This window comes from Nostoc sp. EspVER01 (genome assembly GCF_034530635.1).
In the GTDB taxonomy this organism is placed as follows: domain Bacteria; phylum Cyanobacteriota; class Cyanobacteriia; order Cyanobacteriales; family Nostocaceae; genus Nostoc.
In genome coordinates, this window is sequence record NZ_JAVRCS010000027.1 from 1 (window position 1) to 57671 (window position 57671).

58 protein-coding genes and 1 pseudogene (1 of these 59 running past the window's edge) are annotated in these 57671 nt (G+C 41.4%); 29 read left to right on the forward strand and 30 right to left on the reverse strand.

Annotation, left to right across the window (positions count from 1 at the left end):
* Positions 1-56: 56 nt before the first annotated feature.
* Entirely contained in the window at positions 57-1523 is a 1467-nt protein-coding gene (locus RMX69_RS20805; RefSeq protein ID WP_322638596.1) for a PQQ-dependent sugar dehydrogenase, read from the reverse strand.
* A 299-nt stretch (positions 1524-1822) separates the two neighbouring features.
* On the opposite strand from RMX69_RS20805, the gene RMX69_RS20810 reads away from it, so the two are divergent.
* Positions 1823-1993 carry a hypothetical protein gene (locus RMX69_RS20810; RefSeq protein ID WP_289794933.1) on the forward strand — a complete coding sequence of 57 codons (171 nt, stop codon included), beginning with the start codon at positions 1823-1825 and terminating at the stop codon, positions 1991-1993.
* Between the two features lie 453 nt (positions 1994-2446).
* Here RMX69_RS20810 and RMX69_RS20815 read toward each other — a convergent pair whose 3' ends face one another.
* The 7 genes from RMX69_RS20815 to cysE form a co-directional block, all read right to left on the reverse strand.
* Complete coding sequence (locus RMX69_RS20815; protein WP_289794932.1) at positions 2447-2992, reverse strand: (2Fe-2S) ferredoxin domain-containing protein; 546 nt, start codon at positions 2990-2992, stop codon at positions 2447-2449.
* 157 nt (positions 2993-3149) lie between these two features.
* Positions 3150-3353, reverse strand: a complete 204-nt coding sequence (gene nifT / locus RMX69_RS20820; protein ID WP_069070440.1) for a putative nitrogen fixation protein NifT — start codon at positions 3351-3353, stop codon at positions 3150-3152.
* Positions 3328-3615 (reverse strand): nitrogen fixation protein NifZ, encoded by a 288-nt coding sequence (locus RMX69_RS20825; protein ID WP_069070441.1) that lies wholly within the window; start codon positions 3613-3615, stop codon positions 3328-3330. Before RMX69_RS20825 ends, nifT begins: the two co-directional genes overlap by 26 nt.
* Complete coding sequence (gene nifV, locus RMX69_RS20830; protein ID WP_289794931.1) at positions 3602-4735, reverse strand: homocitrate synthase; 1134 nt, start codon at positions 4733-4735, stop codon at positions 3602-3604. Before nifV ends, RMX69_RS20825 begins: the two co-directional genes overlap by 14 nt.
* A 371-nt stretch (positions 4736-5106) precedes the next feature.
* Positions 5107-5304, reverse strand: coding sequence for a DUF2949 domain-containing protein (locus tag RMX69_RS20835; RefSeq protein WP_069070443.1), 198 nt, complete (start codon positions 5302-5304; stop codon positions 5107-5109).
* A 306-nt stretch (positions 5305-5610) separates the two neighbouring features.
* Positions 5611-5841 (reverse strand): Asr1405/Asl0597 family protein, encoded by a 231-nt coding sequence (locus RMX69_RS20840; RefSeq protein ID WP_289794930.1) that lies wholly within the window; start codon positions 5839-5841, stop codon positions 5611-5613.
* A 52-nt stretch (positions 5842-5893) separates the two neighbouring features.
* Positions 5894-6637 carry a serine O-acetyltransferase gene (cysE, locus tag RMX69_RS20845; RefSeq protein ID WP_289794929.1) on the reverse strand — a complete coding sequence of 248 codons (744 nt, stop codon included), beginning with the start codon at positions 6635-6637 and terminating at the stop codon, positions 5894-5896.
* 1092 nt (positions 6638-7729) lie between these two features.
* Between cysE and RMX69_RS20850 the strand changes: the two genes are divergently transcribed.
* From RMX69_RS20850 to RMX69_RS20875, 6 genes and pseudogenes are all read left to right on the forward strand, one after another.
* Positions 7730-7888, forward strand: coding sequence for a hypothetical protein (locus RMX69_RS20850; RefSeq protein ID WP_409878290.1), 159 nt, complete (start codon positions 7730-7732; stop codon positions 7886-7888).
* A 29-nt stretch (positions 7889-7917) separates the two neighbouring features.
* Positions 7918-8013: pseudogene (locus RMX69_RS20855) on the forward strand (hypothetical protein); the annotation flags it as partial.
* A gap of 97 nt (positions 8014-8110) precedes the next feature.
* Positions 8111-8341, forward strand: coding sequence for an addiction module protein (locus RMX69_RS20860; protein ID WP_289794927.1), 231 nt, complete (start codon positions 8111-8113; stop codon positions 8339-8341).
* Positions 8341-8631 carry a type II toxin-antitoxin system RelE/ParE family toxin gene (locus tag RMX69_RS20865; protein ID WP_322638598.1) on the forward strand — a complete coding sequence of 97 codons (291 nt, stop codon included), beginning with the start codon at positions 8341-8343 and terminating at the stop codon, positions 8629-8631. The genes RMX69_RS20860 and RMX69_RS20865 overlap by 1 nt, the downstream gene beginning before the upstream one ends.
* 91 nt (positions 8632-8722) lie before the next feature.
* A complete protein-coding gene (locus RMX69_RS20870; RefSeq protein ID WP_289794925.1) occupies positions 8723-8998 on the forward strand; it encodes a prevent-host-death protein in 276 nt (91 codons plus the stop codon).
* Between the two features lies 1 nt (position 8999).
* Positions 9000-9395 carry a type II toxin-antitoxin system VapC family toxin gene (locus RMX69_RS20875; RefSeq protein ID WP_322638599.1) on the forward strand — a complete coding sequence of 132 codons (396 nt, stop codon included), beginning with the start codon at positions 9000-9002 and terminating at the stop codon, positions 9393-9395.
* 156 nt (positions 9396-9551) lie between these two features.
* On the opposite strand, the gene RMX69_RS20880 is transcribed toward RMX69_RS20875, so the two are convergent.
* On the reverse strand, positions 9552-10229 hold the full coding sequence (locus RMX69_RS20880; protein WP_322638600.1) for a Uma2 family endonuclease: 678 nt from the start codon (positions 10227-10229) through the stop codon (positions 9552-9554).
* A gap of 130 nt (positions 10230-10359) precedes the next feature.
* Positions 10360-10500: a hypothetical protein gene (locus RMX69_RS20885; RefSeq protein ID WP_289794922.1), complete on the reverse strand. Its 141-nt coding sequence runs from the start codon at positions 10498-10500 to the stop codon at positions 10360-10362.
* A gap of 190 nt (positions 10501-10690) precedes the next feature.
* Here RMX69_RS20885 and RMX69_RS20890 point away from each other — a divergent pair, with 190 nt between their 5' ends.
* A complete protein-coding gene (locus RMX69_RS20890) occupies positions 10691-11284 on the forward strand; it encodes a Uma2 family endonuclease (protein ID WP_322638601.1) in 594 nt (197 codons plus the stop codon).
* Positions 11285-11624: 340 nt separating this feature from the next.
* Here RMX69_RS20890 and RMX69_RS20895 read toward each other — a convergent pair whose 3' ends face one another.
* A complete protein-coding gene (locus tag RMX69_RS20895; protein WP_322638602.1) occupies positions 11625-11957 on the reverse strand; it encodes a PEP-CTERM sorting domain-containing protein in 333 nt (110 codons plus the stop codon).
* Positions 11958-12211: 254 nt separating this feature from the next.
* Entirely contained in the window at positions 12212-13594 is a 1383-nt protein-coding gene (locus RMX69_RS20900; RefSeq protein ID WP_322638603.1) for a 1-acyl-sn-glycerol-3-phosphate acyltransferase, read from the reverse strand.
* 617 nt (positions 13595-14211) lie between these two features.
* On the opposite strand from RMX69_RS20900, the gene RMX69_RS20905 reads away from it, so the two are divergent.
* From RMX69_RS20905 to RMX69_RS20915, 3 genes are all read left to right on the forward strand, one after another.
* Positions 14212-15435, forward strand: a complete 1224-nt coding sequence (locus tag RMX69_RS20905; RefSeq protein WP_322638634.1) for a transposase — start codon at positions 14212-14214, stop codon at positions 15433-15435.
* A gap of 60 nt (positions 15436-15495) precedes the next feature.
* Positions 15496-17316 (forward strand): proline--tRNA ligase, encoded by a 1821-nt coding sequence (locus tag RMX69_RS20910; protein WP_322638604.1) that lies wholly within the window; start codon positions 15496-15498, stop codon positions 17314-17316.
* A 262-nt stretch (positions 17317-17578) separates the two neighbouring features.
* On the forward strand, positions 17579-18190 hold the full coding sequence (locus tag RMX69_RS20915) for a GerMN domain-containing protein (protein WP_322638605.1): 612 nt from the start codon (positions 17579-17581) through the stop codon (positions 18188-18190).
* A 71-nt stretch (positions 18191-18261) separates the two neighbouring features.
* Here the strand turns inward: RMX69_RS20915 and RMX69_RS20920 are convergent, their stop codons facing one another.
* The 3 genes from RMX69_RS20920 to efp all read right to left on the reverse strand — a co-directional run bounded on the left by RMX69_RS20920 (position 18262) and on the right by efp (position 19895).
* Positions 18262-18609, reverse strand: a complete 348-nt coding sequence (locus tag RMX69_RS20920; protein ID WP_104909018.1) for an ArsR/SmtB family transcription factor — start codon at positions 18607-18609, stop codon at positions 18262-18264.
* Between the two features lie 62 nt (positions 18610-18671).
* Positions 18672-19229 (reverse strand): acetyl-CoA carboxylase biotin carboxyl carrier protein, encoded by a 558-nt coding sequence (accB, locus tag RMX69_RS20925; RefSeq protein WP_289794917.1) that lies wholly within the window; start codon positions 19227-19229, stop codon positions 18672-18674.
* Positions 19230-19337: 108 nt separating this feature from the next.
* The gene (gene efp / locus RMX69_RS20930; protein WP_069070428.1) at positions 19338-19895 is read right to left on the reverse strand and encodes an elongation factor P; all 558 of its coding nucleotides are present in this window, start codon (positions 19893-19895) and stop codon (positions 19338-19340) included.
* Positions 19896-20098: 203 nt separating this feature from the next.
* On the opposite strand from efp, the gene RMX69_RS20935 reads away from it, so the two are divergent.
* On the forward strand, positions 20099-21205 hold the full coding sequence (locus tag RMX69_RS20935) for a peptidylprolyl isomerase (RefSeq protein WP_322638606.1): 1107 nt from the start codon (positions 20099-20101) through the stop codon (positions 21203-21205).
* Between the two features lie 45 nt (positions 21206-21250).
* Here RMX69_RS20935 and RMX69_RS20940 read toward each other — a convergent pair whose 3' ends face one another.
* Positions 21251-21838 (reverse strand): Uma2 family endonuclease, encoded by a 588-nt coding sequence (locus RMX69_RS20940; RefSeq protein WP_289794915.1) that lies wholly within the window; start codon positions 21836-21838, stop codon positions 21251-21253.
* 89 nt (positions 21839-21927) lie between these two features.
* Here RMX69_RS20940 and thiL point away from each other — a divergent pair, with 89 nt between their 5' ends.
* Positions 21928-22950 (forward strand): thiamine-phosphate kinase, encoded by a 1023-nt coding sequence (gene thiL, locus RMX69_RS20945; protein ID WP_322638607.1) that lies wholly within the window; start codon positions 21928-21930, stop codon positions 22948-22950.
* 80 nt (positions 22951-23030) lie between these two features.
* On the opposite strand, the gene RMX69_RS20950 is transcribed toward thiL, so the two are convergent.
* Both RMX69_RS20950 and nadD read right to left on the reverse strand, forming a co-directional pair.
* On the reverse strand, positions 23031-24044 hold the full coding sequence (locus RMX69_RS20950) for a type I glyceraldehyde-3-phosphate dehydrogenase (protein WP_289794913.1): 1014 nt from the start codon (positions 24042-24044) through the stop codon (positions 23031-23033).
* Between the two features lie 115 nt (positions 24045-24159).
* Positions 24160-24786 (reverse strand): nicotinate (nicotinamide) nucleotide adenylyltransferase, encoded by a 627-nt coding sequence (gene nadD / locus RMX69_RS20955; protein WP_289794912.1) that lies wholly within the window; start codon positions 24784-24786, stop codon positions 24160-24162.
* 403 nt (positions 24787-25189) lie between these two features.
* On the opposite strand from nadD, the gene murC reads away from it, so the two are divergent.
* From murC to RMX69_RS20975, 4 genes are all read left to right on the forward strand, one after another.
* Complete coding sequence (gene murC, locus RMX69_RS20960; protein WP_322638608.1) at positions 25190-26653, forward strand: UDP-N-acetylmuramate--L-alanine ligase; 1464 nt, start codon at positions 25190-25192, stop codon at positions 26651-26653.
* Between the two features lie 123 nt (positions 26654-26776).
* On the forward strand, positions 26777-27778 hold the full coding sequence (murB, locus tag RMX69_RS20965) for a UDP-N-acetylmuramate dehydrogenase (RefSeq protein ID WP_289794910.1): 1002 nt from the start codon (positions 26777-26779) through the stop codon (positions 27776-27778).
* A 185-nt stretch (positions 27779-27963) separates the two neighbouring features.
* Complete coding sequence (locus tag RMX69_RS20970; RefSeq protein WP_099100025.1) at positions 27964-28311, forward strand: YbaB/EbfC family nucleoid-associated protein; 348 nt, start codon at positions 27964-27966, stop codon at positions 28309-28311.
* Between the two features lie 132 nt (positions 28312-28443).
* Positions 28444-28944, forward strand: coding sequence for a low molecular weight protein-tyrosine-phosphatase (locus tag RMX69_RS20975; RefSeq protein ID WP_322638635.1), 501 nt, complete (start codon positions 28444-28446; stop codon positions 28942-28944).
* A 52-nt stretch (positions 28945-28996) separates the two neighbouring features.
* Here the strand turns inward: RMX69_RS20975 and RMX69_RS20980 are convergent, their stop codons facing one another.
* Positions 28997-29680 (reverse strand): response regulator transcription factor, encoded by a 684-nt coding sequence (locus RMX69_RS20980; RefSeq protein ID WP_322638609.1) that lies wholly within the window; start codon positions 29678-29680, stop codon positions 28997-28999.
* Between the two features lie 648 nt (positions 29681-30328).
* On the opposite strand from RMX69_RS20980, the gene smpB reads away from it, so the two are divergent.
* Together smpB and RMX69_RS20990 are read left to right on the forward strand one after the other, a co-directional pair.
* Positions 30329-30796, forward strand: coding sequence for an SsrA-binding protein SmpB (smpB, locus tag RMX69_RS20985; RefSeq protein ID WP_094349892.1), 468 nt, complete (start codon positions 30329-30331; stop codon positions 30794-30796).
* Positions 30797-30977: 181 nt separating this feature from the next.
* Positions 30978-31259, forward strand: a complete 282-nt coding sequence (locus RMX69_RS20990) for a WGxxGxxG family protein (protein ID WP_289794908.1) — start codon at positions 30978-30980, stop codon at positions 31257-31259.
* Between the two features lie 77 nt (positions 31260-31336).
* Here RMX69_RS20990 and RMX69_RS20995 read toward each other — a convergent pair whose 3' ends face one another.
* Both RMX69_RS20995 and RMX69_RS21000 read right to left on the reverse strand, forming a co-directional pair.
* Positions 31337-32755 carry an IctB family putative bicarbonate transporter gene (locus RMX69_RS20995; protein ID WP_322638610.1) on the reverse strand — a complete coding sequence of 473 codons (1419 nt, stop codon included), beginning with the start codon at positions 32753-32755 and terminating at the stop codon, positions 31337-31339.
* A 328-nt stretch (positions 32756-33083) separates the two neighbouring features.
* On the reverse strand, positions 33084-34634 hold the full coding sequence (locus tag RMX69_RS21000; protein ID WP_322638636.1) for a GAF domain-containing sensor histidine kinase: 1551 nt from the start codon (positions 34632-34634) through the stop codon (positions 33084-33086).
* Between the two features lie 716 nt (positions 34635-35350).
* Between RMX69_RS21000 and RMX69_RS21005 the strand changes: the two genes are divergently transcribed.
* The 5 genes from RMX69_RS21005 to RMX69_RS21025 all read left to right on the forward strand — a co-directional run bounded on the left by RMX69_RS21005 (position 35351) and on the right by RMX69_RS21025 (position 42652).
* The gene (locus RMX69_RS21005) at positions 35351-36544 is read left to right on the forward strand and encodes a DegT/DnrJ/EryC1/StrS aminotransferase family protein (RefSeq protein WP_322638611.1); all 1194 of its coding nucleotides are present in this window, start codon (positions 35351-35353) and stop codon (positions 36542-36544) included.
* Between the two features lie 282 nt (positions 36545-36826).
* Positions 36827-37720: a cyanoexosortase B gene (crtB, locus tag RMX69_RS21010; protein ID WP_289794906.1), complete on the forward strand. Its 894-nt coding sequence runs from the start codon at positions 36827-36829 to the stop codon at positions 37718-37720.
* A 190-nt stretch (positions 37721-37910) separates the two neighbouring features.
* Entirely contained in the window at positions 37911-38633 is a 723-nt protein-coding gene (locus tag RMX69_RS21015; RefSeq protein WP_289794905.1) for a cyanoexosortase B system-associated protein, read from the forward strand.
* 233 nt (positions 38634-38866) lie between these two features.
* Positions 38867-40225: a polysaccharide biosynthesis/export family protein gene (locus RMX69_RS21020; RefSeq protein WP_289794904.1), complete on the forward strand. Its 1359-nt coding sequence runs from the start codon at positions 38867-38869 to the stop codon at positions 40223-40225.
* 252 nt (positions 40226-40477) lie between these two features.
* Positions 40478-42652, forward strand: a complete 2175-nt coding sequence (locus RMX69_RS21025) for a polysaccharide biosynthesis tyrosine autokinase (RefSeq protein ID WP_322638612.1) — start codon at positions 40478-40480, stop codon at positions 42650-42652.
* Positions 42653-42790: 138 nt separating this feature from the next.
* On the opposite strand, the gene RMX69_RS21030 is transcribed toward RMX69_RS21025, so the two are convergent.
* Positions 42791-43462: a rhomboid family intramembrane serine protease gene (locus RMX69_RS21030; RefSeq protein ID WP_322638637.1), complete on the reverse strand. Its 672-nt coding sequence runs from the start codon at positions 43460-43462 to the stop codon at positions 42791-42793.
* A 126-nt stretch (positions 43463-43588) separates the two neighbouring features.
* Positions 43589-44308: a rhomboid family intramembrane serine protease gene (locus tag RMX69_RS21035; protein WP_322638613.1), complete on the reverse strand. Its 720-nt coding sequence runs from the start codon at positions 44306-44308 to the stop codon at positions 43589-43591.
* 251 nt (positions 44309-44559) lie between these two features.
* On the opposite strand from RMX69_RS21035, the gene RMX69_RS21040 reads away from it, so the two are divergent.
* Complete coding sequence (locus RMX69_RS21040; RefSeq protein ID WP_322638614.1) at positions 44560-45180, forward strand: hypothetical protein; 621 nt, start codon at positions 44560-44562, stop codon at positions 45178-45180.
* A gap of 3 nt (positions 45181-45183) precedes the next feature.
* Here the strand turns inward: RMX69_RS21040 and RMX69_RS21045 are convergent, their stop codons facing one another.
* The 5 genes from RMX69_RS21045 to uvrB all read right to left on the reverse strand — a co-directional run bounded on the left by RMX69_RS21045 (position 45184) and on the right by uvrB (position 51915).
* A complete protein-coding gene (locus RMX69_RS21045) occupies positions 45184-45780 on the reverse strand; it encodes a hypothetical protein (RefSeq protein ID WP_322638615.1) in 597 nt (198 codons plus the stop codon).
* Between the two features lie 132 nt (positions 45781-45912).
* Positions 45913-46536 (reverse strand): Uma2 family endonuclease, encoded by a 624-nt coding sequence (locus RMX69_RS21050; RefSeq protein WP_322638616.1) that lies wholly within the window; start codon positions 46534-46536, stop codon positions 45913-45915.
* Between the two features lie 138 nt (positions 46537-46674).
* Positions 46675-48951 (reverse strand): DEAD/DEAH box helicase family protein, encoded by a 2277-nt coding sequence (locus tag RMX69_RS21055; RefSeq protein WP_322638617.1) that lies wholly within the window; start codon positions 48949-48951, stop codon positions 46675-46677.
* Between the two features lie 371 nt (positions 48952-49322).
* Positions 49323-49907: a Uma2 family endonuclease gene (locus RMX69_RS21060; RefSeq protein WP_322638618.1), complete on the reverse strand. Its 585-nt coding sequence runs from the start codon at positions 49905-49907 to the stop codon at positions 49323-49325.
* Between the two features lie 10 nt (positions 49908-49917).
* Positions 49918-51915 carry an excinuclease ABC subunit UvrB gene (gene uvrB, locus RMX69_RS21065; RefSeq protein WP_322638619.1) on the reverse strand — a complete coding sequence of 666 codons (1998 nt, stop codon included), beginning with the start codon at positions 51913-51915 and terminating at the stop codon, positions 49918-49920.
* A gap of 253 nt (positions 51916-52168) precedes the next feature.
* On the opposite strand from uvrB, the gene RMX69_RS21070 reads away from it, so the two are divergent.
* From RMX69_RS21070 to RMX69_RS21080, 3 genes are all read left to right on the forward strand, one after another.
* Complete coding sequence (locus RMX69_RS21070) at positions 52169-52633, forward strand: hypothetical protein (RefSeq protein WP_289794892.1); 465 nt, start codon at positions 52169-52171, stop codon at positions 52631-52633.
* Positions 52634-52982: 349 nt separating this feature from the next.
* Positions 52983-53165, forward strand: a complete 183-nt coding sequence (locus tag RMX69_RS21075; protein ID WP_069070399.1) for a CsbD family protein — start codon at positions 52983-52985, stop codon at positions 53163-53165.
* 454 nt (positions 53166-53619) lie between these two features.
* Positions 53620-54258, forward strand: coding sequence for a histidine phosphatase family protein (locus RMX69_RS21080; protein WP_289794891.1), 639 nt, complete (start codon positions 53620-53622; stop codon positions 54256-54258).
* 40 nt (positions 54259-54298) lie between these two features.
* On the opposite strand, the gene RMX69_RS21085 is transcribed toward RMX69_RS21080, so the two are convergent.
* Complete coding sequence (locus RMX69_RS21085; protein WP_322638620.1) at positions 54299-55525, reverse strand: cytochrome P450; 1227 nt, start codon at positions 55523-55525, stop codon at positions 54299-54301.
* A gap of 412 nt (positions 55526-55937) precedes the next feature.
* On the opposite strand from RMX69_RS21085, the gene RMX69_RS21090 reads away from it, so the two are divergent.
* Positions 55938-57065, forward strand: a complete 1128-nt coding sequence (locus tag RMX69_RS21090; protein WP_322638621.1) for a succinylglutamate desuccinylase/aspartoacylase family protein — start codon at positions 55938-55940, stop codon at positions 57063-57065.
* A gap of 73 nt (positions 57066-57138) precedes the next feature.
* On the opposite strand, the gene RMX69_RS21095 is transcribed toward RMX69_RS21090, so the two are convergent.
* Positions 57139-57671 carry the end of an ATP-dependent 6-phosphofructokinase gene (locus RMX69_RS21095; RefSeq protein WP_289799870.1) on the reverse strand. 550 nt of this gene lie beyond the right edge of the window, so 533 of the gene's 1083 nt are visible here — the last part of the coding sequence; its start codon lies beyond the right edge, outside the window; it ends in the stop codon at positions 57139-57141.

Sequence of the window (57671 nt, forward strand, 5' to 3'; positions counted from 1 at the left end):
TACTCATTACTTCTCCTCTGCTCCATCAAACGCCTTAAGCTTGTGAGAAATGCGGGCTAAGCAGCTACAATCAAGCCAAGCGTGAAAAAATCTGATTGGTTGGATTTGTATACTCCTGGAGTCGTAGGAAAAGACTGGGAAATTCCGCCAAAGTTAGGGTCTTTGTAGACCTTAACCTGTTGTGACGGCGTGTAGGAAAGCTTATAGATAGTGCCGCTGAAGTCATCCGAAATTAACAAATTACCTTGCTGGTCTACTACCATATCCACGGGTCGCCCCCAGGTTTCTTGCGTTGCTGGAACTACCCAACCGGTGACTAAATCCATCTCTTGCCCTGGGGTCTTTGTCGTACTGTTCCAGGGAAAGTAAGCTATTTTGTAGCCCGTTTTCTTCTGCCGATTCCATGAACCATGCAGCCCTGTCACTGCCCCATTTGAGTATAGGCTGGGAAAGTTGGTATTTTGTAAGAATGTTAGTCCCAAGGGAGCGGAATGGGCTTGGATACCTTTGCTAATCCTGTCCATTGCATTGCAATTAACACTTCCATTCGCATTGAACTGATAGTCGCGGTCAAATGGCATATTGTTGAGGCCATTTGGTGTGTCAGGATTGGGGTTGCAGAATGGCCAACCGTAGTTACCGCCATCTCGGACTTTCGTGAACTCTTCTGGTGGGTGGTCGTCTACATAAGAGGGGATAATTTTACCGTAATTGCCAGTGCTATCGTTGAAGGGATAGGCGATGTTATCTCGATTATTAACGACTACCCAAAGGTCATTTGTGCCAGGTAAGAATGCTAACCCTTCGGCATTACGTAAACCTTCGGCAAAAAGCCGCTGATTGGTTCCATTAGCGTTGTACTGGTAAATTGCACCACGCTTTGGAGTGCTGACAGTATCTTCCTTACAGGCATTGCATGTAGAGGCGATCGACACGTATAGTTTGTGGTTGGCATCAAGTGCGATATTTTTTAGTTCGTGACCATAAGCGCCTTTGAGTTCTAGTGTGCTGCTGTCTGGTAAGCCAACTACAACGATTTGACGATTTTTCGCGATTAAGTCTCCAGAGTTGTAGATGAAGCGGTTAATTTGATGAGTTTCAGAGATATAAATGTATGTGGTGTTGTCAATTTTATGAAACACAATGTCGTGTGGTTTGCGTAGACCCGTTACGAAGTCAGAAATAATTGGATCTTTGCTGCCATTTGGCCGGACAATTAATACTTTACCGGAACTGGGCTGTGATACTAGAAGATCCCCATTGGGAGCAACTGCCATAAAGCGAGCTTTGTTAATGCGAGCATAAACAGAGATAGAGAAATTGGGCGGCACTTTCAAGTAACGGCTAGTATTAAAGGGCCAAGAGGTCATTGTAATAGGCACTTTCAGCTTGGTTTCAACAGACGCAGGGGGCGGTTGACCGATTGCAGCGGTGCTAAGAACCTCTAAGGACATCAAACTAATTAGAGATGCGGATAGTATGCGTCCAAGTATCTGTGTTGGTTTTAGAGTAGATGCAACCATTTTGAACTTCCCTCTAGCTTAGTAGTGATCTATATTACACATCATTCTCGGCTAGCCGATTTGACCGAGAATTTGAACAAATTAACTCAGAGGTGTCATTTTTTAGAAATACTTAAAATATCTTTATCTACTGCTATTTTTCTAACTTATGAAAAAATGGGTGATATCATGTCCGCCAAATTACCCAGAATAAAATAACCCCAACCCCCTCCCCGCCTGCGGGGAGGGGAGACAAAGCACAGCTTTGGCGGGGTAGGGTTCTTCGGGTTTAATAAGCAATCAAGCGGACATGATATGAAATGAGAGTTATAAAAAAGGCAGAGCGATCGCACTTCCCAACTAAAATATTCCTCAAGCTACTTAGCCTCGAAACCATTATGCAGAGGTTCTTAACAGCGTTCCTTCTCGGTCAAAAAGCCAAGTTTGTGTTGGAAAAACCCAACGCTGAGGACTTGGTTTTTCTCAAATAGTGGTGATTGATTGCACATATCCCTTGGTATAACTAGCCGTGGCTCATGGTTGTAGCGAGAGTGAGCGTGCTGTGGGGGAAATTGCGATCGCTCGGCATAGATCCAGATAATCTTGATTAATCTGCGAAAAACTAACGCGAAACCTAACCCCCTAAGCCCTTTCCCAAAGCGTAAAAGGGAAAAATTCAAAGTCTCTCTCCTAAAAAGAGAGAGATTTAGAGAGAGGTTCTTCAGATACCTGTAATATTTCCGCAATCACCCTGAAATTTGGAAACTACTTACAACAAATAGGGGTAAAATTTTTACCCCTACAAAGTTGTGTATTGTTTTAAGAATAGCTATAGCAATCCGAATTGAAACGTGAGAAAATACTGAGATTAAAAGTACGTGTTTTAGAGCTTTTCAGCGATTTTCTCTCTCACGAATGATTTAGGATTGCTATAGAAAAGCTTATTAATCTGAAGTTAAATGACTTTCTAGCAAAGTTGCGATCGCATCAGGATGAATATTCTTGTATTTCTTTTTACCAAGCTGCAAAACACAGTTGGGAGCGCTGCCACAGCATTTTTGGCAACTGGTATGTTCAATGGTAACTTTGTCTAATAAACCGCGATCGCACAAAGTTTTTTCTAATTCTGATAATAACCCTTTACCACCACGTTTCAGACAACCGCCCTTTTGACATACCATAATCCTCGCTTTTGATTGAGGTGGTAAATCTTGCTTTGGACACGCATTGATTGGTGTCACCTTATAGGCTTTAATTTTAATTTTACTTGTGCGTGAGTCTATCTTACTATGACCACAAATGCGAAGTTGCTGACCAGGAACTAAGGATGAACTTAGTAAACGGCGCAACTCTTTAGGCAGTTTAATATCTACATTTCCAGATGGAACTGCCAATTGTAAGTATTTATATTTTCCTGGTTCACCACCAACAAAACCTAGTAACTGTCCCTCAAGGTTCAATTCTGATAACGTCAAATACTTGTTACCCATGATTGATAAAAGTTAGGAGTGGGGGAGTTAAAAGTGAAGAGTTAGGAGTGAGGAGTTAGGAGTGAGGAGTTAAAATGAGGAGCTAAGAGTTAATAATTCATAACTCTTAACTCATAACTATTGACTTCCAACTCATAACTCTTAACTCCTAACTGTTTTATGCGAGGCGTTTAGCTTCTACTGTTTGAGGTAAATTTGCTGTGTCTGGTAATTCACGAAATTCTAATTCCCAACCATTTGCTAGGGTGAGAATCTTGCCATCGTTTCCATCGGTTTGTTTGACGACTTCTTCTTCCAGGTCTTTTTTAGCAACGTAAACTACTAAAGTGCCGGCATCATTCATCCGTAGCATTACTTTCATGAGATTCCTCAACCGATTCTAGTTCTTTTTTCTTGCAGCCGACGACAAACCCTGTTTCTAAGAAATGCACAGCATATATATAGGAAGTCTGCAAATATGTGCCTATACTCGCTATGTAACCGATATCTCCCTTGTTTACCAAAACTTGGCCGACTTCCTTACCAGGAAAGGTACCATCGTTTTTTAGCAGTTTACGAACTCTGACTTTTTCACCAATTTCAAAAGCGGGTGGCAAGTTTAGTTCTAATTCATCGCGTTGCATGAGAGTACCTCTGTTCTCTGACCAAATTCAACAGTTCTTCTGTCGTCAAACTGCGTTTTTTCTGTACCGATTGATGGCGTACTGCATCTAAAACAGATTGGGTTTCTTGAGAGTTCAAGAAAATTCCATGCTGTTCTAGCAAGTTAGCAACTAAATGCCGTCCAGAATGTTTACCTACTACTAAACGCCGTTCCCAACCCACTTCTTCAGGTGCAAATGGTTCGTAGGTAATGGGATTTTGCAATACCCCGTGAGCATGGATGCCTGATTCGTGAGCAAAAGTGTTTTCGCCAACGATCGCTTTCCAAGGTGGTACATCGGCTCCTGATGCGGCTGCAACTAGTTGAGAAAGTTCCAGCAAACTGGGTGTGTCAATGCCCAAATCAACGCCGTAGATGCGTTTGATCGCCATGACAACTTCTTCTAATGCTGCATTTCCTGCTCTTTCACCCAATCCGTTGACTGTGGTATTCACTGATGAAGCTCCGGCTTTGATACCCGCAAGGGCGTTGGCAGTTGCCAGACCAAAATCATTATGCGTGTGGATTTCTAGGGGAATCGTCAACGCTGAAACCAACCTTTGGACTTTGGTGTAGGTGGTGAAGGGGTCGAGAACTCCCACGGTATCGCAGAAACGGAAGCGGGATGCACCCCATTCTTGGGCATAAAGCGCTACATCTAAGAGGAAGTTTTCATCAGCCCTGGAAGAATCTTCTCCACCAACTGCTACCCAAAGACCTTGATCGAGGGCGAAGTGGATTGAGTCTTTGAGTTTTTGCAAACTTACTCGCCACTGACCATGAAATTTAGTGGCAATTTGGATACCAGAGACGGGAATGGCAATATGCACCCGATTCAAACCACAGGCGATGGAAGCCTTGATATCTGAGATGACAGCGCGGTTCCAGCCCAAGAGTTTTGCTTGTAAACCCAAGTCAGAAATTGCGGCGATCGCACGGGTTTCTTCGTCGCCCATTGCCGGTATACCCACTTCTAATTCCGGTATACCAATAGCATCGAGAAATTTAGCGATCGCTACTTTTTCTTCTAGGGTAAAAGCGACACCTGCTGCTTGTTCACCATCACGTAGTGTAGTGTCATTAATTATGATTTGATTCATTGCAAATATCCCTCTCTTGGAAGTATTCTTAATATCCTTTCCCTCTACAATCCCTCGTGATGGTAAATGCTAAAAATATCACAATTCATAATGTAGGATACATGATCCTTAATTATTGCCCCATTATTAGCATCACATCTGTATGGCAAGGAACTAAATCAATGTATAAATTACTAATCGTTTTTACCGATGTCAGTTGAAATGTCTTCGAGTAGCAATGAGCTAATATAACTATTAGCAAATCCCGAACAAAGTAATACACAAAATCCAGCAATTAAGGATGTAATCATCTTCGTAACCTCATCTTTTCTAGTGTATTTGGGTGTAATTTAGGCAGATAATGCTACTTAAAGCTAAGGGGTTCAAACTAGCTAACTGTGGTCTGCTAGCCAATCAAATATTTTTCCTAGCTGCTCCAAATCAACGAAACCATACTGCCAGAGGAGCATCGGTAGTGGGCCATTTTCTAATTCACGGTGTCGCAGAGCTACAGCAATATCGGCATTTGAAAGTTCAAGTTCATTGTGCAAAAAATTGAGTAGTTTTATATCTCTGTTCCGAATCGCCATAATTGATTGAACTTTCAATTTCTTAATTTGGGAAAAAATTAAAAATCAGAAATCCCAATTTATATTTGAGAATTTCGCCTTTCTAATTGTTGCTATATGTCAGGGGAATTTCAGATTTAGTAGACCCAACAAAATCTAAACCCCATCTAATCCATCTCAGTCTGCAATAAATTCTGCTAGCGGACAGTAGCTTCAAACTCTAAACCTATTTGAGCTTTGTGCATCTATGAACAAAAAGGATAAAGTCCAGTATTTGCGTCATGAATTCAAGATTAATCGTCTCTGAATTAGGTCTTTTTGAAATAATCATGACTCATTACTGTAACGCCAGCAACGCTCTAGCCATTCTAATAATTCGTTACGAGAAGCAAGAAGTTGCATAACTGTACTACGAATTAGAATTACTTCCAGTAAATTGTTCACTTGCACTCGTAAAGAACCATCAGGGGGACAAGAGCAATTAATTTTTAACTCTTGCAATCGGTGATAGATTCGCCAGCGATCGCTCAAAGGAATCTGCAAAACGTGATTTGTCATTTGTCCTTTGTCCTTTGTCTGTTGTCATTTGTCAGTTGTCCTTTGCTAATGACTAATGACTCTTGACTTTTAAAGTTTGCAGTTGTTTTTCGAGTTCTTCGATGCGCGAGAGCAAAGAACGAATCACGGTTGCTTCCACATCGGGTAGCTTTCCATGTTCTAAGGGAGAAAGGCTGACGCCGCTTTCGTTGCGAGAAATAATTCGGCCGGGGATTCCTACAACTGTGGAGTCGCTGGGGACATTTTGCAAGACAATGGAACCTGCACCAATACGGACGCGATCGCCAATTTGCAGATTACCTAAAACTTTCGCACCCGCCCCAATCACTGCATTTTTGCCGACTGTGGGATGACGCTTACCAGTTTCTTTACCAGTTCCGCCAAGGGTGACGCCCTGATAAATCAGTGTATAGTCACCGACGATCGCAGTTTCGCCAATGACTACTCCCATTCCGTGGTCGATAAACACGCCGTGTCCAATCTCTGCACCTGGGTGAATTTCAATACCGGTCAAAAATCGCCCCAAATGGGAAATGAAACGGGGGATAAAACCGACTCCTCGACCATGTAACCAGTGAGCAAGACGATGCAAACATAGGGCGTGTAATCCAGGGTAGCAAAACACCACTTCTAGCCAATTCCGTGCTGCGGGATCGCGCTCAAAAATAATGCGAAAATCACTCAATAATGGCTCAAAAAAAACGCCAGAGAGGAGATTTTTCAGCATGGATTTATGTGCAGAATCCTGCGTTTTGGTACTGGGGGGATCGCTAATACTGTCTAAAGACTGTTGCATCGGTAATGTCTATCTGGTAAAAGATTCATCTGCTATTTTTATGCTTATATCAGGTGACATCCAACTCGATACAAAACTCAATGCTGATTGGATTTATTGGATTGATTAAGGTTGTACTCAAACGCCGAAACCCCGACTCCAGATAAACTTAAAATTTATCTTGGGGTAGGGGCACTAGTATTTAATGATGGGGGTACTAGTATTTTTGGGGCAGGGGTTAAGAATTTATGTTCATGCTACAAGAAACCTTACCCGTAAGCATTTGCTAAGATTTCGTCAAGATATTTTGCAATATATTAAGCTGTACTCAGATGCACTCAAATATGAATTTAGTAAGGCTATAAATCTATTTTCTGTATATCCTATTACTATTAGTATCTTATTATTTGGATAGGCGAAAGACAGGTTTCTTTATTTTCTTTTAGGATTTGCTGTCTGTATGTATGTATACGTTTCAAAATATAGTTATCGCTCATTGCGACTGTTTTCTTATTATATAGATGTGTGGGAATAGCCAACACAAAATCTTAGAGCGGCAGAATAAGTAGATATTCTCATAGCAGTTAAATAATTGTTGATTGCTGTAGCGGCGTAAAGCTATGCTACCCTAGCCACGAAACTTGTAGAGGCTTACTAATGGAGTTCAAAGACTCAAGAACCAGACGCAGCTTTAGTAGGTCTACCTTTGATAGCATTAAAGCGATCGCCTAACTGTTAAGCGACAGTCTTTAAACCTGGAATCTTTTTCGATGCAGTTTTGACATAATCGTAAACAGTTAAACTGCTAAGGAAGTCCCAAATAAAAAAATATACAACTATTTATTGTGGGGTGGGCGTCTCGCCCGCCCACAGTCAAAGTCAAAGGCGGGCAAGATGCCCACCCCACAAGATTGGATAATTTATTTCTTGGAAGTCCCTAATCATCGCTTCACTACCAACAAGCCATTAGGGTATCATCTACCTGTTCAGTGAGTTGCTTATGAGCAACCCTGTCGAGCAGAAAAACGTAATTTATACACTATTTTGCAGTTTCTACCAGAAGTAGGTCGTGCTTAAGCGATAATAAATACATTTGCTTATAGATGCACAGTTATGATCTGCTGCCTCAATCCAGCTTGCCATAATCCGCCCGATCCAGATCGCACAATGTTTGGCTCTAACTGCGGCACAGGATTGGTGGTGTTGAGAAACCGCTATCGCCCGATAAAAACATTAGGTGGTGGGGGATTTGGTAAAACCTATTTAGCATGAAGATTTAGACAAGCTGAATGAATCTTGTTTCTAACTCGGTTAGTTCCGTAGCCTTTAGCCCAGATGGCAAAACCCTTGCCAGTGGTAGTGATGACCAGGCCATCAAAATTTGGCGACTAAAGTAGTGAGTGCTGCGATCACAGTTTTGAGTATTTAGCTAGATACAGAAAAAGTAACCTAAACTAAAATCAAGATGACTTGCTCTTAAATCTGGAAAAAACTATGGTTAATACTTATGACGACATTTTCAATACTGCATTGTCCTTACCTCCAGGGTTAAGAGCAATGCTGGCTGAACATTTATTTAAAAGTCTGGATGCTGAAAATCAAGCAGAAATAGATGCTATTTGGGCAGAAGAAGCAGAGCAAAGATTTGAAGCTGTTGAACAAGGCGAAGTTAATTTAATTCCTGGTGAACAAGTATTGCGAGAGCTACGTTCTAGGAGTAAGTAATGGCTTATAATTTTCATCCTGATGCCAAACAGGAATTAGATGATGCTGTTGCTTACTATGACAATATCAGCCGCGACATGGGAGACGCATTTATTGCTGAAGTAGAACGCACTCTCAATCGTATTGAACAGTTCCCAGAAGCATGGACTCAATTATCAAAGAATACAAGACGCTGCCGCATAGCCAGTTTTCCCTATGGGATAATTTATGCCATCAAAGAGCAGCAAATTTTAATAGTTGCAGTTATGCACCTTCAACGTCAACCAAATTACTGGGCTAAGAGAATCTGAATAGATAGCTTAATCAAGATTATCTGGATCTATGCCAAGCGATGTCTAAAGTTACGTTAAGTTATAATCAGCAGTCCAACATTTAAAACAAATGAACTGGAAACTTGACGAAGCACAACAAAAACTGCCAGAGGTAATTGATGCTATTGCATCAGAACCTCAATTAATATTCAAGCAGGACAAATTAGTTGCTGCAATTGTAGAACCAAAACTTTTTCAAGAGTTCCTTGCTTGGCATCAGGAACAAAAAGCCTCTTCCCTCGCCAATGCTTTTGTAGAATTACGTCAAATCTGTGCTGAAGAAAATTACATTTTAGAGACACCTGCACGATGTAGCGATCGCCCTATCCCATTTGCTGAGGAATAGCATGAGCTTTCTTTGCGATACTAACATTATCAGTGAATTAGCTCGTCCAATACCCAATCCTGGAGTCATCACCTGGAGTCAAAGCATCTCATCAATTTTTCTGAGTGCTATTACCTTAGAAGAAATTTGCTATGGTTTATCAGCAAAGCCAAACCAGAGAATTCAAACTTGGTTTGATAATTTTTTGGTCACTTATTGTCAGGTAATTCCTATTAGCCCAGAAATTGCTAAACGTGCGGGTGAATTAAGAGGATACTTACAAACTCAAGGAAAACCTCGCACTCAAGCGGACATAATCATTGCCGCAACTGCCGAAATTCACCAAATTACATTAATAACCAGAAATACAAAAGACTTCGAGGGATGCGGTATTACCATACTTAATCCATTTACTTGAGTTTTGAGTGCGTTAGCCTTGGTATAGCTTCTCTAAGAGTTACTTGCGTTGCGATCGCGAGTATTGATATTCCTACGTCAACAACACAGCACTATGAATCCTGATGATTATTTTCTTGCTGGATTCGTTGAGCGATGCAGATGTACTAGCAAGCGATTAATCAAGATTATCTGGATCTATGCCAAGCGATCGCAACCTGTCTGCCATCTGTTGAGCGCGTTGTTCAGTTTGTTGAATCTTCTCGTAAGGTGTAGGATAGCGTTTTCCTGACTGATCATACCAATAAAGCCATTCTCTGGTAACACCAGAATAATTCCCGCGATCGCATCCTATTCCTAAGCCAATTTCTGGTAGCCAAACCGGATTTCCTGCTTGCAATTCATACTTACCCTTGACTAATTTATGCACTTCTAAACGCGGTTTGCGGCGACGGCGAGAAGAATAAATTACGTAATAAAGTACGCCTAAATTTGCATATTCATCTAATTTAGTTGTATATTCTTTACGGTAAGTTTGAGATACCACCTCTAGCACTAAACTTGGTAAAACTTTTTCTTCCCACAACGCATAACTAGGACGCAATTCCTCATCATAGAACCGTTCTACCCCTAAACTTAAAAATCCATCTGGTACAATTGGTGGTTTATCGGGGTGATAATAAATACCCATATCTATGCCAAAGAACCAGTCCATGCGTTCCGCCCAAAGTATCAGCAATATTGCTTTCAGCAAGCCTGGTATTAATTCTTGCAGTTCATTATCCACAGGCGTTTCATCAGAGTCGGGTAGTTCTTCGGCGCTTGGCAAGTACCTCGGCAGACTGTACTCTAACATGGCTGGTTTCCCTAAAACTCACTAAAATTATAGCGGTTAAATCTGATTATTACTTAGCAATGGATAGGTACTAGAGCGATCGCACAGATAATCAGTAATTCAGAAATAATATTTGTATCTAAAATATAATTCATAATTCTAGTTGGCGGTTGTCAAGGTCTCTTTGACGTTTTAAATCTATATCCACACCAACTAGAGGAGAGCTTTGAAATAATTCAACTAAATTTTCTGATTCTGTTTTGGGGTCTTTCTTTTCTATTTGTCTAGTCAAATAATGAATTAATTGTATCTTTTATTCTCTGCTTAAATTATCAATTTCTTTTAATAACGTCTTCACGGGTAAATTGCTCATTTTAATATTCCTATTAAAAACCAGATTTATTTATCGCTAATTATAGCATTGCCAATTGGGAATATATAATGATTTTATAATAGAAACAAACCACTCTATGGTTTAACTTATGTCTTCTCCTGTCCTGGAAAAACCTTCGACCTCTGAGAGTTCCTACGTTCTTCTATACAATGTCAGTTGGGAACAGTTAGAACAGCTTGATGTTGCTCTTGCAGGAACAAGCGCACGACTAACTTATTTAGATGGGATTCTCGAAATTATGTCCCCACTTTCTGACGACCATGAAGATAACAAAAAAACTCTGGCGATGTTGCTGGAAGTCTATCTGCGGGCAAAGAATATCCGCTTTTATGGACGGGGAAGTGCAACTATAGGTAAACAGGAAGACAAAACTCGACGAGAACCAGATGAGTCTTATAATTTAGGCACAAAAAAATCTATTCCTGATTTAATTTTGGAAATAACTGTCACGAGTGGCGGAATTAATAAGCTAGAAATTTATCGGCGGTTGCGAGTACCTGAAGTTTGGTTTTGGGAAGATGGTTTATTATCAGTTTATTGTTTGCAAGGTGACAGCTATATAAAAGTCTCTAAAAGTACTTTATTGCCTGATTTAGATTTGGATTTATTAGCAAAATATGTGCTAAGGGCTGACCAATATGATGCTGTGACTGAATATAGTGAGATAATCGCTAAGGAATAGTAATTCAGGAATTGAATAATCACAATAACTAAGAGCTTGTCTGCTTATGTTTGAAAAATGTCATGAGCGTTACCGAGATTATTTAGAGAATTGCCTGAATAGTTTTGTATTTGATAACTATCTTAGAAAAAAATGCCCTTGCTAAAAAGTAAGGGCATTGAAATTTACCTATTTAATATTTAGTGAGTAAATCTATACAGCTTGGGATACTTTTCGCTTAAGCTTCATCCAAAATTCCATTACTCCAGCGATCATTTACATGAAAGAAAATAGTCTTTTATTTTGTCTATAATCACCGAAGATAAATCAAGCCGTATTGCGAATAGTCCCTACTCAATGGCTACGCTAATTTCTTGCGTAGCTTGCTACCAGCCAAAGCCAGACCAACGATTCCTAAACCAGCAAGGCTAGCAGGCTCAGGAGTCGATTGGACAATAGAAGATTTCTTGAATTCAAATGCAATGGTTTGTGTGCCGTTGAATTTGCTGGCATCATAGCCAGTGGTTAGCAACTGCTGCGTTACATTACCTTGTGCTAGGAATGAGATTCCACTCAGATAGTTTCCAGAGTTGATGACATTGAGATTAAATGTCTTGTCTTTCCCGTTATTGGTAAAGTAACTACTGGTCAAATCACCATAACCGACAACGCCACCACCTTGTTTTATCTGCACCCATTTATTTAGACAGTTTTGAAAAACTTTTGGGTTTGTGCAAGCTTAATAAACCATATCCCCCTAGCATCTCCATACAGAGCATCTAAACGCGCGATCTACTTTAAAAAGTAATATCCGATTTGGATGAACACTTGGGCATTTACATTGCACCTTATTATTTAAGGGAGTCAGGAGGCAGGGGTTGAAATCAATAAGCCTCTGACGACTGACAGCTTTATTATGGTTACTAGCAAAAAATGCAACCCTTCTAATCAAATCAAACCTTCCAACGCGTTTTGTAAATCGTTTGTTACATCAGCAACAGCTTGTCTAGCACCCAAACGATTTTCCTTATACGCTGGGTAACGCTCAGAAATGGATATAGGTTCACCCACAATTATTTTTACTTTTTGCTTACCCAACTGTGGACGCTGCACAGCTTTATTACCTTTGATTTTAGCAATCATTTGCCATAAAATTAAAGTCGTCTCAGCAAACCTTTCTACTGTTGGATTTTCACGAATATAATTACCAGAAACAGCCACAAAGCTTTCTACTAAACGCATGTGCCACATCCGGGCATTGGCTTCTTCTGCAACGCGATCGCCTAAAGCTCTTTCAACCGCAGATACTCCTTTTACATCTTTAAATTCTTCTCTAAATATATAATTCCAACCTGCTTGTTCTACTCGCCGACAACGATCGCTCAAACTACCTTTTGACTGCAAATTAAAATACTGTTCTGAGATTAACAACGCTGCATTCAACAAAGCTTGTAGACGAACTGCTAACGCTTCGTTTCTATCGGGAATTTGCCCGTTGACAATCTTCGCATCTGGCAGTTTTTGATGATAAAACCGCGTGTAAAATTCTTCCATTAGCAAAAGTAAATGTTCTGCCAAAGCCAACAACCGGGGATAAAGCGACTCTATAGAAGCATTTTCTGGTGGATTTACAGGTAAACCACTAGCCGCTTCCAATTCACTTAAAAGATTAGCGATCGCATCCCAAGGAGCATCAACGTAACTATATTTAATCCCAACTGGTAAAATTAGAACCTGTTCGGGGCGTTCAGCTTTGTGCAAGTCTTCAGCACACCAAAAGCCTAATTGGGCAATACCAGGTTCTAGCGGGCTGATATTCTCTGATAAACCATTGGTAGCACCTTCTGGCGCAGCCGCCATCGGAAATTTCCCATTGGCGAACAAGTCACGCGCCGAACGTAACCCCGTCCAGTCAGCCTTACCGCGCTGAATCGGAGTCCCACCTAAATGAGAAGCAATCCAGCCAACATGGGAACCTGCCCATAGAGGAATACCGCGATCATAGATAAAATGAGCATGAATGGGATGTTGTAGTGTTGTACCTTGCGATCGCGCTGTCTTTGGTACAATTTGAGACAGCAAGTAACCCAAACAAAACGGATCGTCTGTTTTCGGATGGCGAAATGCCAGCATAAAACGGATCTTACCCTCCTGAAACTGGCGATAGAGATCCACCAGAACTTCTACGTTGTCTGCTTCAATTTGGGTAATAGGTGTTTGCCATTTTATCCAACTGGGTAGCAACAGATGGACAACTCGTAGCAATAAAGGGTTAAACGCGGGGGGAATAAATTCTAAGGGTGCTTGTGCTTGATAAATTACATCTGCCAAAGTAGTTTCTCCTAAAGATTCCCTGATTCTAATCGCCTGATGGTTATTTCTTTTAAGATATCCTAACGGCTGTAATATGCCCTGAGTAATGAAGTCAAAGTAAAACCTGCCTATTGCGCTGTGCTTGGCACATGACTTAGGTTAGAAAAGTAGGATACCTTCTTAGCCCGCCTACGCAGATTATTTTAATGAAGAGTCTTTACGCAGACTTATAAAGTAGGGCTTGCTGCAATGGGAAGTGTTGGCAGATAGTGGAGTTTAGCAGCACTTGCAAATCTTAATAACAAGAAAGACTTAAACCAAATCCTGGTAATACATCTTCACCCGATAATTGTGTGGGTAGATTTCGCACTTCGACTTAGATTAAATAGTTCCAAAGATCACATCACAATCCAGTTCAGAATGAGCAGCAAAACACTTGTAGAGACGGCGATTTATCGCGTCTCGAAAACCCAAAATTGTTGCCAGTAGACCTTAACCCAAGCGTATTGGTTTATGAGGCGTGATGCTTATATCCCCCGTTTTTAAACGGAGGATATAAGCGAATGTGCCAAATTTATTGGGCTATCTTATGTCAAGAATGTTAACATAAATATGTGGTTAATTGGTCGATACCATTGATTATTTACGAGTTCAAGGTTAAAGGAAAAGACAGGCAGTATTGCGCTATAGATGAGGCTATACGTACCAGCCAGTTCATTCAAAACAAGTGCTTGCGCTACTGGATGGATAACAAAAATGTTGGTAGATATGATCTCAATAAATATTGCGCGGTATTAGCTGCTGAGTTTCCCTTTGCTAATGAACTCAACTCAATGGCTAGGCAATCTGCGGCTGAACGTTCTTGGGGTGCAATTTCTCGATTTTACGATAACTGCAAGAACAAGGACTTGAGTAAGAAAGGCTTTCCCAAATTTAAGAAAAATTGCCGTTCGGTTGAATATAAATCAACTGGGTGGAAACTTTCTGTTACTCGTAAAGCCATAACTTTCTCAGACAAGAAAGGCATTGGAACCCTGAAACTAAAGGGAACTTACGACCTAAATTACTACAATATCAAGCAAATTAAGCGTGTCCGTTTGGTGCGTCGTGCTGATGGGTATTACGCTCAATTTGCGGTTGATGTGGATGCTAAAGTAGAAGCACAACCGACTCAACAAGTAGTTGGTATCGACTTAGGTTTGAAGTATTTTATTGCCGATAGCAAAGGTAATGTAGAACCTGCGCCTAAGTTTTACCGCAAATCCAAAAAAGCCTTAAACCGCGCTAATCGTAAAAAGTCCAAGAAGTTTAGTGCAGCCAAAAAGAAAGCCAAGATCCGGCAATCAAACAATTACCACAAAGCTAGAAATAGATATGCCCGGAAGCATTTAAAAGTAAGTAGGCAACGAAAAGAGTATTGCAAGAGATTAGCATACTCCGTCATCCAATCTAATGATTTGGTAGCCTATGAAGATTTAAATGTGAAAGGGCTTGTGAAAAATCGACATCTAGCTAAATCTATCAGTGATGCTGGTTGGTACACTTTCCGTCAGTGGTTAGAATATTTTGGTCACAAATACGGGAAGGTGACTGTTGCAATCCCTCCCCATAATACAAGTCAAAACTGTTCTAACTGTGGCGAGAAAGTGAAAAAATCTCTGTCTACAAGAACTCATGTTTGCCCACATTGCAACTATGTAGCGGATAGGGACATAAACGCTAGCATCAATATTTTGAAATTAGGACTGAGTACCGTAGGGCATACGGGAATTTACGCTACAGGAGATTTGCCCTCTTGGGCGGTTGGCAAAAGCCTGTCGTCTAACGGCGAGTCTGTGAATGTAGAATCCCCGAATTAGCAATTTGGGGAATGTCAAAAACAAATTAGAGATTTTGGAAAGGGAATAAGGGAATAAACGATGCGACTTTCACAAATGTTATTTGTTACACTGCGGGATGATCCGGCTGATGCTGAGATTCCCAGTCATAAATTATTACTCCGTGCAGGCTACATCCGTCGCATCGGTAGCGGTATTTATGCTTATCTCCCGCTAATGTGGCGGGTATTGCAAAAAGTTTCCCAGATTGTGCGGGAAGAAATGAACGCTACAGGCGCACAAGAATGTCTTTTGCCACAATTACAACCTGCTGATTTATGGAAGGAATCGGGACGCTGGGACACTTACACCAAAGCTGAGGGGATCATGTTTTCCCTAATTGACCGCCGCGAGCAACAATTAGGATTAGGCCCAACTCATGAAGAAGTCATCACAGCGATCGCTCGTGATATGATTCGCTCGTATCGCCAACTACCCCTACATCTCTACCAAATTCAAACCAAATTCCGCGATGAAATTCGTCCCCGCTTTGGTTTAATGCGCGGACGAGAATTTATCATGAAAGACGGTTACTCCTTCCATACCGATGAAGCCAGCCTCAAGGAAACTTACCAGGATATGTATAAAGCGTATAGCAATATCCTGCGACGTTCTGGTTTAGCTTTTCGGGCAGTGGAAGCTGATTCTGGTGCAATTGGCGGTTCTGGTTCCACAGAATTTATGATTTTGGCGGAAGCGGGTGAAGATGAAGTTCTCTACACTGAGGATGGTAAATACGCCGCTAACGTAGAAAAGGCTGTTTCTTTACCAATTGACGCCGAAACCTCACGGTTTACAACCTACGAAAAACGCGATACACCTGGAACAGAAACCATTGAAAAGGTCTGTCAACTCCTCAACTGTTCTCCCACTCAATTAGTGAAAAATGTCCTTTATCAGACAGTTTATGATAATGGTATAACGGTGTTAGTTTTGGTGAGTATCCGAGGCGATCAGGAAGTTAATGAAGTCAAATTGCAAAATGAATTGACCAAATTAGCTTCTGAATATGGTGCTAAAACTATTATTAGTTTGAATGTACCAAATGTAGAAGCCCAGCAAGCATGGACAGCGAAATCTCTACCTTTAGGCTACATTGCGCCGGATATTGCAGATGATTATATTACTGCTAATAAACAGATTCATCCCAAGTTTTTGCGCTTAGTGGATCAAACAGCCGTTGATTTAAAAAACTTTGTTACAGGCGCAAATGAAGCTGGTTATCACGTAGTTGGTGCTAATTGGGGTGAGCAATTTAAGTTACCAGATAGAATAGTAGATATTCGTAAGTCCAAACCAGGCGATCGCGCCATCCACAACCCAGAACAAATCCTACAAAGCGCTCGTGGAATTGAAGCCGGTCACATCTTCCAATTAGGCACTAAATATTCCCAAGCGATGGGTGCAACTTATACCAATGAACAGGGTGAAGAAAAACCGCTATTTATGGGTTGTTTTGGTGTAGGTGTGTCACGATTAGCACAAGCTGCCGTCGAGCAATCTTACGATAAAGATGGGATTATTTGGCCAGTTGCGATCGCACCATACCACGCGATCGTCACAATTCCCAACATAAAGGATGCTCAACAAATCGAAATCGCCCAAAAACTTTACACAGAACTCAATCAAGCGGGAATTGAAACCCTACTAGATGACCGCGACGAACGGGCGGGAGTCAAATTTAAAGATGCGGACTTGATTGGCATACCTTATAGAATTGTAACCGGACGCGCGATCGCTAATGGCAAAGTTGAAGTTGTAGAAAGAGCCACCCGTAAATCTCAAGAAATAGTCATTGATGAAGTTACAAAAATACTCAAACAATGGATTACAGAAGCAATAGGGCATAGAGACTTGGGATAAGGGAAGAGGTGACAGGTTATAGGGAATAATCTGTAACCTGTAACCTATTCCCTTCTTTACTCCCGACTCCCAAAAATTTACATAATCTGGCAGGTGACGGATTAGAAATAAAAATTCTAGAATTGGATTAGGGACTTGCAGAATTAAAAGCCATCAAGTCTCCTCTCGATTGTGGGAAACTCTCTACTTATAAGTATCGTCTTTAACCAGGCTGCTCCTCACATAACTACCATATCAGCCCTCAGTTAGGAAGGTTTTGAACATGAAAGACCAACAAGGATCTAATCGTATTTCTTCAGGCGTAATTGCAGCTGTGTCAGCAGCGGTTGTAGCGGTGGGTGGCGGTGTAGCTTGGTTTACCACACAATCCAGCAATACTCCCACACCATCAAACCCTTCTGGCCGCATTGAACAGTCAGCACAGCCATCAACTAGGCAGCCAGGTAATGAGCAAACCCCCAACGTTTATTGGCTAAGATCAAACAACAAAAATGTTACTTTGGTTCCCCAGCCTGTTAAAGTCGCTTCTATTCGACCCAACCAGCCTTTAGAAGCAGCTTTCCAAAGTTTGTTAGCAGGCCCAACAGAAGGGACAGATTCGACAACCATCCCTAAAGGAACCAAGCTATTGGGACTGAAGGCAGAAAATAATGAGGTTCACGTTAATTTATCTGAAGATTTTACCAGCGGTGGCGGTAGCACCTCAATGATGGGCCGCGTAGGACAAGTTGTTTACACTGCCACAACTTTAAATCCCAAAGCCAAAGTGTACATTGACGTGAACGGCAAACCCTTAGATGTTTTAGGCGGTGAGGGTGTAGAGTTACAACAACCGCTAACTCGCGAACAGTTTCAGAAAGATTATCCCCTTTAAAAAAGTTAGGAGTTAGAAGTTAGGAGTGAGGAGTTTTAACTCATAACTCATAACTCATAACTCTCTTAAACTTACCGTTTACTATTTAACACACGAAAATTACGGGCTTGCTGCTCCAACCTTGTGGCGAGGCGATCGCAAACCCGATTACACAAATCAAAAATCATTTGATCTTCCACCCGGTAATAGGCGCAAGTTCCTTCACTGCGGCGGCTAAGAATACCTGCTTGCCACATTACCTTCAGGTGTTTTGAAACATTTGCCTGAGAAGTCTGTGTTGCCTCTACCAACTCTTGCACGCATTTTTCTTCATCCCGTAATAAGTGTAACAGCCGCAGGCGCATTGGCTCACTTAACAGGCTGAAGTATTCAGCTACTTGTTGCACCACTTCTGGTGGTAAAGGCAACGTTTGTTTCATCAGGGTTAACCCGCAAGGAAAGAAAATTTTAACAATGACTCACATCATATATACATTAATACTTAATCGGGGTTAATTCGCATCAAAGGTTGACCATATTCTACAGCGTCGCCATTTTGGAGAAGAATTTCCATCACCTGTCCAGAGACTTCGGCTTCGATTTCATTCATCAGCTTCATGGCTTCAATGATACAGACTGTTTGACCCTTGCGGACGCGATCGCCCACTTCCACAAATGCCGCTTCCCCAGGCGCAGGAGCGCGATAAAACGTTCCTACCATTGGGGAAGGCACTTCTACTAATCTCTGGTCAATGGTTGAGGGAGGATTTACTGATAACTGCATTTGTGTGCTAGTTCCAGTATTCTCAAATACACGAGATGTGGACACCTCCGTTACCTGACTTCCGCTCATCTGGTTTCCTCCAGATGAACCCGATGTCAAGCCTGAACCTACCACACCGCCTAAAGTCCCTTGACCTAACGACAACATCTGATTGCTAATGCTCACAGCCTTACGGACTGTTAGCTCAAAGTCATCGCTTTTGAGTATGACTTCTGCAATATCTGTTTGTGCGATAGTTGCCAGAAGTTGGCGGATTTCATTAAAGTCCAATGGCACAGTTTTTATTACCTCGACCTATCCGTAAATTAGCATTTTAAGTGTGGCAGGGAATTAATCCCTATGTAGGGATTTAAATCGAGACTTGCATTTCCGTAGAGATGAAAGTTATTCCCTGCTGATATATTTATCTTCCTGGGTATCAACTTTGATGCGTTCTCCTTGAGAAATAAACAAAGGAACCATCACAATTGCACCAGTTTCCAGAGTTGCTGGTTTTGAGCCACCTGTGGCAGTGTCACCTTTTAAACCTGGATCTGTTTGGACAATTTCCAGAACTACAGACTTAGGTAACTCTACTCCTAGAACCTGCTCACCCCATTTAATAACTTCAGCTTCCATACCTTCCTTCAGGTACTTGACGCGATCGCCAATTTGCTCACGAGTCAATCTGCCTTCTTCGTAGGTTTCCATATCCATAAAGACAAACTCATCGCCTTCTTTATAGGTATGCTGCATCGTGCTTTTTTCTAAAGTAGCTTGCGGCACTGTTTCCCCTGCGCGGAACGTTTTTTCCATAACGCTCCCACTTTGGACATTTTTTAGCTTAGTGCGTACAAAGGCTGAACCTTTACCTGGCTTGACGTGTAGGAATTCAAGCACTCGCCATACAGACCCATCCAATACAATTGAAACACCGGGTCGAAAGTCGTTACTGGAGATCATGAAACTTTCAAATTTTGGAAGACAATCGGCATTTATTGTACCCTTCTAGGGTCGTCATTGGGCATTTGTCATTAGTTTAGTTGTCATTGTCATTAGTCATTTTTACTCTGCCCTAGACCTCTGCTCCACTCATCACCTAACGTGGGAAGATTATTTATGGGTTACGTCCAGTCAACAATTCACTGCTGCATTTGAGTTATCCCATGCTTAACTTATTAAAATCCTGGCTGAAGAACAGCCTAATGGCAATACTGCTGGTAACAATATTTTTAGGCATAACTACAGCTGGGTGGACTCCCTCCAGTAGCGCCGCACTGCCAGCCGGCAATGCAATTACCGACGGAAAGGCTTTGTTGCGGTATGCACTCCCGATAGATAACAAACCTGTGCGGCAACTACAAGGCAGTTTAGAGGACATCTCTGCCCAACTGCGGGCGAATCGACGTTGGGGTGCTATTTCCAAAGACATTAGCCAAGCATCCCGCATTCTCGATAAACCTTCCCAAATCTTAACAAGCGTTCCCGCAGAACGCCAACCCCAAGCCGAAGCTTGGATTACCGAGTTGAAATCTGGGGTGGGTAAATTACAGGAATTGGCGAACAGCAAAGATAAAGAACAAATTCTGCAAGAAAGAGGCAAACTTCTGAATCTTGTGACTCAGCTAGAAGAGTCAATGGTGAAACAATTCCCCTTTGAAGTACCTGCTGAGTACAGCAACCTGCCACAACTTAAAGGTCGTGCCACTGTAGAAATTAAAACCAACAAAGGCGATTTGGCCCTTGTAGTAGACGGTTACAGCGCTCCTGTAACTGCTGGTAATTTTGTAGATTTGGTACAGAGGGGTTTTTATAATGGCTTAGAATTTACCCGTTCTGAAGAATCTTACTTTCTCCAAACTGGAGATCCTGCTGGGAAAGATGTGGGTTTCATTGATCCAACAACGGGCAAATATCGTGCTATTCCCTTAGAAGTCTTAGTTCAAGGAGATAAAGCACCTACTTATGGCATTACTCTAGAAGAAGCTGGTCGTTACGTTGATATGCCAGTTCTACCTTTTTCTGCCTTTGGTGCAGTAGTGATGGCTCGTCCTGAAAGTGAAGTAAATGGTGGATCTTCGCAATTCTTCTTCTTTCTCTTTGAACCAGAACTCACTCCCGCCGGACGCAACCTCTTGGATGGTCGTTATGCCGTTTTCGGCTATCTTACCGAAGGCAGAGAAGTTTTGGATAAACTGAAAGCTGGTGACAAAATCGAATCAGCAAAAGTGGTTCAGGGAATAGAAAATCTGGTTGAACCGCAAGCTGCATAAGAAGACACAGGGGACAGGAGAAGAATAATTCTTGTACAGACGCGATTAATCGCGTCTCCCCTGATTCAGATTTCCGGCGGTGAACACCCGATCAACTGCAATAGCTAATTCTGGAAAAGTCTGTGATACAATTTGCTCAGTGGCTGTAAAAACTGTTTCTTCGTAAAATCCATCTTCCAGTAGTAACACCGAAATTTTTGCTTTTAGTGGGTCTACAATCCAATATTCAGGAACCTCTAAGACCGCATATTCTGAGCGTTTATAACGATAGTCCCGTTTCACCGACTCAGGACTGACCACTTCGACAATTAGTAACGGTGGTGACTCAAATACTGCTGAAGCATTCAACAATTCTCTAGCTTGCTCCAGTGTCACTACACACAAATCAGTCAACCTAGATTTATTTCTACCCGTTCTCACCCCACTTTCCCGAAAACACAGCCAAGTAAAGTTACAACGTTTGATTTCTGCTTCCAAGGCAGTATCCAAAAAACTGGCAATCAGAAAATGTTCAATAGTTGGTGGGTTCCTTAGCTCTAGCTTTCCATCCACCAGTTCATAATGGGAACCGTTACCATCATCATAGGTTAAGTACTCCTCAAATGTGATGCTGGTTACTGGTGTTGTTACCATCCCAACTGGCTCCTAGACGATACCCTTATTTTAAACAGTAAAACAAATCATCAGTTTTCTTCGTAATTTTGCAACACGAAAAACCGATTGTGAACAGTGAGTTATCTTCTCAACAAGTAAAAGACATTGGTGAACAAGGAATTTTAGAAAGATTACAGCGCTTCTGTCCTTCAGAAATTATCGGCGATGATGCAGCAGTACTTGAGACTGCACCAGGGCAATCTTTGGTAGTGACTACAGATGTGCTGGTTGATGGTGTGCATTTTAGTAACCTCACCACTTCCCCAGAAGATGCAGGTTGGCGAGCTGCTGCTGCCAATTTATCAGATTTAGCAGCAATGGGCGCTTCTCCATTGGGAATCACTGTCGGGTTGGGACTCCCTGGTGAACTTAGAGTTAGTTGGATAGAACGTTTGTACCAGGGAATGACAGAATGCCTGCAAAAATACAATACCCCAATTGTTGGGGGTGATGTGGTGCGATCGCCTGTTACTACTCTGTCAATTACCGCTTTTGGTCAAGTTAACCCTAGTCAAATTATTCGCCGTTCTGCTGCTATTGTGGGTGATGCGATCGTCGTTACAAGCGTTCATGGAGCCTCCCACGCTGGCTTAGAACTCCTCTTACATCCCGAATTAGGACAAAACCTCAAAGATGCAGAACGCACGGCTCTAATCCGCGCACATCAACGCCCACAGCCACGATTAGATGTCTTACCAATCCTCTGGAAAATTTTAACTCCTAACTCCCAACTCTTCATTGCTGGTATGGATAGCAGCGATGGTTTGGCAGATGCAATTATCCAAATTTGCCGCGCCAGTGGGGTTGGCGCTGTCCTAGAACGCAGACAAATGTCCATGCCAGCAGCTTTTGACAATTGGCTGACACAAGAGCAAGCGCTAGAATATGCTCTATATGGTGGCGAAGACTTTGAATTAGTACTGTGTTTACCACAAGAATTAGCATCAGCTTTAGTGCAACATCTTGGTCAAGGTGCTGCGATCGCAGGCAGAATTACAGCCGGATCGACAGTAATATTGCACGACGAGCAAAAAAAATTCCCTGACCAAGTTCTGAATCTTAGCCAGGGATTTCAACACTTCAATAGTTAAGAGTTATGAGTTAGAAGTTTTAATTCGTCACTGTTAACTCTTCCCTCCTTATTCCTCACTCCTGACTCCTCACTGTTTAATTAAACCCACTTCTCGGCTACCAACTCTGCCAAATCCAAGACTCGTTGGCTGTAACCCCACTCATTGTCATACCACGCCATAACTTTTACTAAGTCATTGCCCATAACCAAAGTCAAGCTAGAATCGACAATCGAAGAAGCATCACTACCTTGATAATCGGAAGATACTAGTTCTAGTTCGCTGTAGTCCAAAATCCCTTTAAGTGGGCCTTCGGCAGCATCTTTGAGAGCTTGGTTAACTTCTTCAGTAATAGTACGCTTCTCAACCTGAACTACGAAATCTACCATTGAGACGTTCGGGGTTGGTACGCGCAAGGCAACACCATTTAGCTTGCCTTTCAGGTCTGGGATAACCAGCGCCACTGCTTTTGCTGCACCAGTAGAGGTGGGTACAATGTTTATCGCTGCGGCCCTCGCCCGTCGCAAATCCCGGTGAGAAGCGTCTAGCAAGCGCTGATCGCCTGTATAGCTGTGGGTGGTGGTCATCGTACCTTTGATGATGCCGAACTTATCGTTCAACACCTTGGCGATTGGTGCCAAGCAGTTGGTAGTACAGCTAGCGTTACTGATAATGTTGTGTTTGTTGTGGTCATAGTCATGATGATTCACACCAACCACAAAAGTACCATCCTCGTTTTTACCAGGAGCGGTAATCAGGACTTTCTTGGCTCCAGCATTTACGTGCTTGAGCGCTCCTTCTTTGCTAGTAAATACCCCGGTTGCTTCGATAATTAGGTCAATTCCCCAATCTTTCCAGGGCAAGTTTTCGGGATTGCGATCGGATACGCACTTGATGGTCTTACCGTTGACGATGATAGAGTTATCGTCAGCACTAATCTCAGCACCTTTGATCTTGCCTAGCATTGAGTCATACTTTAGCAGGTGAGCATTGGTTCTAGGGTCTGAAGTGTCATTAATAGCGACAAGATCGATCCGACTATTCTCTCTACCCACCCAGCAACGCGCAAAGTTACGTCCAATCCGCCCGAAACCGTTGATTGCAACTCTAATCACAGTGTCTTGCCCTCTGTATTTATGCTTATATGTTGATATCGTTGACCCCAATCATATCGCAAAGGGGGGGGCACTTTTAACCATAAAGTGTTAGATCAATAAAAAAACACATAATTTATTCAGATTTGTAAGAGTAGAGATTGTTGTTAGTGATATATGATCTGACCGATTCCGGGACTAAATAACGAATTGACTGGTCTTTGCGGCAAAATTTGCGAATTAGACTTGACGAAACTCCTACTAAAGGTATATTCAAGAGTTGCCAGTGAACGATCACAGACTCCTCCTTGAGTTGTTGCTCGACTTGCTTGCAGATTAATTTGCTTTGAGTTATAGTCTCACCACCTAGCTGTCGGGGTGCGATTAACCAATCACACATTTGTGCTAATTCGTGTCCCCGGTACCAACCGGGTAAGGTTTGGAAAGTATCCAAGCCCACAATCCAGTACCAGTGAGTATTTGGGTAACAAGCAGATAAGTCAATCAGGGTGTTAATGGCATAAGAAGTCCCAGACCGATTAGTCTCCACTAGTGAGACAGTAAATGCTGGGTTATCTTTTATTGCTAATTGCAGCATTTGCAGACGATGCTCAAACAAAGCTGCTTCTTTGTGAGGAGGATTTAGGGTTGGTACCCAAATTACCTTTTCAAGGGAGACTTGATGCAAAGCTGTCTCGGCTACGAGCAGGTGTCCCCAATGAATTGGATCAAATGTGCCACCAAAAATTGCTAGTTGCTGCATCCAGATCAGCCTGGGTTATATGCAATTGAAAAATAGTTTCATTACCAATGTACTATTGTACTCAATTCACGCCTAAACTTGATGCAATTTCAAATTAGTTTCACTAAACAATGTATTATGTAGCCAATTCCAGTAAGGTAGCCAAAAATATGTATTTGACATTACAAGAATTTCTTTCCCGATGCGGCCAAAATTTTCAGAATAATCTTAACAACAGTTCAGAAATCGCAAAAACCTCCAACCAAGGTAAAATCATTCTCAACCAGGAAAACCAGAGCAGAAACATCATTTGGGCATCAAACATGAACATGATACAGGAGTAGTTACGGTAAAAATCAAATTCCTGTTATGATACGCGTGTCATTTGTGATTATGGTGTGGTGTGGTGTAAGAGGAGCAATAAATGACTAATTTTGTAGATTTTAGTGGTAGACCATTTCATTTCATTGGCATCGGTGGCATAGGTATGTCTGCTCTGGCATACGTTCTTGCAAAGCGTCAATTTCCAGTGTCAGGTTCGGATCTTCGTCCTAACCACATTACGCACAAGTTGGAATCTATCGGTGCTCATATTTTCGGCAAACAAGAGGCAAGCAATCTCGAATTCTTTCAGCCTCAGGTATTGGCTGATTCAGTAGTATTAAATTCACCGGAAGAATTACCTACTGATACTAAGTCAAAACTGCCTCAAGTCATTTGTTCAACAGCAATAAACACTAATAATTTAGAATACAAAGCAGCTCTGGAATTAGGTTGTCCAGTTTTACATCGTTCAGATGTCCTAGCAGCTTTAATTGCCGATTATTACAGTATTGCAGTAGCAGGAACGCACGGCAAAACTACAACCAGTAGTATGATTGGCTATATGCTTCTAGAAGCAGGCCTAGACCCAACGATTTTAGTCGGTGGCGAAGTCAATGCTTGGTCCGGTAATGCTCGATTGGGACAAAGCCAATATTTGGTGGCCGAAGCAGATGAATCAGATGGTTCTCTGGTAAAACACGCTCCCGAAATTGGCATCATTACCAATATTGAACTCGATCATCCTGACCATTACGATACATTAGAAGAAGTCATTGACACCTTCCAGACATTTGCCAAGGGTTGTAAAACGTTGATAGGTAGCATTGACTGTGCTACAGTGCGCGATCGCTTACAACCCACAATCAGCTACAGCTTACACTCAGATACCGACGCTGATTACACCGTCACCAATATTGATTATCGTGCTGATGGTACCACAGCTTTGGTTTGGGAAAGAGGCAAAGCTTTGGGCGTGTTGACGTTGCGCTTGCTCAGTCGGCATAATCTCAGCAATGCTTTAGCGGCAGTGGCTGTTGGTCGCGCTTTGGGCTTAGAATTTGGAGCAATTGCCAAAGGTATCGCCACCTTTGAAGGAGCAAGACGACGCTTTGAGTTCCGAGGTGAAGTCAATGGCATTACCTTCATTGATGACTATGCTCATCACCCGAGCGAGATTCGCGTTACTCTCGCCGCAGCACGTTTACAGGCAAGACCAGGGCAAAGAGTGGTTGCCATCTTCCAACCTCATCGCTATAGCCGGACACTGACCTTTTTAGAAGAATTTGCCGAGTCTTTTACCCATGCTGATTTGGTGGTGCTGACTGATATTTACAGTGCAGGCGAACCTAATTTAGGGCAAATTAGTGGTGAACGTCTAACGGCGGAAATTGCTAAACAGCATTCTCCTGTCGTTTATCAACCAACTTTACCCGCAGTGTGTGAGTACTTGCTAGAAACACTACGCCCAGGAGACTTGGCACTGTTTTTAGGGGCTGGAAATTTGAACCAGGTGATTCCTGAAATAATTACGACACTTTGTGAGCCGGCTAAAGCCACATCCTAAGTGGAGACTTTGCGAAGTTTTATTTCCGAGCAAAGCGCCCCTCTAGCAACGGTTTCATCTGTGAATTCGATTACCGTATCTTTACGGTAAATTAATGTAAAAATTTTACCAAAAAAAGTAAAGATGACCATTTCCCAGGCAGCTGGAAAAGTCTGCACAGTTTCTGCTTTGAATACAAAGAAACAACAAAGAGCTAATTCAGTGGAGAGTGAAGTAATTTACTTACCCAGTACTGATTGTGCAATCAAGTCCCAGGCTTCTTTGTCAGCGTTTACTTCCTATAGAGTTGGGGGAGCAGCTGATTTATACGTTGCCCCACGAAACTTAGAAGCACTGCAAGCAAGTCTTAAGTACGCAAAAGAACGTAATTTAAAGGTGACAACACTGGGAGCAGGTTCTAACTTGCTGGTAAGCGATGGTGGTATATCAGGCTTAGTTATTGCTACTCGTCATCTCCGCTTTAACCACTTTGACCCCCAAACCGGTCAATTAACCGTTGCTGCCGGAGAATCAATTCCCAGCTTGGCATGGGCGGCAGCAGAATTAGGGTGGCAAGGATTGGAGTGGGCTGTTGGTATCCCCGGAACAGCAGGAGGTGCCGTGGTGATGAACGCAGGGGCACATAATAGCTGTATCGCAGATATGTTAGTTAGTGCTGAGGTACTTTCACCCGATGGTACGCTGGAAACTCTTACCCCGGAACAGTTAGGTTATAGCTACCGGACTTCATTATTGCAAGGTGGCGATCGCATAGTCACCCAAGCTACCTTACAACTCGCGCCAGGTGCAGACCCAGCAAAAGTTGTGGCAATTACCAAAGAACACAAAAAGCATCGGTTAAGCACTCAACCATACAACTTCCCCAGTTGTGGCAGTGTATTTCGCAATCCCAAACCTTACAGTGCTGGCTGGTTAATTGAACAAACTGGTCTGAAAGGCTACCAAATTGGTGGAGCACAAGTAGCACTACTACATGCTAATTTTATCGTTAATCGTGGTGGAGCAAAAGCTAGTGATATCTTCTGTCTCATTCGCCACATCCAACATCAAGTACAAGAACGTTGGTCTATTAATTTAGAGCCAGAAGTCAAAATGCTCGGAGAGTTTCAAGGTGCTTGTGGATAAAGAATGGGGAATGGGGAATGGGGAATTGGGAGATGAGGTAAAAGAATTAATAACCAATGTTCAATACCCTACTCCCTACTCCCAACCCATAACGCATTAATTATTGGTAAAAAAAGAGTCAAATTACTTACCGCATCTATAATTGAATTTGATTTGTTATTCAACGCACACGCGTATTAATAATTATGACAGGAAAAGGACAGGGATTCGGCTTTGGCTTAGGAAAAATGAAAGAATTAGCCGAAGCTTTTAAGAAAGCGCAGCAAGTTCAAGAAGGCGCAAAGCGACTCCAAGAAGAATTGGAGCAAATGGAGATTCAAGGAGAATCTGGCGGTGGTCTGGTGAAGGTAATTGTCAGTGGAAACCAAGAACCCAAGCGGGTAGAAATTTCTCCAGATGCTTTAGCAGAAGGTGCAGAAGTACTTTCCGATCTCGTAACAGTGGCAATGAAAGAAGCCTACAACAAGTCCACAGCAACAATGCGGGAACGCATGGAAGAATTAACCAGTGGGTTGGAGTTACCTGGATTTTAGTCATTGGTCATTAGTGAGCCAGCGCGGTCTTGGGGGTTTCCCCCATGAGTGACTGGCGAACCCATAAGGGTCATTGGTCATTAGTCATTAGACAAAGGACAAATGACTATTGACAAAGGACAAAGTATATCTATGCCTTACAAGTTGCTGTTTGTCTGCTTAGGTAACATCTGCCGATCGCCATCGGCAGAAAATATCATGAATCATCTCATTGAAGAGGCTAGCTTGAGCGATCGCATTCTCTGTGATTCTGCTGGTACATCTAGCTATCACGTTGGTAGCCCACCTGACAGACGTATGAGTGCTGCGGCTGCTACTAAATTGGGAATTAAACTGCGTGGCCAAGCACGACAGTTTCTAAGGTCAGATTTTCAAGACTTTGATTTGATTTTGGCGATGGATCAAGAAAATTATGAGAACATCCTCACTCTCGATCGAACTAAGCAATATCAGCATAAAGTGCGTTTGATGTGCGAGTTTTGTTCTCGACACACTCTAACGGAAGTTCCAGATCCCTATTACGGTGGTCAGGAAGGATTTAATCAGGTTATTGATTTACTCATCGATGCTTGTGAAGGTCTGCTCACAAAAGTTAAAAGTGAAGAGTTAGGAGTTATGAGTGAGGAGTTATGAGTTTGGAGTTTGGAGTTTTAATTCCTCACTCCTCACTTTTAACTCCTAACTTTTATTCCACTAAACCATGCTTCATCGCATAACGGACTAATTCCGCGCGGTTGCTGGTTGAGGTTTTTCTCAATAAACTGCTAACGTACTTTTCCACAGTTCGAGGACTCAGGTGTAGCTGATGACCCATTTCGGCATTAGAAAGACCATGAGTCAATAACTCTAAGACTTCCTGTTCTCTGTGAGTTAGGGCTGAGTGCAGATGAGATTTCTGAATTTGAGTGGACAGAGAATTATGGGCATCCGCCGCTTTTGTCAAACCGGAAATGCCCAAACTATCTTTATGAGAAAAACGATACTCTGATTGGATAATTTGCGATCGCTCCAAAAGATTGCGGATTGCTGCTGCTAACTCTTCCAGTTCAAAAGGCTTGGGCAAATATAAATCGCACCCTGACTGGTAGCCCAGAATTCTTTCTTGGGTTTTAATGCGTGCCGTTAATAAAATTACAGGCAATAAACGAAACACTGGTTGTTGACGCACCCGGCGCACCAGTTCATAGCCATTCATCCGTGGCATAACAATATCCGTGACAATCAAATCAGGATGATACTCATCCACCATAAACAAAGCCTCTTGACCGTCATTAGCCGTGATCACTGAGTAGCCAGACAGTTCAAGATAGTCGCTAACAGACAGACGAGTGCCCAAATCATCATCCACTACAAGGATCGTCAAGGGCATGGATAATACACCCCTAGCATTTTTTTACTCAGAAATTTGCTTCTATGTACTCCGTTACTGAACACAGACAATAATAGTGTTCTTATGTTTCATACTATGACAGGATTACCAGCTAATGACTGCTCTCAGGGTTTATTTATAAAGAAAATCTTAAATCATTAGGAAGGTTAACGAAGTTTAACCACCTTAGACTCCCTGTGCTTAGGAGGTATAAAGAGCTTTGTAATTTGTCACAACTCATCAATTAAGGAGAGTGAATGTTCATTAGCGTCATATTTGTCAGGATTTATGCAAAAAGGGAGTGAGGGCAATTCATCTAAATGCAAAGAAGCAAGTTACCGCGAAGTTTTTCGTAAAGAAGTGGCTTTCCACAGGGTATGACCTCTACTTGATGTGTAAGTCCTATCTGTGAAACTGCACAAAATCAGGCTTGGTGAGACAAGTTGCTCAAGCAACTTGTTCTATGAAATCTTAGAGGTAATCGGTATCAGCTAACTTAAAGTTGCCAGAAAACCTTAATTGTGAACTTAGAAAAGCTAAATTAGTGATATACAGTTCACCATTTATAGCGGTTCTAAGATACACCCTATAATTTACAAACCAATCCAAATAATTTTTTAGGTACATTTAAAGCACACAAAATTATCAATGAGCGACAAGAACGAAGGTTACAAAGTCATTTGCGACAACCGTCAAGCCCGTTATTTGTATGAAATTCTAGAAACTTACGAAGCTGGAATTGAGTTGACAGGAACAGAGGTGAAGTCGATTCGTGCGGGGAAAGTCAATCTCCAAGATGGCTATGCTTTGCTTCGCAATGGCGAAGCATGGTTGATCAATGTGCATATCTCGCCTTACAACGCTAGTGGACAATATTTTAATCATGAACCAAGGCGTACACGCAAGCTTCTATTGCATCGTCAAGAACTCCGTAAGCTAATTGGCAAAGTCGAACAGCAGGGTTTAACTTTAATCCCTTTGAAAATGTATCTCAAACGAGGCTGGCTAAAAGTCAGTATAGCCCTTGGCAAAGGTAAAAAGCTCCACGATAAGCGAGAAGACCTGAAACGACGCCAAGACCAGCGTGACATTCAACGGGCAATGAAAAGTTATTGAGGATTCAGTGTTGCTAAACTACCACAATGAGTGAGAAACGTATTGCTGTAAAAGCTATGTTGTATGTCTACAGCGTGAGTTATGAAAATGTTTAGTTTATAGCCGCAGATTGATTTTGTTAAGGTTGAGAACCAATACAGTGGTGAGTGACTTCGGATAGCATCAGGAACTTTTACAAATTATGAAAAGTAATTTCATTACCGCTGTTGGCACTGGTATTCTCACCTTGAGTATGGGAATTTTACCTTTAACTCTATCTGCACAAGCTCAAACAACTAATGACACTGGAGCCACTACTACTGCTCCAACAACGACTACTGACGATCGCAACGATTTTGATTGGGGTTGGCTAGGATTGCTTGGTTTATTGGGTCTAGGCGGGTTGGTTGGCAAAAAGAACGATCGCGAACCTGTAGCTTATCGTGACCCTAATGCCCCAAGTGCCACTAACTACAGAGATTAGACAATTCAAAGTTTATTTATGGAAAATTCAAAAGTTGTCAGTTGTTCGGTAAGAAAACAACTGACAATTTATTTATGTTAATTTACTGCTGGTTCTGAGTTAGTTGTATTTGTCTGGTTTTGAGCTAAAGGTGTCCAGTAGCTTGCAATTAAGGCAACGATCAGCCACCAGAGAGTATTGACTTCAGGACGATACCAGACAGTATCTACGGTACCGTGAGCTAGCATACCCAACAAAATAGCGATCGCTCCAATTAACCAAAATCCCTCTACACTTCTGATTTGTCGCAATCGTCGCATTTGTAAAAGTGCAGTATTAAATGTGACAATTAATAGCCAAAGAAAGCAGGCTAAACCAACAAAGCCAGTTTCTACAGTCACTTCAAACAATATCGAATAGGCGCTCAAAGCAGTGTAACGAGGGCGTTGGTAGAGGGGATAAACTTTATTAAAAGAGTTGTGACCAGGCCCAATGCCGAAAATCGGGCGATCGCGAATCATTTCAAATACAGCATCCCACACATTTCGGCGAAAATTATTACTGCTATCTTTACGGTCGGCAAAAATACTAAAGACTCGCAGCCGCACTGGCTCTACAAATATCACTGCTAGCACCAATACGCCGATTAAACCTCCTAACACAATCGGTATTGACCAAGTACGCCAAAAACGAGGCATTTCTACGCTTTTCCAATAAACTAGCAATGCCATCACAGCTAAAACTGCCACCACTAGTCCAATCCAACCGCCACGACTAAAAGTCAGAATCAGGCAGGAACTATTGACAATTAGCATCGTTAATGCAAGAGCTTTTTTAGGCCAGCTTTGCCATGCAAAAATTGCCACTAAACTAAAAATTACTGCTGGTAGGAGGTATCCAGCCAATAAGTTGGGATTGCCTAAATAACTATAGACTCTTGTAGTCTTAGACATCGGAGATTCTGGATCAACCCAAGTTGCCAATGCTGTGGCTCCAAAAAACCATTGGCGCAACCCGTATACACTAACAATTAACGATACATGTAGATAAAGGATGATAATCCAAGAACGGAGGCGAGGCGACCTTAATACCCTGGCACAAAGGGCAAATAGTAGCAAATACAAGGTCAACGTTCCCAAGTCGTTAAGTGCTGCCTTTTTGACTGGTGATAATGCTGTTGCAATTGCGGCAACTCCCCAGTAGAGCAGTACTAGCAGGTGAATGGGAGTGACTGACGAGACATTTGCTGTTGTTACTTCATCTGATAAAGTCAACAACAGCCAAAATCCGACACAAGCCACCAGCAACAAACCCACCAACGTACTGGAAGCAAAAGGTGCTAGAGCATATATTAAGCTGAGTAAAGCTGCTGCGATCGCATCTCCCCATTGAAGCAAGACGCTAGTTTGCCGCCAAGAACTTAGCAATCCCACCAGAGAGCGGTGTACATAACTGGTAGCAAGATATTCTTTGAGCGGTAAAGTTGATAGAGTAAATCGTTGCCAGACTAAATTCATAAAAAACATTGCGATCGATTAGCCTGCCGACGCAGAACTTGGAATCGATCATAATGCCTATAGCTATAAAAAGGTAATAACAGAAATTGCCCATCGCGTGATGGCGCTTTTATTCCTAGCCATCAGCCAATAGGAAGTTAAGATAGTTCTTCATATACTTAGTACAGCTTAATGTAAAATGGTGGTGAATTGAGGGTTGAAATTTAAAGGTATAGGTAAGCGCAAAAGCACACAGAGAATTAATCAAATCTAGATAGAAAATACGTCTTTCCCAATCTCCATTACCCCTTATCCCCAGAGGGGGCCCCACCTTCCCCAATCCCCACGATTAGACATCGCTAATTGCTTGTGAGGAAGTCGCTAGTTGCAGTGGCAAAGAAAGCACATAACGATATCCTGATTCTGGTGAACCTTGAATCAAAATATGTCCACCATGTAATTCTGCCAGTTGACAGCTTAGTAATAGACCTAAGCTTTCACGAGAAAGACTTCCATGTGATTTAGCTAAATTTATACCTGAACTAGTAGCAAAGAAATTTGAGTGGGAATCACTCAAGTTTTTGGAATTTTCCACTGCTACTGATAAAGTATCTAGTTGTTCTTGTCTTTCTGTATGAGTATTGTAAGTTGCGACCTCACCTGTAAGCTCCAGCAGCGACAAAGAATTGAGACGGAAGTAAGGATCGACCTCTGTTATGCCATCGCCTAACCAGGGATGGGAAACCCAAATAGTAATGTTAAGCGCATCTTCTTTGTAAGAAACATGAATGCGAACAATGCTACCTGTAGCCGAAAGTTGAATCACACTGAAAACCAGATGATAAAGCATTTGCCGCACCTTGTCTTTATCTAAAGGCCAAATGCGATTGCGTCCCGGTTCTATAGACAGGCGAATATCTTGCTCGCGGCGATTAGCTACTTCTTCTAGGGTATTGATAGCTTGTTGGCATAGCATTTCAATATCCACGGGAGCTAAATTTAGCACAGTTGAGTTTTCATCCATCGCTCCTAGTTCGGTAATTTCGTTTACTAGGGAAAGTAAATACCGACCACTGTGTTGGATAATTTCTAAATATTCTCTCTGCTTAGTCGTCAAAGGCCCATAAATCTCACGTCCTAAAACACTAGCCATACCGAGTACAGATGTTAAGGGCGTGCGTAACTCCTGAGTTAGCTGACTCAAAAGTTCTAGCTTCAGTTGCTTAGTAGAAACAGAGTCGCTATCTGTGGATGCAGTAATTTTAATCTCAGTGTTACGTTCCTCATTCAGTGAAAACATCGGAACGTTTTTGGCAGCGCTTGATTCGAGTTTGCCTTGCAGGAGTCTATTACGTTCAAATTCACTCATGCTCCAACGAGCAATGATTTGTAAAAACTCAATATCTCGCGTTGTAAAATTGCGCGGGACTAAATCCATCACCGCTAATGCACCTAAACAATGTCCCTCAGCATCAATTAATGGCGCTCCTAAGTAAGCACGAATACCATAATCTTGCACTAACTTGCTGCCAGCAAGTACAGGATCGGTAAGTTTATGCGTATCATTAATTACAAATACTTGAAAGTTATCTACTACCTGAGTGCAAAATGATTCCCGGCGTAGTAGTTGGCGGCTTTGTGCCAAATGATTCATTAGTCCTAGTCTAGATAAGCCTATCGCCGATTTGAACCAATGGCGTTCTTGATCCACAAATCCCAATATCGAAATTGGTGCTTCCAAAAAGTGGGCAGCAGTCTGTGTGGCTTCTTCAAAAACCGGAATCGTTTCTGGTTGCCGCAAACCTAAATCGGACAAAGCTTTGAGGCGTTGCTGTTCTCTTGATTCATGAGAATCCCAACCATCCTTTAGGGCAAATAATTTGTTTTCAGGCTCTATCATTGCCACTGCTACCTTAATAATTTCTCTATTGTGTAATTGATCCAAGTCCTATTTCTAGGTTATCAATTGCTATTTTTAAGCATTCCCTAATTTTGCCTCTGACAAACAAATTTAGGGCAAAAATTTTTTCTCCCTTGCATTAAGCCAAGATATGGTGTCTGCTAGTTACTAGTTACTGGTGCTGAATGTTCTTTATCTAGCACTGATGTAGTCTTTATTGCTTGAGATTTTGCAAGCAGACTGCGTTAGATTTGAATTCCGTCAGGGTAAGCTAATGCTAAGGATACAATACAAAGGGGCTGTGATTATTTATGTATATAAGGGAAAATTTTGACTGTAACATTCAAAGTAAATTTACTTAAAAAAATAGATATTGGTGTAATTAAATATAGACATTTTACTGAGAACAGTTAGCACCCAGAGATGATAATCCTAGTGCAGGATGACCTAAATAGGGCAACCATATCTCTACGGATTAGCAAACTACCAAATTATTGAAAAGCCCAGTTTATGAAATTTTTGAATTTTGAGAGAAGTCTCATGGCAACTTCGGGCGCTCAAATTAAGAGGGCGTGATTTTGAAAACTATAACCGACTAAATAATTGATCTAAGTCTTTATCCAATAGATTAAATCTATGACAATTTCATGCCGAAAATTGTACAATAGGTTCTATTTTTTCCATGTAAGGAAACAATTTTTTGAGGACGACTGGTAATGAATAAAATGACTATTAGAGTTCCATTTGTAGACCTAAAGTTACAACATGAACCAATTCAAACGCAATTGCAAGATGCAATCCAATCTGTATTGGAACGGGGAGATTTTATTTTAGGACAAGCACTTTCAGATTTTGAAGCAGCATTTGCGGCAGTATCTGGTACGGCTTATGGAGTTGGTGTGGCATCAGGAACAGATGCGATCGCTCTGGGGTTACAAGCGTGTAATATTGGTACTGGCGATGAAGTGATTTTACCCGCAAATACCTTTATCGCCACCTTAATTGGGGTGCTACGTGCTGGCGCCAAGCCAATTTTGGTAGATTGCGATCGCCAAACTGCTTTAATTGATTTAAGAGAAGCAGCAAAGGCAATTACGCCTCAGACTAAAGCGATTATCCCTGTGCATCTCTATGGTCAGATGGTATCACCTCGCGATTTAGTGAACTTTGCCGATACCTACAAACTCCTAATTTTTGAAGATGCCGCCCAAGCACATCTCGCCCAAAGAGACGGATATTACGCTGGTTCAGTAGGAATAGCAGCAGCTTTTAGTTTCTATCCCAGCAAAAATTTGGGAGCATTTGGGGATGGGGGAATGCTGCTGACACGAGATGTAGATGTAGCCCAAAAGATGGTGCGCTTGCGAAATTATGGTGCATCGCAAAAGTATTTTCATACTGAATCAGGTACGAATAGCCGCTTGGATACTTTGCAAGCAGCAATTTTGCACAAAAAACTCCCATATTTGCCGCAGTGGAATCGCGATCGCCTAACTATTGCCCAGCAGTATGATAATGAGCTAGCACCCTTGGCAACTGCTGGAATTATCCCTATAGAAAATCAAAGTGATACAGGACACGTTTATCATCTTTATGTGATTAAAGTAGATGATTCTTGCCCAATAGAACGCCAGCAACTCCAGGAAAAACTCACGGCGGCGGGGATTCAAACTGGTATTCACTATCCAATTCCTTGTCATCTCCAGCCAGCATTCACCAACTTAGGCTATCAACTGGGAGATTTTCCTCAAGCAGAAAAGTTATCAAAGCAAATATTATCATTACCGATGTATCCTGGTTTGAGTAGTAGCCAAGTTAAAGAAGTTGTAGCAGCGATCGCCAATGCAGTCTCAACAAGTTATCAGGTAGATAATCTATCTCCTGCTGACCTTGGCAGCGTGGTAGCCTGAAGTTAATTCATACTTAATGTACATCTAAAAATTAGACATTTGTCCTTTGTCAATAGTCATTTGTCCTTTGTCCTTTGTTAAAAACTAATGACCAATACTTCTCTACGAGAGTCTACACCAACGACTACGCGGTAGTTGAATCTCGACTTACCTCGACTTCGCTCGGCACAAGTCGCTCGATTACCGCGCAGTCGAAACTCAGTACAAGTGACCAATGACCAATGACTAATAAGCAATGACTAATAACCAATGACCAATGACCAATGACTAATACTGAAAATCATGGCACTCCAGCAACAGGTTAAAAATATAAACGCATCAGGCTTGTTAAATCTAGCTATTTTAGGCGTTTTGCTGCTGCTTTATTCTCCAATATTGTTACACTGGTTGGATGGTTGGCTGCACAAAAATATCAGTACAGAACACGAATATTTCAGCCACGGGATTATTGGTCTACCATTTGCGGCTTATCTGGGCTGGATGAACCGGAAAAAGTGGAGACGTTTGCCAGATACCATCAATCCTTTAGGCGCTGTTTTATTGCCATTAGGGGCAGTTTTTTATCTTAGCGGTGTTACAGAGTGGGTTAACCTTTCCTTGCCCGTGATATTAATCGGATTATGCTTGTGGTTTAAGGGAATAGCAGGTTTGCGATTACAAGGATTCCCTCTACTACTAGTATTTTTAGCAACCCCAACAGCATTACCCTATCTCATTGCTCCCTATACCTTACCTCTGCAAAGCTTCATCGCTGGCACAGCAGGTTTCATACTGAATCAATTTGGGATGGAAGTAACCGTAGATGAGATCAATCTTTACGTGGGAGGACGGATTGTAGAAGTTGCTCCCTATTGTGCAGGGCTGAAAATGTTGTTTACAACTCTCTACGTGGGCTTGATGCTGCTTTATTGGACAGATGCTTTGTCTTCACGGCGGACAACTATATCGTTTTTATCTCTTGCTGCGATCGTTAGTATTATTGCCAATATCATTCGTAATACTTTACTTACTTTCTTTCACGGCACGGGTCAAGAAGCGTCTTTTAAATGGCTGCATGATGGTTGGGGTGGTGATCTTTACTCTGCTTGTATGCTGGTGTCACTAGTGCCCTTACTGAATTGGATTAATAGCTATTTTTCAGCATCTCTAGAAACTGAGCAAGAGGCAGAAAGTTAGAGGCATTGGGCATTGGGTAGAGGGGCAGAGGAGCAGAGGAGAAAATTTTCTGCAACTTCTCCCCTGTTCTCCATTTTTCACTCTCCACTCCCTTAATTTTTCATCACTTATACGTAAGTCCTAAATATTACTGAACTCACAATGTGATTTTATAAAGTAAGATTCTGCCTAAGTATTGCAAATTTTACTGATGATTTCCTTCTCTAAATTTTTCAAGGAAAACCAATTGACTCAGGTAGCAGCACTTTTGTTGTTGCTACTGCTGCTAGCAATGGCAGGGGTTCCCGGATATCTGACAGGACACTGGCAATGGAAACAGCCGCCAGCTGTTACTACCCTCCACGAATTAAAACAGATCCGCAAGACTGGGTTAACCCTTCCTGGTTGGCAAACTATTGAACAAGCAGAACAGCAAATTGGCGAACATAATTGGTCTTTGCAGGTAATTAAAAAAGAAGGTTCCGAATCCCAAGCAATCCTGCTTTTGTTGCCGCAAAATGGGCCTATGGATCAACCAGAGGTAGAGTGGACAGACGTTAACGGCTGGGGAAGGTCACGCTGGGGAAAGTGGGATATAGCTCAATCTCGTTCTGCGGAATTTACTGTGAAACCATCTGCAAAGTTAGCTTCTAATGTCGAAACTAAAGTAGAAGCTAGGTTTTTTCGCGCCTCCACACCACAGCAAACCTTCGCTGTTTTGCAATGGTATGCGATGCCAGACGGCGGAAATCCATCACCTTTTCACTGGTTTTTGGCAGATCAACTGGCACAGTGGCGCAAGCAACGCACTCCTTGGGTTGGCGTGAGCATTCTGATTCCAATGGAACCTTTGGGGCAGGTAGAAACATCTTGGTCTTTAGCCCAGTCTATTGGGGAAACAGTGCAAGCTGCATTAATGGCAGGCCCTTTATAGAGTCTGTTATAGATGCCCTTGTGCAGAGATTTATCAAGAGTATGTCTATAAATTGTGTTCAGACTGAAACTCACCTAAAATGATGTTAACAACATGAAGTTAGAAATTAAATTGAGCAAAATTATTTTTTTTCTCTTGGTAAATACTTCTAGATAAAAGAGACATTGAAGGCATTTTTAGAGTAAAATAACCACTCGGCGCGACTAATTTCTATATCAATATTTTCTACACCGATGTTCATAGATGCCAGTTATTATATGCGTGGATTCAGCGCCCTGTGTTTTGTCAGTCTTCAAGTAGGAGTTTTCTTAACAACACCTATCCAACTTGTTGTTGCCCAGCCTTTTCCATCTCAAGGACAATCACCAGGGAAATTCCCCTCACCTGTGCCAGTTAATGAAGTTGCACCTCTAGGCGCAAATGAAGAAATTTCCCCGCAACTGAGCCGCTACCTTTTGGGGCCAGGAGATGCAATTGGTGTTGTGCTTCAGCGTCCTCCTGGGCCATACCGTTTAGGCATAGGAGATGGAATTAGCGTTTCGGTTCAGCGCTTTCCAGATTTGAGCTTTCAAGCTTTAATCAACCCAGAAGGTAATATTGCGGTGCCGTTATTGGGAACAATTTCTTTACAAGGTTTAACTTTGGAAGAAGCTCAAGAAAAAATTCGCTTGGGTTTAAATCGTTATGTAGTCGATCCAATAATAGTTTTAGCCTTAGTAACGCAGCGTCAAGACCTCAGTTTTCAAGCTGTAATTAGTCCAGAAGGCAACATCATCGTGCCACAAGTGGGAACGGTGTCATTAAAAGGTTTAACCTTGGAAGAAGCTCAAGAAAAAATTCGTTTGGGCTTGAGTCGCTTTTTCCCAGATCCAATCGTGGTAGTATCTTTGGCAGGAACGCGACCAGTTCAAGTTACCATTAGCGGAGAAATATTTCGACCAGGAATTTATCCAATTAATTCACCAACACCCCGCGTTGCTGATGCTTTGCTAACATCTGGTGGTTCAACGTTGAATGCAGACCTGCGACAGGTGCAAGTACGGCGAAAGTTAATCGATGGTTCTGTGATTTCACAAACTATTGACTTATACGCAGCATTGCAAAATGGCGGTTCAATCCCGAATTTACGCTTACAAGACGGAGATGCAATACTCGTACCCCGTCGTGAAGTTGGTAATGAGGATGGTTATGACCGCAATTTGGTAGCACGTTCATCCTTGGCCACACCACAGATTAGAGTCCGAGTTTTAAACTACGCTGCTGGTGGTCTTTCCATTCAAGCACTGCCTAACGGTAGTACATTTGTAGATGCTTTGGGAGGTGTAAATCTAGACACTGCTAATCTGAGAGATATCGCTCTGGTTCGCTTTGATTCGGAACGAGGCAAAGCTGTTACCCAAAAACTTGATGCTAAAAAAGCTCTAGGCGGTGATGCGTCGCAAAATGTAGCACTTCAAGATAATGATGTTATTGTTGTTGGTCGGAACCTCATTGGTAGAATTACTAATTTCTTGACCACCATTACCCAACCTTTCTTCAATGTTCAATCCTTTCTCCGGTTTTTTGACAATATCGGTGGTGGCTCGAATTAGTAACATTAAAAGAAAGATAAAACCTAGAAATAGTTTGGAGTATAGGAAGCCACATCTCTAACTGATATTTTAATTTATTAATGGAAAAATCTTAAAGATATCAACCGATATATACAGTAGGAAGTTGATAGCATCCTTGTATCAAAGCCACTATCTTTTAGTTTGGTGCTTCCTAAATTTTGAATTTTGTTAGCGCAGCGTTAGCGAGTCTGCGAGCGTCATATTTAAATTTTGAATTGGAGCGAAGCGACCATGACCCCACCAATTGTTAAACGCTATCTTATTGCTTTTGATAAATATAAGTGGATTGGACTAGCTAGTTTTGGTTTAGTTGTTGCCGGATCAACTGTGGTAGCTATGCAACCAGAGCCACCTACTAGCTATATAGCATCTGGGGCACTTACTTATAGTGGACCACCAGTTTCTTTCTCTGCAACTGGTAATGAAATCCAACAGCAAGGGAAGGAACTAAATGAGGAAGTTTTACTATCAAACCAGATAATTGCAAGTGTGGCGGAGAAAGTCGGTGTCAAACCGAAACAACTCGGTGCAAGTCTTGCTCTTGCTCTACCTAAAAAAAATGCTAAGAGTGGAGAATTAGAATCTTCTACCTTTGAACTTAAATATGTAGATAGTGACGCCAAACGAGGCATACAGGTATTGACGGAATTGATGCAAGCAATGATCAAGTTGAGTAGTGACATCAATACTGGGCGATTACAAGCAATTATTCAAAAGATTAACGATCGCACACCACAAGCTAAACGGGAATTGCAAATTGCTGAAAAGAAGTTAGAACAGTACGATCGCGTAGAGCGAACAGCAATCTTAGCAGCAGAGAATGGCAGCTTGTTAAGCGCCATTACTGCCAGCCAAAATCTCCAACGGCAAATTCAATTAACTATTTCAGGGGTTGATGGTCAAGCTCGCAGTTTACAAAATAAGTTAGGCTTAACAGTCGGACAAGCTTATGTTTCTTCTGCTTTGAGTGCCGATCCAATTATTGGGAACTTACGAGCGCAAATTTATCAAAGTGAATCGCAAATCGCTGTACTCAGAAAAGATTTGCGGCCGGAACATCCAACGATGGTGCAGTTAATGCGTCAGAAACAAGCTGCTGAGGAATTACTACAACAACGTGCTGCTGAAGTTTTAGGTGGTGGTGGGACGGCGGCTCCGCTTCAGGGTAGCGTTGCAGGTATTCGCACTCAAAGCAGTTTAGATCCAACACGCCAGCAATTGGCAAACCAAATGGTGTCTTTACAAACCCAACGGGAGACGCTGCAACAACAACTAGCTCAAGAAATCCAACTAGAAGCGCGACTCCGGCGAGAGTATGCTTTGATACCCAATAAGCAATTAGAGCGATCGCGTTTAGAACAGGAGGTTGGACTCAAAAAAGCCATCTATGACCAAATGCAGGTGAAGCTAACCGATGCGAAAACCGCAGAGGCAGAAACTACTAGCAGCCTCAGTATTGCCAGACGCCCCGCAGTCACTGTCGATCCCAAACCTCCGAAGAGTGTGCCTATTACCCTTGCTGTAGGTGGTTTCTTAGGTGTATTGATTGGTGGCGGGGTGATATTTTTGTTGGGAGCGCTGGAAGGGACTTTCAAAACCAGAGAGGATATTCGCGAGAGCCTCAAGCAACGAGAAGTGGCACTGTTGGGAGAATTGCCTTTAATGCCAGTTGATGATTTGGAGCCAGATGTTGTACCGGTAGTATTTTCCCAAGATTCTCCTTATTTAGAATTTTATGAGAAATTCCGTAGTAATATGCGCCGGATTGGTGGTAAAAACTTAAAGGTAGTATTGATTACTAGCACCAGTAGCCTAGAGGGTAAAACAGCAAGTGCTTATAATTTGGGTGTTGCTTCCGCCCGTGCCGGTAAAAGAACCTTAATTATCGAAACAGATTTGCGATCGCCTTCCCGTTGTACATCGTTAAAAGTAATCCCTGACCCGGAAGCCACTATTGAACCCCTACGTTATTACGCTAATTTGAGTGAATGTATTCGTTTAGTTCCTGATATTGAAAATTTATACATTCTTCCCAGCCCTGGACCAGTAAGGCAATCCGCTGCTATTCTTGAATCCAGCGAAATGCGGCGTCTGATAGAAGATGTCCGCGAACGTTTTGATTTAGTCATTTTAGATACTAGTCCCCTCAGCATATCCAATGACCCTTTGTTAATTCAACCCTACAGCGATGGGATCGTACTAGTGGCGCGACCAAACTATACGCAAGAGAATATGCTAGGTGAAGCTATCGATCAATTGGTTGAATCTGAACTGGGGTTATTGGGAGCAATTATTAATGGTGCTGATATCATCGTTTCTGCACGTGAAGAAGTTGCAAAATCATCAACATTTATATCTGAGGTAGAACAGTCAGAAGAAGTTTCAGCGAGTGCCAACAAAAACTAATAGTTTCAAATGTGTAAATTTTAACGCAGACTATCGGATTTGCGTTGGCGTTCGCTTTAGCGTCTCTGAAAAAGAATCGTCTCGCAGAGAATTGAAAGGTAGCAATTTTTTTGCTCAGAGTTTCAGGAAATGCTATATTTAGTCGCGTCGAAACAAGCCAAATAAGGGAGCAAGAATTACCCCAAATACAAAACCACCGATGTGCGCCCAATATGCAACTCCACCAGTTTGCACGGCCATATTAGCGGCTGTTTGAAGGGTAGCAAGACCGGATATCACATTTTGCACGACAAAAATCCCAATGATGACTAGTGCTGGAACTCTGATTGTGGTGATGAAAAACCCCAAAAATATTAAAGTCATGACTTGAGCGTGGGGAAAGCGGATAATGTACGCGCCCAAAATCCCAGAAATTGCACCACTTGCCCCCAAGGAAGGAATCTCAGAATTCATCCCAATAAACCATTGGCATAAGGCAGCTAAAGCACCACACGCCAAATAAAAAATCAGATATTTGGCATGACCTAATCGATCTTCAATATTATTGCCAAAAACCCAGAGAAATACCATATTTGAGATTAAGTGCCACCAACCACCATGTAAAAATTGCGACGTAAATAACGTTATCCACTCTCCATTTAAATTGGTGGTTAACTCTTGAGGCACTACTGCATACTCACTGAAAAACTGACTCAATTGTGCACGTGACAGGCTCACCTCGTGAATAAAAACTAAAACATTCATGCCAATTAACCCATAGGTGAAATACGGGGTGATTCGCGTCGGATTTTCATCGTAGAGGGGAAACACAGGTGTTTTTCCTAAATTATTGACTAACTGCAATATAGCTTGTCAGGCTAGCAGTTGCGAAGGTTAAACAATTTCACCTATTAAATTAATCAGTATAATTGAGGGTAACAAAGATACTGTGAAAAATTACTTATACCAAGATTCTTCCTGGGATTTATCGCTAAATAAACCCAATAGTGGGCCGAGAATTGCCCCGAAGATAAACCCGCCGGCATGGGCCCAGTAGGCAATACCACCGCTTTCCATACCGATGTTGGTACGTGCTTCCAGGCTGGTAAGTCCGTAGAAGGCTTGTTCGAGAAACCAGAATCCTAAAAAGAAATATGCGGGGACACGGAAAGTTGGGAAGAAAAAGCCTAAAGGTACAACGCCAAGAACTTCGGCGTTGGGAAAGCGGAGAATGTATGCACCCATAACACCTGCGATCGCACCACTTGCACCTAAAGAAGGAATGCTAGAATCTTGAGCGAAGAACCACTGAGTCAAGGATGCCAAAACACCACAAGATAAATAAAACAGTAAATATTTGGCATGACCTAACTTATCTTCAACGTTGTTGCCAAAAATCCAGAGAAACAACATATTGCCGCCTAAGTGCAACAATCCCCCATGCAGAAATTGGGAAGTAATCAAAGTTGCCCACTCTGGTACTGGTTGATGTACAGAGATACCAGCAAAGCTTAAAGTAAGTTCTCGTGGAACTACAGCCGCAAGGTGTAAAAATCCATTTAATGCTTGTGGGGGAAGACTTGCTTCATAAAGAAAAGCGAGGACATTGGCAGCAATCAGTCCATAAGTTACATAAGGCGTGATTTTTGTCGGATTATTATCTCTAATGGGAACCACGAGCGTTTTTTCCTGATTTTAAGACAGCAATTCTACAATACGGAATTTTGTAAGTAGTTTCTTCTACCTCGTGGATGGATCTCAGTTTCATATTTGAGATTTATTGTAGGACTTACCTTTAAGCAGTAAGCATCATGCCATAATTTTCCAGTTAGAGAAGAAAGGAGCTTGACTATAGTGTTATTTTGTTCATCTAAGATGTTCCATAGGATGATATCTGCTAGTTAATTCTCATATAGGCTTGGTTACTCATGTTTTTTTCAAATTCTCTGGAAAATCAACTCCAGCGCTGGAACGAAACCATTCGCAATCAGCCGAAAAATCCCAATGCTTACATTCGTCGAGGCATGGTTAACTTTCAACTAGCCAAGATTGATGAATCTATTCAAGATTTTGATATAGCAGAGCAATTAGATGCCCGTATTAAACCCTATCTCTGGCAACGGGGATTATCGTATTATTATGCAGAAAGATTTGCTGAGGGCGCTGAACAATTTGAAATAGATTTGACTGTAAATGCTCAAGATGTAGAAGAAACAGTATGGCGATATCTCTGCATAGCTCGTTTGTTAGGTGTTGAAGAGGCGCGTAATTCTCTACTAACTGTGAAAAATGACCCTCGACGTATTATGCAGCGCGTATATGATTTTTATGCGGGTAATTGTACACCAGATGATGTTTTAACTATTGGTGAATCAGAAGGGATAAAGGGAAATTTTTACAGTCATCTTTACTTGGGATTATATTACGAAGCTCAAAATAATCGTGATTTAGCTCAGGAGTATATAGTGAAAGCTGCTGATAATTACAAAATTGATGATTATATGTGGTATTTAGCGCAGGTACATAAAAAATTACGAGGGTGGATATAGTCTTTATAGTGACAGATATGGCACTCTTCGACGAATCTTTACTACACCATGCACAATTCCTAACATTGCACCGATGTAAAGTCCAATATGGATTCCCCAAACTAACATAAATCTGGAAACTTCTGGTGGCTGAACGACTGGCATAATCTGATCGGCAAAGAAAGGAAATTGAAAATAATAGAATATGAATCCTGTGATCTGAGCAACTACAATTGCCCAAATAATCGGATACCGCGCCATTTTAAGTAATTGACGATAAGACAAAGGTAACTTTCGTCTCTGATTAACCAAGAGAAATATGCCGTAGCTTAAAAAACCAGCAAAAAACCCCGCCTGAAATCCAACCTCACTGACTTCCCAGCGAAAATTAGAACCATAAGGAACATTTTTGAAGTAATAAAAGTAAGCGGGTGAGAGAGTACAGGTAATCTGATCGTTAACGATACCAAACCCAGCACCGATTAAACCGGACACTATTAAAAATGAGTATTCCTGAAGTTTTGTCGGTTTTGTTGGATTACGCCAGTAGTCTACAGCTACAACCAAACCCATCAGCAAAAACAAAATCAGCAGTCGATATTGATATGGAATACTTTGCATAAGACAACTGGTTTAATCCAAAATTAGCCTTTCAGGAAGTGTAATTATTTACAACTTCTTCAGAATTTTCACCATTGTATGCGAAGCATCTGTGGAGATAGGATGAAATTCAAAAATTGACTATCTATTAGGTCAATTTTCGGTTGCTTCAGTTTCAAACTGCACTTGGCGGTACAAATCAGCGATGCCTTCGGCGGGCTTCGCCAACGCAATTTCTACATCTACCGATTCCAGCCGCAATATATCGCCCAAATTATACTCCGACAGCACCCATTTTCCCTGTTCGTTGCGCCGAAACACTTCTACAACCGGTTGAGCTACTTGTACTAAGACATATTCTTGCAAGGTTGGAGATTGGCGATATTTAGCAAACTTTTTCCCCCTATCGGCTGCTTCAGTTGAAGGTGATAGCACTTCAATAATTAAGCAGGGAAATTGTACCAATTGTGGATCGGTATCTCGCTCATCGCAAGTTACCACCACATCTGGATAAAAATACTTTTGCCCTGGTTCTACCTGCACCTTCACATCTACAATGTATACTTCACAGGTGCGTAGGCGTAGCCCGTCGTAGACATCGGCTAGGGCATCATCTAGAAGTTTAAAGAAATTTAGACAAACCTGATTATGATTGCGTGTACCACCGATCATCGCTACAACTTCGCCATCCCAATACTCGTAGCGTTGCTCTTGGGTGGGTTCCCAAACCAGATATTTTTCTGCACTCATCAAAATGCGATCGGGTAAAGCAACCATTAGCGCGATCTTTTAATGATTCACTTTATTTAGGATAGCGAAAAAGACGTTCTCTTGATTGCTACCCTGACTAAGCAGTAATATTTCAGGATTTTATATTGCTAATGTTTAATGCAATCGCGCAATTTTGCTGCTTCTTCAAATTCTAGTTTTTAGGTTTTCTAACCGAGTCTTTTCTGTGTGAGCTTTACGAGATAAAACTTGAAGATTATCTAGCGTGGTTAAACCACCTTTTGACATCGGTATGATGTGATCAATTTGGAAATCCCTTCGCATCTGGCTCTTAAACTCACTCATAGCACAGTTAATAAATCCCTTTGTATTTGTATATTTAGCAAACACAGCATCCTTAATATCTCTATACTCGGCTGGATCTCTCTCCCTAATTTCAACGAGTGAAAGACTTTCTAGGGGTACTGTGTCAGGAATTACGATTGGTGGAGTAACTATCAGATCAGGGTACACTCCGAGCAGTTTATTAATTTCAATGTCTACTTGCTTCTTGAAATACAGATAGTTATATCCAAATAGAACTTGCCAAAAGGATTTAGTGTCATTCCATAGAGAAGTGAGATATTCAGTTACTTGTCTAAGGGTTAAATCATTTTCGTATATATGCCTCGCTACAATTGACAAATCACACTTTCTACGTTCACTAAACGCAATAAATTCTGGCTCCATCTGTTTTTGAGCGTAGAAACGTAGAATGTTCTCAACATCAGCATCTCTATAGCCAAGTAGGAATGAATGATCGGGAAAATAAAGTTTCTTTGTGAGTTGCAGCAGATATTTAAGTTCTTCGTCAGTTAATATCTCTCTGTTTTCGATATCAACGCTCTTAAATACACTCTCTAAATCATTGACAAAACTATCATAAGCCTCTTCAGTATCATTATATAGAAGTACATCATAGTTTCTAGATAGAGGTTCACCAGATTCAGAAGGTTCAAGAATAGAGAAACAATAAATTCCAACGGGAACTCGTCTCAAAAAGTCTAATTTTTCCCAGTCAGTAGTATCGATAGAATCATCCATCATGCGGGTAAATTCTTCAATCTTTTCAATAGATATAAGTCGAGCAATTCTCTTCATTGTCTCGATATCTTTATCGTCAGGGAATTCTACCTCTGCTACAATCAACTTCTCAGGATTGACCCAGTTAATCTTGTCTTCCCAATTGTCAATAAAGCTTACAACATAAGCTTTTTCTGTACCACCTGCCTTCTTCCCACGTAAGGCTCTACCTATCATCTGTGTCATTAGAATCGTAGAAGTAGTTGGGCGAGTCAGAAAAACAGTTTGAACGTTGGGTAAATCGGTTCCCTCAGTTAACATCTCTACATTAATGAGTACTTCAAGCTCTCCTTTTCTAAATCGCTTGATTTTCTCAGAATTTTCTTTTACAGAAACTGTAGCTCCTGTATTTGCATCTGATATTTTTGACGCTACAAAATCAGAGTTAATTCCTCGTTTCTGAAATAAGCTATTTAATGCGATCGCGTGTTGAATATCAACTGCAAAGACTAATAGTGGTTTATACTTCTCTTGATGATCAACGTAGTGATCAACAATCCCTTTGTTACGGATATTAGACATTGCGATCTTTTCGGCAATTTTTTTGGGAAGCTTGTCAAAATTTTCGATCGCTTTGATGTCTTTATCGGTCAATTCCCGATAAAAATCTAGTTCTGTTTCTAAGTTCTCGAAAATTGGTTCAGCAAGAATTCCTCTAGTAATGAGTGTTCTTAAGTGTTCTGAAAAGATAATGTCGTCAGGAAAGACTTTTTTAAGTAGACCTTGTTCACCTTTATCTGTTCTGAATGGAGTCGCTGTCAACCCCAACATTCTAAAACTATCTGCCTTGCCTCTATCTTTAAAGTTTTGCTTGATGTCGTCAATTAGTTTTCGATAAGTTTTTGCTGTTGCGTGGTGTGCTTCATCAACTACTAATAGAACTGCATCAGAATGTTTAACCCAATTGTCGAGGAGGTGGTTTAATCCACTATTTAGACTATCTTTACTAGCAATAATAATATCGTCACTTGGTTGAATATTAACAGGACGATCATGTTTAGGATGACCGGAAATCACACGATATCTAAACTTTTCGACATTATTGAGCAATGAAGGATCGGCACTAAATTTCAACGTCTCAAAGGCTTGGTCAAGTAACTCATGCCGATGAGCGATCCACAAAACTTTTTTTCGCTTATCGATAAAGTTACGTAGTAACCAATTAATCGCTATCAAAGTTTTTCCACCACCCGTAGGCAAAACTAGTAAGCCTTCAAATGGAGACTTGTTTTTTTGATCCAGTGCTTTGATTGCCTCGTTCTGGTGAGCGTAAAGTTCTCTAGGATTTTTGCCTGCATTAACTTGGATCTGACCTGAATACTCAACTTCAACTGTTTGCATAGTAGTGGAAACCAAAGATAATTATGGATTTGGGTTTTGTTCAATTGCTCACAACCTTGCAGCACCCTCAATCACAGTGTTCCCGATTTCAAGGCAATCAATAACAATCTCAGTGCAATTGCCCTACGCATAACGTCAAGGTAGATAAATACTTGATACCAATAGATAAGCTTTCGGCTACGCCGCCTCATCTGGGCACATCTACGCATCCTAATCCCTAGTTTCGGTTTCAAACTGCACTTAGCAGTACAAATCAGCGTAAGGGTAGCCCGTCGTAGACATCGCTATTTCTACATCCACCGAATTGCTACCCTAACCAACCACTAATGCTCTAGCATTTTATTTCGCAGATGCTTTCTGGCGATCGCCTCCTAGACTTTCCGCAATAATTCCCGAATTGCGATCGCACAATCAGGGAAAGATAAAGGTGAAATTGTCACATCCTCTGCAAGTATGCTCTCGCTGTGATATCCGTCTGGACTAGGGAGACGATACATATACAACTTGCGTCCATTGACATCTAAAATCCAGTACTCAATAATCCCTGATTTAGAGTATGCGTTCGCCCTTGGCGTTGGCGAAGCCATCGCTTTCACCTCTCGATCATATTTGAGACTGGAATCAGCTATTTCAATCAGTAAAAACACTTCGGAAGCATTGGGATGGTGATCCTCATAATCTAATGGATTCAGCTTCACCACTGAAATATCTGGTTCTGGTTCCGAATAATCATCAAGTTGCACTGGTGATTGGATTCTTAATAAAACTTTGTCATCCAAACGTTGACGTAATAATCTTTCTGTGCGGGTAATCGCTGATTCGTGAGCAGTACCTTTTGCTGACATTCTGATAATTTGTCCCGCGATTAATTCTAAGCGTTCTTCAGGATGAAAAATACCCATTTCCGCCATTTGGTGATATTCTCGAACACTAATTAGGCGAATATTGGTTAGCATAAGATTCACGTTAATGTCCTAGCATTTTATCTCGCAGATGTTTAATGCGATCGCGCAATTTCCCCGCCTCTTCAAATTCCAGTTTCTTCGCCGCTTCTTTCATCTGCGCTTCCAACAAAGTAATCAACCCTGGAATCTGTTCTAATGGCAGTTCATCTAGATGTTCATCTACAACTTTCAAATCAGTTGCATTTAACCGCCGAGATACATCTAAAAAAGCCAAAATCGCATTACTTGATTTTTTCACAATTGGTTGTGGTGTAATCCCATGCAATCGATTATGTGCTGTTTGAATCCCACGCCGCCTATCTGTTTCATCAATAGCTTTAATCATGCTACCTGTCATATTATCGGCATACAAAATCGCTTGCCCCTGGATGTGACGCGCGGCTCTACCAATAGTTTGAATTAAGGAACGCTCGGTTCTCAAAAAACCTTCTTTATCTGCATCCATAATTGCCACTAAGGAAACTTCGGGTAAATCTAAACCTTCCCGCAGCAAGTTCACACCAACTAAAACATCAAATTTTCCCTCGCGCAAGTTCTGCAAAATTTCAATCCGCTCAATAGAAGTAATCTCGGAATGTAAATACCGTACCCTGATACCGTGGTCTTGCAAATATTCGGTTAAATCTTCCGCCATGCGTTTGGTTAATGTGGTAATTAACACTCGTTCATGGCGATCGGCTCTATCTTTAATTTCTCCCAGTAAATCATCAATTTGTCCTTCGGTAGGACGCACAGAAATTTCTGGATCAACTACCCCAGTTGGTCGAATTACTTGCTCAACTATATGATCTTCAGAAACTTCTATTTCCCAATTTCCGGGAGTTGCGGAAACAAAGATACACTGATTTACTTTTTGCCAAAATTCCTCGGCTTTCAAAGGACGATTATCAGCAGCACTAGGAAGCCGAAATCCATGTTCAATTAAAACTTTTTTTCTCGCTTGGTCGCCGTTATACATACCGCGAATTTGGGGTACTGTAACGTGAGATTCATCGATAATTAGTAGCCAATCTTTGGGAAAATAATCAATTAAACATTCTGGTGATTCTCCAGCTTGTCTTCCTGCTAAGTGACGGGAATAATTCTCGACACCGTTGCAGTAACCGACCTCGCGCAGCATTTCTAGATCATAGCGTGTACGTTGATCTATGCGTTGCGCTTCTAATAGTTTCCCAGCTTGTTCTAAGTCTAGTTTTTGCTGTTTTAATTCGGCTGCAATATCATTACAAGCTACTTCTAACCGTTCTTCTGGGGTGACAAAGTGTCGTGCTGGGTAAACATTCACCGCTTCCAAACTCTTGAGAATTTCCCCTGTCACTGGATCAATGTAACGAATCGCGTCTATTTCATCACCAAAGAATTCGACGCGAATAATTCGGTCTTCATAAGCTGGGCCAATTTCTAAGACATCACCACGGACGCGAAATTTTCCTCGACCCATTTCGATGTCGTTACGGCTATATTGAACATTTGCCAAATCTCGTAAAATTTGGCGTTGATTTACTTCCATACCTATCTGAAGGGGGATGGCAGCTTTCAGATATTCTGCTGGCATTCCCAAGCCGTAGATGCAGCTGATAGAAGCAACGACAATGACATCACGGCGTTCAAACAGCGATCGCGTCGCTGAATGTCGCAACATATCTATTTCATCATTAATTGCCGCCGTTTTTTCAATATAAGTATCGGTGACGGGAATATACGCTTCTGGCTGATAATAATCGTAGTAGCTGACAAAATACTCGACTGCGTTGTTGGGGAAGAAATCCCGCAACTCGTTACAAAGTTGGGCAGCCAGGGTTTTGTTATGCGCCAGTACTAAAGTAGGCTTGCCAATTTTCTCAATAACTGCTGCTACCGAAAATGTCTTACCAGTTCCAGTGGCTCCTAGTAAAGTTTGGTAACGATTGCCTGATTGGATACTAGCAGAAAGCTTAGCGATCGCTTGTGGTTGATCGCCTGTGGGACTAAAGGGAGCTTGAAGACAAAATTCTGTCATACAGTTTTGCTGTAAATACCCTATCTCATGGTGACGATTCCGCCCTGTATCCATTGTAGCTGGCTTAATAGAACAAATAAATAGTAATAATTGGTTACAAAAATTATTAATTTAAATTTACTTATGTATCAGTTTTAAAGATACTTATATCTATGTGAGGTTTTTTAAGGTTAAACTCTAATATATATGGGAAAAAATTTCATCTTTCCTTAATTATTGTAAAATTCAATTAACAAACCAGAGGTGTTCGTTTATGACTATTAGCAACGCTGGCAAAGCAATCAGTTCTCGGCAAAAGCCTGCCAAGTCTCCAGGGGAAACCACAGAGGGAGTTGAAAATCAACAAGATCAGAGCTTGAATGCAGATAAAATCGAGGAAGTTAATGAACTGCCAGTAGGAGCTTCTGGAACACTCGCCATTTCTGGAATTCGTCCCATAGGCGCTAGCGACTTAGAAGTTGCTGAACACCTTTCAATTTCTGGGGTGCGTCCCGTTAGCACCAGTACGTTAGAAGTAGTTGAAACCTATAACGCAATGGGTATTCGTCCAATTGGCGCTAATACATTCCAAGTCGTTGAAAGTATCAACCTCTCTGGGATTCGTCCAATTTCTTCAAGTTCATTGGTGATTTCTGACAGCTATTCAACATTCGGTAATCGTCCGATAGCACCAAATGAGATTGACAATTCTGAAACCCTGATGGGTTTTCTAGATTAAATAAAAAACATCCCCATAACTTTATTAACCCAGTTTCGTATAGAAACTGGTTTTTTTATTTAAACAGTCAAAAGCAGGGATTACCATATTGACATTTGTTCTATGTCTTTTAGCATAGGTAACTAAACTCTTCGTATTTTATTTTACATTCAACCAACAGCCAGAATGCTTACTACAACTACCTTTCTTAATTACGAATTACAAATTACGAATTACAAATTATTTAATATGCCTTGTGGTGGAAGGCTTTAGCAAAAACTTTAAGCTACTCTTGATAAGTAATTACAAAAGATTTCAAAGTTATTTTATAGCTTTGAAATTAATTTTTAATAAAATTAGGAGTATCAAAATGAGCATCGAAGATCGCGCAAAGGCTGCTGCTAAAAATGTTGAAGGTAAAGCCCAAGAAGCATTAGGAAATATCACTGGAGATCCAGAAGATAAAGCTAAAGGTAAAGCAAAGCAAGCTGAAAGCGAAGTACGTCACGGAATTGAAGACGTAAAAGATAATGTCAAGAAAAACATTGACTAATAATTCATAATTTTTTTGCAGAAAATCTAGGGATATAAATGGGGTGGATTCCATTTTTGCAGAAAAATTTGAATTGTTAAAGAACCAAGCTAAACTCTTTTGATATTCTCTGGACAGGGGTTAAAGAATAGAGTATAGCTTGATTGGTAGAATTTTTGTAGAGACGTAATTAATCACGTCTCTACACTTTTCAATAAATTTTATTTAATTTAAAACTTAAATATACCTAAACTATATTAATTATTTCACTCAGCACATAAATCCAACTGAATGACTGCTGATGATATTAGCAGAGTAGCGTAATATCTAAGACGGGCGTAGCTGTAATAACTTTGTTCAATCTGAAGATTATTCCAAACATCATTAAATTATAGTACTATAGCACGGGCATTAACTATCTTCAGCTACATCTGATTGTTAGCGCTCTTAAATTCACAATCAATGAGAATATACCGTGAGCCTAACTCTTTATTTCCTCCGTCACGGACAGACAGAATGCAGCCGCAATAACTCCTTTTGCGGTTCTATAGACTCAGAGCTTACCCCAGAAGGGTTGGAGATGGCAAAGGCTTTTGCTGATGCATATACTTCTAAGGATTGGACAGCAATATTTTGTAGTCCAATGCAGCGAACTGTATTGACAGCAAAACCGTTGTATGAAGCAATAGGAATAGAACCACAACTCAGAGATGGTTTGAAGGAAATTAACTATGGCTTGTGGGAAGGAAAAACTCCAGAAGTAATTATGCGTGAATATCACGATGATTATATTCGCTGGTCAGCAGATCCGGCTTGGAATGCTCCCAGTGGTGGAGAAATGGCTGTTACAATTGCTTATCGCGCCTTGCAGGTAATTGAAGAAATCAAGCAAAATTACAGTAGTGGCAATGTTTTAGTTGTGTCGCACAAGGCAACTATTAGAATTATTCTGTGTAGTTTACTGGGGATTGATGTGGGACGCTTCCGTTTTCGTTTGGGATGTCCTGTTGCTTCGGTCAGTATTGTAGAATTTACCTCACACGGGACGCTGTTAAAGGTTCTGGCAGACCGTAGTCATTTGGATGAGCGTTTGCGAAATTTACCAGGAACGTGAGGAGTCACTGACATTGCATTACTCTCACTAGGGGATCATTTTAGGGATTAAAAGCTACAGGCATTGATTTCATACCTCGCAAGGATGGATTTTGATGCCATTCAATTCGATCTGTATCCAAGTGGAGATTACTAAGGCGGCGCACAATGGTATTAATGGCAATTTGTGCTTCAAGTCTGCCAAGAGATGCACCGAGGCAAAAGTGGGTTCCTTTTCCAAATGCCAAGTGTGGGTTTTCAGGGCGTGTAATGTCTAATTTATCGGGGTCTAAAAATTGCTCAGGGTCACGGTTGGCAGCACCAATTACCAGAAATAGGCGTTGCCCTTGGCTAATTTGTTTGCCATCAATTTCGAGATTGGTAACTGCTATGCGGGCTTGACGTTGTACTGGGCTGTCATAGCGCAAAAACTCTTCTACAGTAGTTGTAATTAGCGAGGGGTCATCCTTTAACTTTTGCATTTGACTAGGATTTTTGAGTAAAGCAAGTAAGCCGTTAGCAATCAAGTTGGTGGTAGTTTCATGACCCGCAAAAGTTAAGAAAACGCAATTGGATAAAATTTCGTCGTCATCCAGAGAATTTCCCTTTTCTTGTGCAAAAATGAGGCTACTCATGAGATCATCTTGGGGATTGTAACGACGTTCTTCAAGGATGTGGCGGAAATATTCGGTCATTTCAATAATACTTTGTTGAGCGCTAGTCAAAATTTCTGGCTTCATGCGGAACATGCCAAAAAATCTTGCCAAATCGTCAGACCATTTCTTAAACTGTTCCCAGTCTTCGGACTTTGCGCCCAGCATTTGGGCGATGACGATCGCGGGCATTGGGTAAGCTAAATCATGAATAATATTCATGTTACCCTGCTCATAGACACTATCAATTAGTTCGTCTACTAGCGTCTGAATTCGCTCTGCCATGCTGCTAATGATACTAGGAGTGAATGCCTTGTTAAACAACGCACGCAGACGCGTGTGTTCTGGGGGGTCGCAAAATAGAATCCATTTTGATAGAGTTTCCAGAAGGGGAAGTATATTCTGTTGCTCTGATTCTGGTATTTTACTAATAGGCGGACGCTTGGCCGAAATCCGTTTGTCTTGCATAGCTGCGGCAACATCTTTATAGCGCATTAGATACCAGCCCCCAAAAAAATCACTCCAGTAAACAGGATCTTCTAATAAAATACGGCGGTAAGTAGGATAGGGATTGGCCAGTACTTCTGGGGCAGATAGATTGTATCGGTCTTGTTCTAGATTACTGAGTGACGACATGAGTTAGAAGCGATTAAGGATACAGCACTGACAGCTATTATGCAATACAGACCGCCAGGGAATAGAATTCCCTGTCTAATGGTGCAAGTCCTCTAGAAGAGGACTAGAAAAACTTGGGTTAAAGCACTGACAGCTATTATGCAATACAGTACAGTTTTTCTTTTTGCCCTTTTCTATCATAGCTTTCAGCTTTGAGGATGTACCTCATAGCTGCCGGAAGTGCTGTATAACTCAATAATTCTATATCTGGTAGTATCCCAGAGCAAAAGCAACATTCAGGTTGCTTCGTCTGTACTGCGACACACTAGCTCAAATAATTGCAACTGCTTCCCTTACGAAAATACTTGGTATGATTTGGGTTTGTGTGGATTTTGATTTAGTACAGATACAGTCATAATTTATTCAAATTTTTATGCAGCCAGTTATTGAAACAATTTTATTACGTCAAATGGCTTCAGGCGATCGCCTCTACTTACAAATATACAAATTCATTGGCGCTCAACCTGGTAAAAAGGTTTACATTCAATCTAATCTGCACGGTGCAGAAATTGCTGGTAATGCCGTTATTCACCAGCTAATTGAGTTTTTATTAACAATAAATGATACAGATTTAACTGGAGAAATTTGGTTAGTTCCCGTTTGTAATCCAATGGGGACGAATGAACGCGCTCATCATTTTTCCCCTGGGCGTTACTGTATTTACGAAGCCAAAGACTGGAATCGCATATTTTGGGACTACGAGAAACAAGCTAATAATTTAGTCGCTTTTACTAAATCTCAACTTCATCTTGATTTAGAGGTCATTCGACAAAATTATCTAACTATAATTAAGCAAGAATTTGCCAAAATTTTAGAAAAAATTAATTCTCCCAGTAGTGTGCCTTACACTGAGTTTTTTGGCTATAAACTACAAAATCTGAGTTTAGATGCAGACTACTTAATTGATTTACATAGTTCTACAAATCAAGCTTTAGACTACGTTTATTACTTCCGAAATCGAGAAGACAGTGCAAAATACTTCCTACTTGATTTTGGAATATTACTTGATAAATATGATGGTGATGCTTTTGATGAAGCTTTTATCAAACCTTGGTTAGCGCTAGAAGTTTGTTTTAAAGAATTGGGTAGAGATATCAAGTTTGATGTGGAAGCTTGGACACTAGAATTAGGAGCAGGAATGCAAATGAACCCTGATTCAGTCGCCAAAGGTGTACGAGGTGTGAAAAGTTATTTATCACAAAAAAGCGTACTGCAAATGCCTGATTTATCAGGTGATACAAAAACCCATGAAATGATTTTTGTATCTAGCAGCAATCGGAAAAAATATTATGCGATCGCAGGTGGTATGATTCAATCGAGAATACCATTAGGCACTTCAGTAAAAGCTGGAGACAAACTTTATCAAATTCTCAGTTTTAATAAAGAAGGTAAGCTACCTACTGTAATTGATGTCTGCGCTCAACATGATGGCTTAGTTTATGATGTCGCAACCAATCAAGCTGTGAATGAAGGCGAGTTTGTTTTAGGAATTGTTAGTTAGTCATTGGTCATCGGGAGTTTAGAGTTTTTTAACTCCTCACTCCTCACTCCTCACTTACCACTCAGCACTCAATTCAGTCTCCCAAATAAATACTCATACCACGAGCAGTTTTAACTAAAGTACCATTGGGATCGACGGCACTATATTGAGCGATCGCTTCTGTAATTGGTACACTTAATACTTGGCGATTTTGCCATGTCACCATGCGATCGTATCGCTCTTCGGCAATTAGATTAACTGCTGCTACGCCAAAGGCTGTTGCAACTAATCTATCTAGTGGTGAAGCAGTTCCACCCCGTTGAATGTGTCCTAAAACTGTGACTCGCGTTTCTACACCGATGTGCTGAATAATTTCATCGGCTAAATATTCGCCAATCCCACCGTATCGAGATTGACCTAAGCGATTGGTAATCGTCACATTTTCGCCATCTTGAGTACGAACTGCTTCGGAAACAATAATCAAACAATAGTTTTTGCCTTTCTCTTGGCGTTCTTTGATTTTGTGGCAAATATGCTCAACTGTATAAGGGATTTCGGGAATTAAAATTACATTTGCTCCCCCTGCAATTCCCGCAGCTATTGCTATGTGTCCAGCATCACGCCCCA

What these genes read in the sequence shown, in the direction of transcription:
- RMX69_RS20805 (WP_322638596.1), bottom strand. Translation starts at nt 1,523, where the DNA reads ATGGTTGCATCTACTCTAAAACCAACACAGATACTTGGACGCATACTA.
- RMX69_RS20810 (WP_289794933.1), top strand. Translation starts at nt 1,823, where the DNA reads ATGAGAGTTATAAAAAAGGCAGAGCGATCGCACTTCCCAACTAAAATA.
- RMX69_RS20815 (WP_289794932.1), bottom strand. Translation starts at nt 2,992, where the DNA reads ATGGGTAACAAGTATTTGACGTTATCAGAATTGAACCTTGAGGGACAG.
- nifT (WP_069070440.1), bottom strand. Translation starts at nt 3,353, where the DNA reads ATGAAAGTAATGCTACGGATGAATGATGCCGGCACTTTAGTAGTTTAC.
- RMX69_RS20825 (WP_069070441.1), bottom strand. Translation starts at nt 3,615, where the DNA reads ATGCAACGCGATGAATTAGAACTAAACTTGCCACCCGCTTTTGAAATT.
- nifV (WP_289794931.1), bottom strand. Translation starts at nt 4,735, where the DNA reads ATGAATCAAATCATAATTAATGACACTACACTACGTGATGGTGAACAA.
- RMX69_RS20835 (WP_069070443.1), bottom strand. Translation starts at nt 5,304, where the DNA reads ATGGCGATTCGGAACAGAGATATAAAACTACTCAATTTTTTGCACAAT.
- RMX69_RS20840 (WP_289794930.1), bottom strand. Translation starts at nt 5,841, where the DNA reads ATGACAAATCACGTTTTGCAGATTCCTTTGAGCGATCGCTGGCGAATC.
- cysE (WP_289794929.1), bottom strand. Translation starts at nt 6,637, where the DNA reads ATGCAACAGTCTTTAGACAGTATTAGCGATCCCCCCAGTACCAAAACG.
- RMX69_RS20850 (WP_409878290.1), top strand. Translation starts at nt 7,730, where the DNA reads ATGATCTGCTGCCTCAATCCAGCTTGCCATAATCCGCCCGATCCAGAT.
- RMX69_RS20860 (WP_289794927.1), top strand. Translation starts at nt 8,111, where the DNA reads ATGGTTAATACTTATGACGACATTTTCAATACTGCATTGTCCTTACCT.
- RMX69_RS20865 (WP_322638598.1), top strand. Translation starts at nt 8,341, where the DNA reads ATGGCTTATAATTTTCATCCTGATGCCAAACAGGAATTAGATGATGCT.
- RMX69_RS20870 (WP_289794925.1), top strand. Translation starts at nt 8,723, where the DNA reads ATGAACTGGAAACTTGACGAAGCACAACAAAAACTGCCAGAGGTAATT.
- RMX69_RS20875 (WP_322638599.1), top strand. Translation starts at nt 9,000, where the DNA reads ATGAGCTTTCTTTGCGATACTAACATTATCAGTGAATTAGCTCGTCCA.
- RMX69_RS20880 (WP_322638600.1), bottom strand. Translation starts at nt 10,229, where the DNA reads ATGTTAGAGTACAGTCTGCCGAGGTACTTGCCAAGCGCCGAAGAACTA.
- RMX69_RS20890 (WP_322638601.1), top strand. Translation starts at nt 10,691, where the DNA reads ATGTCTTCTCCTGTCCTGGAAAAACCTTCGACCTCTGAGAGTTCCTAC.
- RMX69_RS20910 (WP_322638604.1), top strand. Translation starts at nt 15,496, where the DNA reads ATGCGACTTTCACAAATGTTATTTGTTACACTGCGGGATGATCCGGCT.
- RMX69_RS20915 (WP_322638605.1), top strand. Translation starts at nt 17,579, where the DNA reads ATGAAAGACCAACAAGGATCTAATCGTATTTCTTCAGGCGTAATTGCA.
- RMX69_RS20920 (WP_104909018.1), bottom strand. Translation starts at nt 18,609, where the DNA reads ATGAAACAAACGTTGCCTTTACCACCAGAAGTGGTGCAACAAGTAGCT.
- efp (WP_069070428.1), bottom strand. Translation starts at nt 19,895, where the DNA reads ATGATCTCCAGTAACGACTTTCGACCCGGTGTTTCAATTGTATTGGAT.
- RMX69_RS20935 (WP_322638606.1), top strand. Translation starts at nt 20,099, where the DNA reads ATGCTTAACTTATTAAAATCCTGGCTGAAGAACAGCCTAATGGCAATA.
- RMX69_RS20940 (WP_289794915.1), bottom strand. Translation starts at nt 21,838, where the DNA reads ATGGTAACAACACCAGTAACCAGCATCACATTTGAGGAGTACTTAACC.
- nadD (WP_289794912.1), bottom strand. Translation starts at nt 24,786, where the DNA reads ATGCAGCAACTAGCAATTTTTGGTGGCACATTTGATCCAATTCATTGG.
- murC (WP_322638608.1), top strand. Translation starts at nt 25,190, where the DNA reads ATGACTAATTTTGTAGATTTTAGTGGTAGACCATTTCATTTCATTGGC.
- murB (WP_289794910.1), top strand. Translation starts at nt 26,777, where the DNA reads ATGACCATTTCCCAGGCAGCTGGAAAAGTCTGCACAGTTTCTGCTTTG.
- RMX69_RS20970 (WP_099100025.1), top strand. Translation starts at nt 27,964, where the DNA reads ATGACAGGAAAAGGACAGGGATTCGGCTTTGGCTTAGGAAAAATGAAA.
- RMX69_RS20975 (WP_322638635.1), top strand. Translation starts at nt 28,444, where the DNA reads ATGCCTTACAAGTTGCTGTTTGTCTGCTTAGGTAACATCTGCCGATCG.
- RMX69_RS20980 (WP_322638609.1), bottom strand. Translation starts at nt 29,680, where the DNA reads ATGCCCTTGACGATCCTTGTAGTGGATGATGATTTGGGCACTCGTCTG.
- smpB (WP_094349892.1), top strand. Translation starts at nt 30,329, where the DNA reads ATGAGCGACAAGAACGAAGGTTACAAAGTCATTTGCGACAACCGTCAA.
- RMX69_RS20990 (WP_289794908.1), top strand. Translation starts at nt 30,978, where the DNA reads ATGAAAAGTAATTTCATTACCGCTGTTGGCACTGGTATTCTCACCTTG.
- RMX69_RS20995 (WP_322638610.1), bottom strand. Translation starts at nt 32,755, where the DNA reads ATGAATTTAGTCTGGCAACGATTTACTCTATCAACTTTACCGCTCAAA.
- RMX69_RS21000 (WP_322638636.1), bottom strand. Translation starts at nt 34,634, where the DNA reads ATGATAGAGCCTGAAAACAAATTATTTGCCCTAAAGGATGGTTGGGAT.
- RMX69_RS21005 (WP_322638611.1), top strand. Translation starts at nt 35,351, where the DNA reads ATGAATAAAATGACTATTAGAGTTCCATTTGTAGACCTAAAGTTACAA.
- crtB (WP_289794906.1), top strand. Translation starts at nt 36,827, where the DNA reads ATGGCACTCCAGCAACAGGTTAAAAATATAAACGCATCAGGCTTGTTA.
- RMX69_RS21015 (WP_289794905.1), top strand. Translation starts at nt 37,911, where the DNA reads ATGATTTCCTTCTCTAAATTTTTCAAGGAAAACCAATTGACTCAGGTA.
- RMX69_RS21020 (WP_289794904.1), top strand. Translation starts at nt 38,867, where the DNA reads ATGTTCATAGATGCCAGTTATTATATGCGTGGATTCAGCGCCCTGTGT.
- RMX69_RS21025 (WP_322638612.1), top strand. Translation starts at nt 40,478, where the DNA reads ATGACCCCACCAATTGTTAAACGCTATCTTATTGCTTTTGATAAATAT.
- RMX69_RS21040 (WP_322638614.1), top strand. Translation starts at nt 44,560, where the DNA reads ATGTTTTTTTCAAATTCTCTGGAAAATCAACTCCAGCGCTGGAACGAA.
- RMX69_RS21045 (WP_322638615.1), bottom strand. Translation starts at nt 45,780, where the DNA reads ATGCAAAGTATTCCATATCAATATCGACTGCTGATTTTGTTTTTGCTG.
- RMX69_RS21050 (WP_322638616.1), bottom strand. Translation starts at nt 46,536, where the DNA reads ATGGTTGCTTTACCCGATCGCATTTTGATGAGTGCAGAAAAATATCTG.
- RMX69_RS21055 (WP_322638617.1), bottom strand. Translation starts at nt 48,951, where the DNA reads ATGCAAACAGTTGAAGTTGAGTATTCAGGTCAGATCCAAGTTAATGCA.
- RMX69_RS21060 (WP_322638618.1), bottom strand. Translation starts at nt 49,907, where the DNA reads ATGCTAACCAATATTCGCCTAATTAGTGTTCGAGAATATCACCAAATG.
- uvrB (WP_322638619.1), bottom strand. Translation starts at nt 51,915, where the DNA reads ATGACAGAATTTTGTCTTCAAGCTCCCTTTAGTCCCACAGGCGATCAA.
- RMX69_RS21070 (WP_289794892.1), top strand. Translation starts at nt 52,169, where the DNA reads ATGACTATTAGCAACGCTGGCAAAGCAATCAGTTCTCGGCAAAAGCCT.
- RMX69_RS21075 (WP_069070399.1), top strand. Translation starts at nt 52,983, where the DNA reads ATGAGCATCGAAGATCGCGCAAAGGCTGCTGCTAAAAATGTTGAAGGT.
- RMX69_RS21085 (WP_322638620.1), bottom strand. Translation starts at nt 55,525, where the DNA reads ATGTCGTCACTCAGTAATCTAGAACAAGACCGATACAATCTATCTGCC.
- RMX69_RS21090 (WP_322638621.1), top strand. Translation starts at nt 55,938, where the DNA reads ATGCAGCCAGTTATTGAAACAATTTTATTACGTCAAATGGCTTCAGGC.